Source organism: Gluconobacter sp. (genome assembly GCF_047723935.1).
Taxonomy (GTDB): domain Bacteria; phylum Pseudomonadota; class Alphaproteobacteria; order Acetobacterales; family Acetobacteraceae; genus Gluconobacter.
The window spans coordinates 1-45,066 of sequence record NZ_JBDOBO010000020.1; the positions used below are offsets into that span (position 1 = coordinate 1).

The window sequence follows — 45,066 nt, forward strand, 5'->3', positions numbered from 1 at the left end:
GCCAAGGAGCCGATCTCCCTTGAAACGCCGATTGGCGACGAGGAAGACAGTCATCTTGGTGACTTCATCGAGGATAAGACGGCTGTTATTCCGTTGGATGCCGCGATCCAGACCAACCTGCGTGAAGCAACCACGCGCGTTCTGGCGTCCCTGACGCCACGTGAAGAGCGCGTTCTGCGGATGCGCTTTGGTATTGGCATGAACACGGACCACACCCTTGAGGAAGTGGGCCAGCAGTTTAACGTGACGCGTGAGCGTATCCGTCAGATCGAGGCAAAGGCTCTTCGCAAGCTCAAGCACCCGAGCCGCAGCCGCAAGCTGCGTTCCTTCCTCGACGATAACTGATCGTCTGGGTCATGCTGCCGGCTTGGCTTCATCCGCAGGGATCATCCACCCGTTTTGAGGTGGGTGTGACTTTTCTGGAGACGAGGGCGAGCCGCCCAGCTCCGGTTTGGCCGGAGGGGATCTCTCTTGAGAGAGTTCTCCCTCCGGCTTTGCCGCTATACCGCAAGCTTTATCGGGAAGTCGGTAAAGACTATTGCTGGTGGATGCGTCGTCCGATGCCGGACGAAAAACTGGCTGAAATCGTCCATGATCCTGACGTTTACTTCATGGTGCTCTGGCAGGCAGATGGTACGCCGCTCGGGTTCTACGAACTGGATCTGAGAGAGGGTGGAGACGCCAATCTGGCGTACTTCGGACTTCTGCCAGCAGCGATTGGTCATGGCTTAGGTCGGGCATTGCTGGATTCCGCAATTTCTCAAGCGTTTGCGGCAGGGTGCTGGCGATTGCGGGTCAATACCTGCACACTGGATCATCCCAGAGCTCTGACCAATTATCAGAAATGTGGGTTTGTAATTCAGTATGTTGTTCAGGAAATCTGGAACGTTCCTGACGAATATGTCCCGGCAGAGCTGCGTCGACTCTGAGTTTATCCTTGATTTCCGTTAGGCTGCATGATTAATGCAGCCTTTCCCTGCCGGGCGATGTGGCGTCGCGCCGGCTATACCCGCGCTTTCCCCAAAGATTGCACTGTCTCCGGCACGGGCTGGACCAGTTGGGTTGACCTTATCCGAAGGGAGTTTTCATGCCACTGTACGAAAGCGTGCTCATCGCACGTAACGATGTGTCTCAGGCACAGGTCGAGAGCCTGGTTGAGACCATTGAAGCCCTGCTGACCGAGAATGGTGGTTCCATCCAGAAGCGCGAATTCTGGGGTCTCCGTTCGCTCGCATACCGCATCAAGAAGAACCGTAAGGGCCATTACGTCCTGCTCGGTATCGACTGCACGCCGGATACGCTTCGTGAAGTTGAGCGTCAGCTCGGCCTGAACGAAGACGTGCTTCGCGTTCTGACGCTTCGCGTTGACGAAATCGACGAAACTCCGTCCCCGGTTCTTGCTCGCAAGAATGATGACCGCGGCGACCGTGGTAGCTTCCGTGGCGGCTCCAAGCCGGCTGGTCGCTTCGAGAGCGGCCGTGGCGGCCCGCGTCGTGGCAGCGAAGACCGTGAAGAATACCGTGCACGCGGCGAGCAGGACGATGCTCGTGAGGCGGCTGGAGCGGAGTAAGAAACATGTCCGATACAACCACCACCGACGTGAACGACGTCAACCCAGCAGCCCGTCGCACGGCTGTCGGCGCACGCCGTCCTTTCTATCGTCGTCGTAAGTCCTGCCCGTTCTCCGGCCCCAATGCGCCGAAGATCGACTACAAGGACGTGCGTCTTCTGAGCCGCTTCCTCTCTGAGCGTGGCAAGATCGTGCCGAGCCGTATCACGGCTGTTTCGGCCAAGAAGCAGCGTGAGCTGGCGCAGGCTATCAAGCGTGCCCGCTTCCTTGCCCTGCTCCCCTACGTCGTAAGCTGAGGAGAGCACCATGTCCCAGACCGCACTGATCCTGCTCCAGCGGGTCGAGCATCTCGGCCAGATGGGCGATCTTGTTTCCGTGAAGCCGGGTTACGCCCGTAACTTCCTGCTTCCGCAAGGCAAGGCGATGCGTGCTACGGCCGCAAACCGCAAGCGCTTTGACACGGAGCGCGCCCAGCTTGAAGCGCTGAACATCAAGAAGCGCGAAGAAGCTGAGCGTCTTGCCGAACGTATGGACAGCCTGTCTGTCGTCATCATCCGTCAGGCAAGTGACAGCGGCAACCTGTACGGCTCCGTCAGCACGCGTGATATCGCTGTTGCTGCTACGGACGCTGGCCTTACGGTTGCTCGTCAGCAGGTTGTTCTGGCTCACCCGATCAAGTCTCTTGGCCTGACGGAAGCCCGCATCGTCCTGCACCCGGAAGTTTCCATTCCGCTGACAGTTAACGTTGCACGTTCTGCTGAAGAAGCTGAGCGCCAGGCCCGCGGCGAAGCCGTTGGCGTGGAAGAAGAGGATGACAACATCCTTGGCGACCTGCAGGCAGAGAACGCAGCTGAAGAAGCTGCTGCCGAAGCTGCAGTCACGGAAGAAGCCGAAGGCTGATTTCCCTGGCATAGCCAACAGAAAACCCGGCCGGGTATTCCCGCGCCGGGTTTTTTGATGTCTGCTCTCCCGGTCAGGAAACTGAAGACTGTGTCATGTCTTGTCATGACGCGTGAACAGGAGGGAGACAGGCGTGAAACCCATTCTCGATTTCGTTCTGAAGAAATTTATTCAGGTTGGAACGCTGCGAGTCACGTTCAGTGGCGGCACGATACATACTTATCGTGGGGCAACGCCCGGCGTTGAAGCAGGCTTACATCTCAAAACAAAACAGGCTGAGCGTTCTCTGGTTATTAATTCCGGGCTGGCGTTTGGCGAAGAATATATGGCTGGCGAACTTGCGCCGGAAGGATGCACTCTTGAGACGCTGATGATCGTTCTGATGGCGAACATCACGCAGGGTGGCCATGTTTTTGAGGAGATCGAGGACCGACTCCGTTATCTTCTGCGACCTTTGAAGGGACTTAATTCCCTGAAGCGGTCCTGCCGGAATGTTGCGCATCACTATGATCTGAATGGTCGACTTTACGACTTGTTCCTCGACAAGGACCGCCAATATTCGTGCGCGTATTTCCAGCGTGAGGATATGACGCTTGAGGAAGCCCAGGCCGCAAAGAAGCGGCATATTGCGTCCAAGCTCAATCTGAACCGTCCCGGACTGGAAGTTCTGGATATTGGGTGCGGCTGGGGCGGTCTGGCACTGACACTGGCCAAAGATTACGGCGCGACGGTTGTCGGTATTACGCTTTCAAAAGAGCAACTGGAGGAAGCGCGGGCTCGAGTGCGGGCAGAGGGACTTGAAAGGCAGGTCCGTTTCGAGCTCATGGACTATCGGAATGTTCATCACGAGTTTGATCGTGTCGTGTCAGTCGGAATGTTCGAGCACGTTGGGCAACCGCAATTTGAGCGCTATTTTCGCGGAATTAAGGAATGTTTGAAGCCAGATGGGGTGGCTTTAATCCACTCGATCGGTCGGACGGATGGGCCGGGAACCACCAATGCGTGGCTTCAGAAATACATCTTCCCCGGAGGATATTCTCCGTCTTTAAGCGAGACGCTGGCTGCTATTGAGCGCACCGGTCTCTGGATGACAGACTGCGAAGTTCTGCGTCTGCACTATGCCAAGACAATTGCAGAATGGCGTAAGCGCTTTGATGCCAACCGACAGAAAATTATAGATCTGTATGACGAGCGCTTTGTGCGGATGTTTGAATTGTATCTTGTTGGGAGCGAACTGGCATTCCGTGTGCAGGGGCACATGAATTTTCAGCTTCAGCTAACACGGTCTGTGGATGCCGTGTCTTTGACGCGTGACTACATGTTTGAAAGTGAGCGTGCGAAAAGCGCAGTCTGAATTTTTAGACTTGGGGTGTGTAGCGAAAGCAGGATGGGTCATGATCGTGGATCAGACCCACGGCCTGCATCCAGGCATACACGATGACAGGGCCAACGAAGCGAAAGCCCCGGGCTTTCAAAGCCTTGGACACAGTTACTGAAAGAGGTGACTGCGCCAATACTGCTCCGGTTGAATTGTAAATCGGAGCATCAGGAACCAATGATGCAATGAAACCTGCAAAATCTTCGCCTCGTGCCTGCATGGCCAGATAGGCCTGTGCATTGCCTATGGTGGCTTTGATCTTGGCACGGGCCCGGATGATGCCGGGGTCCTGCATGAGGCGATCAATATCGTGTTCTGTAAAAAGGGCTACTTTTTCAGGATCGAAGTTGGCGAAGGCCTTTCGAAAACCTTCTCGTCTTTTCAAAACAATCGCCCAGGACAAGCCAGCTTGAAAGCTTTCCAGAATGAGAGTCTCCCACAGCTCTCGGCTATCACGGATCGGAACGCCCCATTCTTCGTCATGATACTGGCGAAGAAGAGGGTCTGTTACGGCCCAGCGACAGCGGGGAAGGTTCTTAGGAGCGGGAGCGGGCAAGATGCAGCTCTGCAAGGCGGCCAAATTCTGCAACGCTCAGGGTTTCAGCCCGGCGTGTCGGCTCAATGCCCGCAGCGTCCAGAAGTGCTTCCCCGCCAATCGATTTGAGAGATGAACGTAGCATCTTGCGGCGCTGTCCGAACGCGGCGGCTGTGACGCGCTCCATCGCTCGGAAAAGCTCTGGTGCAGGCTGCTCTGCGTGCGGGATCAGGACTGCAACGGCAGAATGAACCTTTGGTGGCGGGGAAAATGCCCCCGGTGGAATGCGCAGAGCCACGGAGCAGGACGCGCACCATTGGGCCAGCACAGCCAGCCGCCCGTAAGCGGAGGTATCTGGTTCAGCACAGATGCGTTCAGCAACTTCAAGCTGGAACATCAGGGACAGGCGTTCCCACGCATGGGCCTGCCTCAACCAGCCCACAAGAAGGGGAGTGGCGACATTGTAAGGCAGGTTCGCAATGATCTGTCTGGGAGCAGGCGCAAGGCTTGCGGCATCCAGTTTCAGGGCATCCTGCCGGATAATATGAAGACGATCCGGATAGTGCCCGGCGAGCTCTTCGAGCAGTGGCCAGGCACGTTCGTCAATTTCCACAGCATCGACGCGGCTTGCAGGACTATCGAGCAAAGCTCGTGTCAGACCACCAGGGCCGGGTCCGATTTCAACAACGCTTCGCCCTGTCAGATCGCCGCCCAAGGCGACGATCCGGGCACAAATTCCGGGATCCAGAAGAAAGTGCTGACCAAGGGACTTCTTTGCATCCAGGCCATAAGCCTGAATGGACTCTTTCAGAGAAGGAAGGCTCACGTCAGTTAAGAGCCGGTTTTGCGGCAGGGCGTATATCGATGATGGACCGGCGCTGCAGATCCCGCTGGAGCTGACGGGAAGCCTGTTCAACGCGCTCGTTCATGAGCTGATCGGCAATTTCACCCGGTGTCTGCTGTGCCAGATTTTTTTGCTGGCGATCACAGACCATTAACAGGGCTATGCCATCCATGGAGACCAGAGGGCGACTGACCTTGTTGACGGGGAGAGGCTCGATGATGGAGCGCATCTGAGGGGCGAGGCGCTCCAGGATCTGCGTGCCGGGGTTGCTGGGACGCTTCTCCCCAAGAGACTTGTTGAGAGCCTCTATTGCGTCGCAGCTATGGATTGTTTCCACAGCATGTGTCGCCTTCTGAAGAGCTGCCTGCTGCTGAGGGGTCGGATTTTGCGGATTCAGCGGTGCATCAAACGGGAAGAATGCCTGACGCAGGGCGACGAGCGTGCCCATCTGCTTGCCGACCACGCGCTTGGCCTGAACTGTTGCAATGACAAAACCGCCTGCAACCTGGATCGGATTGGAAATAGCGCCAATCGGCATCTGCCGAACGACATTCACGACCTGTGGATCGAGGCTGTCTTCCTGTACCCACCCCATGGAACCACCATCCAGAGCAGACTGTGCCTGCGAGAACTGGGCGGCAACAATCGGGAAGGGAGCTCCTTCGCGAAGCTGGGAGATGATGGTGCGTGTGAACGTGAGTTCGTTTTCATCGTGGCGAGGGTCAGCAACAGGAACGAAAATTTCGCTCATCATGTACTGCGCGCGGCCCTGCTCAGCCTGAAGGGCCTGCTCACGCTGCGCGATTTGGGTGGCTGTAATGCGCCCCCCTTCGCCCAACTGCTCACGCAGGACCTGCATCCAGCCAATCTGCACACGGATCTGATCGATCAGCGTCGTCAGGGAAACGCCGTCAGACGCAAGGCGATCACGCAGGGCATTTTTGGGCATGCCGTTGCGCTGTTCGATGTTGCTGATGGCGCCAGCAATTTGCTCAGGCTCGACATTGATGTGTCGCTTGAGCATCTCCTGAGTCTTCAAGCGCTCTTCGATCAGCTGGTGAATGATTTGGCCGCGCATGCGGTTCATGACATCTGGGCTGACGGGCAGGCCGGTGGAAAGCACGAACAGCTTGGCGCGATTATCCACATCCCGCTGGGTCAGCACCTGACCGTTGATAACAGCCAGGATCTGGTCTTCAGGTGGTTTCGCTGCGGGTGCCTGCTCCTTTTTGGGAGCACTCTTGTGGGCGGGTGCAGCATGCGCCACAGCGGTTGGAACCGCCGCAGAGAAGGCCAGCAGGGCAACCAGGGCAGTAGATGCGATGCGATGGGTCTTGAACATGCTCAGCCGTTAATTCCGAAAGTGCCGATCGTTTTGAACGTGAAGTTGAACATCACAGTGGTGTTCCGCTGCTCGCCGCCGATCCGTGTGTACTGTTTGATATACATGATATCCAGCCCGAAGCAGTCGTTGGAATACCCAATGTCTCCCCCGTTTGCGACGAACTGTTTCCGGGACAGGCTGCGCCGGAAGAAGCCGGAGGCATGATAATTACGCCAGTGAGTGGCCACGCTTCCTGTGATTTCGTTCGTTTTGACCAGATAAGGCGAATTTACGCCGCTCTCACGATAATTGGTAGCGTAGTAATAATACGGTGTTACTGGGGCATAGAGATAGCCTGCACTGAAGCGCAAAGCTGGAATGCCGGCACTGAACAGACCTTCGCCGTAGTCCAGCTGGTGTGTCCATGGATTGTAACGGCCGCGAGCCGTCACATCGAGGTATTTATTGGGTGTGAAACGCACACGGCCAACCGGGTCCGAAAGATGATGATCCAGCCCGGAATACGGAATACGGTTCTTCGTGATGTGCTCCTGGATGCTTTCACCCACCAGCATGTCAATGGAATGGCCGTTCCACGTCCAGCTCTGATGAACGCCAATATTGCCGCGCAGACCACCGTCAAGGCGATCTGTTCCGGAATAGCGGTTCAGGGAGAACATGGTTGTATCGGTGAACTCGTACGTCAGGCTGTCTTCATTCGGCATATTGCTGTTGGAAGAGTTGCCGGTATTAGGGGCGGCAATCAGCTGGACAATCGGCTCAAGGATCTGAGTGCCCCGTCCGCGGGCAAAAGACCTGAGAAACGGCCAGTTCATCTTGACGGCAATTGTCGGCAGAACCTGCCCTGTGACTTTTGTGCCGCCAACAGCGTAATAGGTTGGCTGCTGTGCCAGACTGGTGGCGCGATAGACGTTTGAGTCCAGTCGGGCTGTCACAAGCCACTGCTGGCCAAGACTGTTGTGGAATGGACGGTCCCACTGCATCTGGAGCTGACCACGCTGATCAGACACACCCTTGGAACGGAAGACGTCAAAGTCGGTGGTGTTCATACTGAAACGGCCGCCGAGCGCATCAGGCTGGCCCTGATAGGCATAGGTGAAGCGCGGGAGCGCCCATGGCAGTTCAGAGTTCTGAATGACGCCCTGGTTCAGACCCTGATAGGCCTGTGCGTCGAGGCGGGCGTAGGCGCCTACGCCGTAGCCTTCAAGATAGACGTTCGAGTTGAGCGATTCCTGACCGTAACCAGGGACGCGGTAATCTCGCATGTAGTTGGCAGACGTCGCCAGATTGACGTTGATGCCTGCCTGCCAATGCTTGTTGATCGCGAAATTGCCCTGACCGAACACGTAGCCCTGCAGGCCGTATTCGCCTGAGGAATTAACGTTGTTGCCGAACGTGTTGACGTAACGGCTCTCTCGGTTGGTGTCGTATGCGCCACCGGCAGTAATATCCAGCGTACCAAAGTTGAAACGGCGGCGATATTCGCTGGTAATTTCCGGACCGGTCTTTGTGGAGACCAGCCCACGAACGGTGAGGTCCTGACTGTCGTCGATGGCCCAGAAATATGGAAGTGTGAAATACGTTCCAAGATAGCGGTCATGCGGGCTGATGCCGGCCATCAGGAAGCCGCTCTGCCGTTTGACCGAAGGATCAGACATCGAGAAAAACGGGAAATAGAACACTGGAAGGCCGAGCATTTTCAACCAGGCATGGTTGAACTCGATGCGCTTGTGCTGGGCATCCTGCGTCGCCCCGTATGCCTGAAACTGCCAGAACGGCGGAGCGTCAGGGTTTGTTTCGCAGATCTTGCACGCCGTATAAACGGCATGTGAGAGATCATTGATCAGGCCATTGGTGCGACGCATGCCGTTACCGGCCAGCTTCGCATTGTCCTGCATCTGCATGTAGATGGACGTGCCGATGCCGTCATGCATGCCATGGCTGAATTCCATATAGGCGGCATAGGTGGTGCTGCCGTCTGGTTCCATGATGGCGACATGGCCGCGTGCTGCCAGAACGCCTGTGTTCCGGTCATAGGTGATCTTGTCGGCACGGAGAGCGTGGTCACCCTGCCAGATGCGGACATTGCCTTCCCATGTAACCAGACCGTTCTTTGCGTAGCTTTCGCTGTCAGCCAGATAGGTGAGAGGGTCATGCTCGGACGTCGGCTTACCGATGACGATGATATGCGAATTGTCCCGCTGCATCGTATTGGCAAACATGTCCTGCGGCGCCACGAGCGCAGTTCCCGTCAGGGCGACGCCTGCAAGAGAGACGCATCTGCGGGCGCGTTTTGGGAGCCACCGGGGCACCGACATCAACCATCCTCCATGTGCAGCAAAAGCGCGACCGCAAGGCAAAGCCCTGCGCCCGTGGGCGCCCATGCGGCAAGAACCGGCGGCAAAGCGCCAGATTCACCAAACTGTTCAGCCACTTTCGAGATCGTGAAGAGCGCAAAGCCTGCAGCAATTCCCGATCCAAGCATCCGGGCCACTCCGCCGCGTCGTGCGGGACGCATCGAAAACCCTGCGGACACCAATGCCATTGTACCAGCAAGGATGGGAAGAGCCAGAAGCGATTGGAAATGTAACCTGTGCCGAATTGACGGGAAACCGGAACGCTCCAGAAGGGAGATAAAGCCGGGTAGAGCAAAGACCGAGAGCGTATCGGGCGATGCGAAACTTTCCTGAATGCGGTCAACCGTAAGGTCGGAAGGAAGGGTCAGGGTTCCGACTTTTTCTGGCAGATGGTCTGGATGAAGCAAGGACGAATCATTCAGGTTCCACTGCTGGTGGGCGAGCGTTCCGGTCGGTGCTTCGACGCGTACGATCAGCCGATCACGGTCATCCAGACGGAAAATGGTCACGCCTGAAACATCGAGCGTGTCTTGCGCAAGCTTGACGTTCTGGGCGTGTAGAATGGCAACGCCATGCGGTGTCAGCCCTTCATCGGCCTGTCTGAGCCAGAGCTCGCCCCCCTTTAGCGTCAGAACTCCACCGCCTGTCCGTAGGTAAGACTGATCCAGAAGTTCTGCCTGCCGATACATGGAGGAGGAGAGGGCCGAGATGCCGGTGGTTGTGAACAGACCGATCAGAAGCGCGCAAGCCAAGGGGCTGGCAAGAAACTGCCAGGCAGAGATGCCCGCAGCTCTGGCGACGATAAGTTCGGACGACCGCGTCAGACGCGAAAAACAGACAATCCCGCCAAGCAGAATACCAAAAGGCAGCACATAAATGACGTAATACGGAATGTGCAGGCCTGCGATTTCAAGAATAAGGCTCGTTGGCACATTGGGACGGGTGGCGGCGCGTCTGAGCAGATCAATGAAGTCGAACAGGGACACAAGCCCTGTGAGCGCCAGAACCATCGAAAGCGTGTTCAGGGTGAAATGGCGTGCGATGTAGATCGCTAATGTCGTGGAAAACCCGACTTCGGTTTCCTGCGGTCTCAGGGTGTGCAGGAGCGTGGAAAACCAGCTGCGATACCCGTCAGTCGTTGATTTCATGAAGGGCGTCCAGTCTGGCGCGAAGTTCCGGTCCACTGTTCCGCGAACAGAAGAGCTGCACAGATGATGCTGGGAAGAAGGGCTGCAACCCAGAGCAGGGGAACGAGCGCAAGGTTCCGGCCAGCAAAATTCTGGAGCATGAGCGAGAGCGCAAGAAGCCCGACAACTGTCAGAATGGCGATCAGAGGGCGGGTAATGTTGCCATGCCGGGAGAACGTCCCCCGGAGAACAGCGACCAGCCCGATCATGGCGAAGGACAGCACCGTCAGCGGAGAGGTCAGGCGATGCCACCCTTCGACCGCAAATTTGCCTCTGTCACGCTCGGAAACCTCATTGGGGTCTGGATGGAAAAGGTCATGCAAGGGCATTTCCGACGCATCCCGTTCCTCGTGGTTGTTCTGGCGGGAGGATGTCAGATCAATCGTGTTGCGGCCAAACGTCAGGACGTTCAAGCGACCTGTGTGCCGGTCGATTTCTTCACGAGAGCCATTGTAGAGGACAACGCGAGGCTTGTCGTTGACGGTTACGATGGTGCCCCGTTCGGCCAGAACGGTCGTATGAGCATCCGGGTCACGATCATCTTCCACCAGAACACCATGCAGCAGTCCGTTGGAATCCCGGGATCGGACATACACGGTCATGTCGCCGGAGACTTTGGTGAAGACCCCATCCTGAAGCAGGAAAGCAGCCATCTGGTTGCGGATCTGGAATTCGTATCGATGAAAGGCGTGATAGGAGACGGGTGCCAGCCAAAGCGTCAGAACATAGCACAGGCCCACGCAGGCTCCTGCGCAGATCAGGCCAGGGCGTGCCAGCTCTAACGGGGAGCGTCCAGCGGCCCGCATGACGGTCATTTCCCGGTCGCCGGACATCCGCTGATAGGTGAAGAGGATCACGAGGAAGGTCGTGATCGGCAGGATGACGGCCACGAAAGACGGCAACATCAGGGAAGTAAGCTGCAAAAAGACGCGCAGAGACAGTCCGTGCTGAACAATCATCGAGACGAAATGCAGCGATTGCGTTAGCCAGATAAGCGCGACTGCTCCCCCTGTCAGTGCCAGAAGGGCGATGACAAGCTGGCGGAGGACGTACCGGTCAAGAAGGGGCAGCAGATGTCGCTTTGCAGCGCCGGGGGAAGAGGCCATGGCCCTTCATCTATCCTTAGCCTGTGACGGGAGAAAGGCAAAAAACAAAACGGTATCAGCGAAAGTAGACTGATCGGTCAATCGGAGGCCGGTCTGTCAGGCTATGGTAGAACTGGCTTGTCGCGATCCCAAGCAATAGCCCCGCGCTGATCCCAAAGGCAATTGTAATGTATCGCCATGGACGTTGGGCGCGCTGTGTCGCGATTTCCGTCATGAGAGCCCGGCTTTCCATTTGCATATGGCTCAGGGCGCCTTGGGCGGAACGGATATGGCCCTGTGCTTGGCGAAGCTCACGTTCAAGCTGGAAGATCCTGTTCCGAAGTTGCTCTTCACGGTCTGCCGCGCCCTGGCGTGAAGTGTCAGTGGCCAGGCTCGTGAAAAGATTTTTGAGCGCGCCGCCTGTCAGGTTGTTGCGTTTGGCACGTATACGAAGGGCTTCGAGCGCATTCTGGGCAGAGCCTGAAGGCTCCGCCAGAACCAATGCAAGAATATCGGAGAGAATCTTGATATCTTTCGGGTCGAAGCGGTTTTCGGCCATATGATCAGCCGGGATTCTGGGAAAGTGGGCGTGGTTCAGCCGCACGCTTTAGGCGGTCCCGGATTGCCAGCCCCAATCCCTGGCGGGGGATGGGCTGGGCAGCAATGCATGTCAGTCCGCGTTTGGTTCCTTCTGCATCCAGGAAGCGCAGCCCTGAAAACAGGCGGGCCGCGGCTTCTTCCAGATTCCCGGTTTCACTCAGGTTCCAGGTCAGGCCGGCGCTGGGGAGCGGCGGGCCGAACGCGAGCAGTGCCTCGTTGGGGCGAACGTCATAAGCGTCCAGCCGGACAGGGAGCGAAGGGGCATAATGAGATGCCAGTCTGCCCGGGGACGACGGGAGCGCTTCTGCAAAATCATCTGGATGATGGATTGGGCCACAGAGTGCCGTCAGTTCTTCCAGCGTTACGCCGCCCGGCCGGAGCAGAACGGGTGTGTCTCGTGTGAGATCCAGAACGGTGCTTTCCACGCCCACAGAACAGGGGCCAGAATCCAGAATGGCGTCGATACGTCCATCCAGCGAGCGTAGCACGTGCGAGGCGTCCGATGGGCTAACGGTCCCGGAAATATTTGCGGAGGGCGCTGCAATAGGAGCCCCGACCTCGCGGAGCAAAGCAAGGGCTGTTTTGCCTCTGGGGACGCGAAGGGCAAGCGTATTCAAACCAGCCGCCGCAAGGTCCGAAACGGTGGAGTTCGGCGCGCGGGGCAGCACCATCGTCAGGGGGCCAGGCCAGAACTTTTCCGCAAGCGCATAGGCGATGTCTTTGGTACGACCATGCAGGTCCGCCTGGGCGAAAGCACTTTCTGCATCTGCAAGATGGCTGATAAGCGGATTGAAGCGTGGACGGCCCTTGGCGGCGAAAATACGCGCGACAGCCGTGTCGGACGAAGCAAGGGCGCCGAGGCCATAGACGGTTTCAGTTCCGAAGGCGACAAGCTTACCAGCCTTCAGAAGCTCTGCAGCGCGGCAGATTCCGTTGGTATCAGCAGTCAGGCGTTCCGTGTTCAGAGACTCGCTCACGAAGCGCCTCCCGTGCAGTAAAATGAAGAGTTCAGGCGGTCAGGCTTGCCGTAACGCAAGGGCTGGCCGTTTTCATCCAGTAGGCTACCACCTGCGGCTTCGAGAATGGCCTGTGGGGCGGCGGTGTCCCACTCCATGGTGGGGCCAAAGCGGGGATAAAAATCGGCAGCGCCTTCTGCGACACGCATGAACTTCACAGAGGAGGCCAGCTTGTCGATGGACGCGACCTTGCGTCCGGCGAGCCACCGCTCAAGAAGCTCGGTGTTACCATGATGGCTGGACGCCAGAACACGCAGCCCCTCAGTCGAAGGGGCCGCTGTGTGGATAGGGGTACTGGTCGTGCCATCGAAACGATGCGCGCCGAGGCCCACGCCTCCGCTGTAGATTAGCCCGTATCCGGGAAGTGCCACGACGCCAAGAGCGGGTCTGTCTCCACGGATTAGCCCGATATTGACGGTGAAGTCCTTGCCGCCTGAAGAAAAACCCCGCGTTCCGTCCAGAGGGTCAACAAGCCAGTAGGCGTCCCCGGCTGTAACCTCAATCCCGGCGGACATTTCCTCTTCCCCGATTGCGGCAAGCGACGGGCATGCCGTGCGCAGGCCACGCAAAATGTGGTCTTCAGAGGCGCGATCTGCCTCCGTAACCGGAGAGGCGTCTTTTTTGACTTCCGTGAGGAAGCCTCGGGCGCGGATCTCGTTGATGATGTCCGCTGCTTCCGAAGCCAGACGGAATGCGAGGGACAGCAGGGCGCGGTCATCGTCTGGGGAGACCGTATGAAGGGGGGCTGAGGTCATGCCTGCAAGGCTACTTCATGAAAGGCGTTTCGTCATGTGCTGATGCGGGGGAGGTGACTTGAGTTGTTGCATACCGACCAGAGCACGCGAATGAGGCTATGATTGCTGCGGATATGAAACCGGAACGCAGTGACATGTGACGTCTCCGTTGTGCTCGTCGAACTGCTCCCCTCTTGTGTGGAAGCACGCTGTTCCCGATAACGGGAGCACTGAAATGGTTCTGCCATGCAAAAGGTGCGATATGCTCGATATTTCTTTTGGTTCGCTTCCAGCGCTGAACAATGCCCAGTCACAGGCCGTTGCCCTGATTGGGCATGGGAAGGCGACCTTTGAAGACAGCACCTTCAAGGCCCTCGATGACGCCACGGCTGGTGCATTGAGCCGTGCTGCGTCTTTCAAGGGTTTTAAGGGCGAAGTCGGGCAGACGGTTGTTCTGACGGCGCCTTCTGCCGGTTTGTCCCAGGTTGTTCTGGTGGGATGTGCAGCAAAGGACGGCTCGGCTGTCGGGTCGGTTGCTGTTGAAAATGCTGGTGGCTCAGCGGCTAAAGCGCTCGATGGCGTGGCTGATGCGGTTCTCGCCCTGACGGCAGATATTGCAGAATTTGCACCGGAAGCTGCGTTAGGTGCGCGTCTGGCTCGTTACGACTTTGGTCTGTATCGCACGAAGAAGTCTTCCGAGAGGCCGGTTCTGAAGGCTTTGACGGTCGTGGCTTCGGATGTTGCCGCCGCTGAAGCGCGCTGGACGGCTCTGGATGCCGTATCTCGCGGTGTGTTTCTGACCCGTGACCTCATCAGCGAACCCGCCAACATCCTGTCTCCGGAAACGTTCACAGCGCGGATCGAAGCGCTCCGTGAGACGGGTCTTGAAGTGGAAGTTCTCGATGAAGCCGCCATGCAGGAATTGGGCTTTGGTGCCCTTCTGGGTGTGGCACAGGGAAGTGCGAACCAGCCCCGCACGGTGATCGTCCGTCATAATGGCGGTGGTGATGAGGCCCCTCTGGCCTTCATCGGTAAGGGCGTAACGTTTGATAGCGGTGGAATTTCGATCAAGCCTGCTGCCGGCATGGACGAGATGAAGACCGACATGGGCGGTGCCGCCACGGTTATCGGCCTCATGAGCGCACTGGCGCGCCGCAAGGCTCCTGTGAATGCGATCGGTGTTGTCGGACTGGTGGAAAACATGGTGTCTGACCGGGCACAGCGTCCGGGCGATATTGTGACGAGTTATAGCGGCCAGACCATTGAAGTGCTGAACACGGATGCCGAAGGCCGTCTGGTTCTGGCGGATGTGCTTGCCTACACAAAAGATCGTTTCAAGCCAAAGCTGATGGTTGATCTGGCCACATTGACCGGTGCGATCGTGGTGAGCCTGGGAACGGAAAACGCAGGTTTGTTCAGCAATGACGACGCGCTGGCTTCCGGTCTGTTCGAAGCTGGAAAGCAGGTTGGCGAAGGTCTGTGGCGGATGCCGATGGGCGAGGCCTACAATCGCCAGATCGACTCTGACATCGCTGATATGAAGAACATTGGCGGCCGTCCGGGGAGTGCCATTCTGGCGGCTGAGTTCCTGAAGCGCTTCGTTGGTGAGACTGTCTGGGCGCATCTGGATATTGCCGGCACGACATGGAAGACGACGGCGTCCCCGACGGCTCCGAAGGGTGCAACTGGGTTTGGGGTTCGTCTTCTGAACCAGTTCGTACTGTCTCATGAGGCCAGTGCCTGAGAGTGGATGTCGGATTTTATCATCTGACGCGGACGCCTCTGGAAGAGGCGTTGCCTGCGCTTTTGGGTAAGACGCTGGATGTTGGGGAGCGGGCCTTGGTCCGTTGCCCCGATGCAGCGTCCGTTACGGCTCTGGATGCCGCACTCTGGGCGTCCCGCGATCCCGTATGGCTTCCGCATGGCACTGCGAAAATGGGTCATGCGTCCTGGCAGCCGATCTGGCTGACAGAAGGGACTGATGTGCCGAATGGCGCAAAATTCCTGTTCCGGATTGATGGCGCTGGAGAAGACGATTTTTCTCCGTTCACAAGAATTTTTGACCTGTTCGATGGGCGTGACCCCGCGAGCGTCCAGAGGGCCCGTCAAAGATGGGTAGCCTTGAAAGCGGCTGGCCATACTCTTGTGTACTGGCAGCAGCAGGAGCGGGGCTGGAAGAAGTCCGGCTGAGGTTCAGGCGGAACATCTTCGGGGGGTATGTCGTTGTGTGACAGAGTTCTTCCCGGGAGACGCCTTATGAAAACCGTTACGCTCCGCAACGGCACCACCGTTCCTGCATTGGGAATGGGGACATGGAATGTCGGAGACAGTGCAGATCGCCGCGCTCTGGAAATCGAGAGTTTGCGCACGGGTCTGGAAGCCGGTCTGCGGGTTATCGACACAGCGGAAATGTATGGAAACGGCCGGTCTGAAAAGCTGGTTGGTGAAGCCATCGCGGATGTACGGGATGATGTTTATCTCGTCAGCAAGGTTCTCCCGTCCAACGCATCTTATGACGGCGTGCGCCGGGCCTGTCGGCGCTCGCTGGACCGCCTGGATACGGACTGGCTGGACATGTATCTGCTGCACTGGCGTGGTGGTACGCCGCTGGAAGAGACCATTCGGGCGTTTGAAGACCTTCAGACAGACGGGCTGATCCGGGGATGGGGTGTTTCGAACTTCGATGTTGATGACATGGAAGAAATCGAGGCGCTTTCAGGGGCCTGTGAGGTCAATCAGGTTCTTTACAGTCTGGAGCATCGTGGAACAGAGTTTGATCTGCTGGATCATGATCTTTCGACCGGCACCGTGACGATGGCTTATTCTCCGCTGGGGCAGGGCGGCGAACTTCTCCAGCACCCCGCTCTTGCCGAGATCGCAGGGAGGCATGAGACGTCTGCTGGGGCGGCTGATCCTGCTCAGATTGCATTGGCCTGGGTGATGCGTCGGGGAAATGTCATGGCTATTCCCAAGGCTGGCTCTCCAAAGCATCTCCTCTCCAATGTTGCCAGTTTGGAAATCAGCCTCACTGAAGAGGACCTGAAAGTTCTGGATCATGCTTTCCCTCCGCCGCAACGCAAGGTATCTCTCGCCATGATCTGACGGGCATGATCTGATACGGCCCGTTCCCACTCTGGACCGGACCGTACCCTGCTCACTTTTTCTGCCCTGTTTCATACTGATCCGGTCTCTCTTTGCCTTGCGGCATTGACGTTTCCCGCTGCTCTTAAGACAGACCGGGAAAGCCGTGTTGGCCGGGGGCGCTTTGCCCTTCCGGCAGCTCTTGCGGCTGTATTGTTGACGTCTGCTCCGGCTGTTGCTGTAGCGATTGGCGTGCTGATGACGCAGGAGCGCAAAGCGTGCCCGGTATGGTGGGCGCTGCCAGCTCTCTTATGCTCGGCATTAATGCCAGACAGTACGTTGGCGCTTCTTTCTCTCTTTCCGGTGCTGTTCTGGCCTGCGCTCTTCACACGTGAGGGGGCGCTGTTTCCGGCGTTGTCGTCTGTTCTTGCCGTTGCGCTTGTCTGGCATGCGGGGGCCGTCGTCCCTATTGGCTGCGCAGCGGGACTGGCTGCTCTTGTTTTGCTCGTTTTGGGGCGCAGCGTGTTCTGGGGAATTTCCCCGGGCGATCTGGGACTGGTCCGGCCTGCCATTCTGGCAACGCTTCTGATTGCAGCGCAGGATGAGGGAATGGGAACAGGCGCGCGGGTTGCGCTTGAAAGCCTATTGCTGGATCTGACCCTGATAACGCTGTCTGTTCCGGCACTAAGACTGATGCCGGTCCTCGTGACGCTGCGTCTGCCGTTTCCGCCCCTGCCGGGGTTTCTCGTGTTGTGGCTGGGAATTCACGCTGCGCTGGGGCTGGCTGCTGGTGTGCAGGGCTGGAGCGTGATTGGAGTGCTTGTGGCGCTCCTGATTGGCCTGATCTCACTGTTTGATGTTTTGACTGTGGGGCGTCGGCCCGACACCGGCGTTTTGCCTATCGGTCCCGCAGGTGCTGTCTGTGGGGTTATTTTGGGCGCTCTGCTACTGCCGGTGGCAGTGTTTGGCGTGTTCAGTCCCGTGCTTCATCACGTCGAGGGAGAGTGGGTCTGGCCGTTCTGGTCTTTGGGGGGCGGAGACGGCGCGCACCTCAAGGTGCCAGCTTTGATGTTAATTCTCAGTGTGATGTGGCTGTTCTTTGTAAAATCGTGGCGCACGGAGCGCGGTCTTGAAAAGGCTATCGCGAACTTACTGCTTCCGGGGACGCAGACCGGACGTTCCGAGACCGGACTCTTCGAAGAACCTCCGGCTCTGCCTTGGATCATGCGTCGTTTGATTGTTGGTGGCCGTATTCGTCTTCAGGCACTGGCGGCGCTTAAGAGCGGTCAAATGCCAGATATGCGGCAGATGGCGGTCGGGCTCTGGCTTGTGCTGCTTGCGCTTGTTCTGGTGGTTCTGGGTCTGACGGCATGATGATGACCGGTCTGTGGGCTGTCGCCCAGACGTTGTTTCAGCTTTTTATTCTTCTGGTTCTGGCGCCTGTCATGGCGTGGGCGCTGGCGGAGTTGCCTCGCTGGATAAATGGCGAAGCCATTTGCGGGCCTCAACGTCAGATGCGCAGGGCAATCCGTTTCTGGGGCGTTGTCTTAAAACAGTCCGTTGCACCGAGACTGGCGCTTGTCTTGGCCATTGCATTGTTGATCTTTGTTGTTCTGCCTGCGGTGACGACGGGCGGGGCATTTGTTTCCCTCGCCAATCCTCTGCTGATCGGCCTTTTGCTGCTGGCCGGTCGCCTCATGTTAGGTGTTCCACAGCAAAGGGAAGAATGGCGGCGGGTTCTCCCTGCCGTTCTGGTGCTCTGCCTGACGGAGGCTTTGATTGCGCTTGCTGCACCGGGTGCGGATGGTCTGGGGGGCCTATGTGCCATGTTGCACATTGAGCCAGCACCAGGGCTCGAAGGTGCGTTGGGCGCATGCGCATTGGCGTTGGCAATTTCCTGCCCGCCCCTGCGTGAAGACGATATGATCCAACGTCTGGATGGCGAAAAAAGCCGTCAGGTTCGTGAGATGTCGAGGAATGTTGCGGAAGTTCTGAATATGGCCTGGCTTCTGCTGCTGGCTGATCTCGCTCTACCCATTACGGTTGGTCTGGGTGAAAGCGATGTGACGGGCTGGTTTGTTGGATTGGGCGGGCTGTTGGGGCGACTTGCTCTTGTGGTGGTCGTGCTTATTGGACTGAGGCTCACCGCACAGGAACGCAGTGAACGACTGACGGCGCTATTTGCCGGCGTGGCGCTTCTGCTCGCGCTCGCCGGGAGGTTTGCGACATGATTGTCGGATTTGGTGTGCTCCTGCTGCTGTCGCTTGCCGGGCTGGGGCGAGATGGACGAGGCCTGCCGCTCTACGGTCTGGTATGTGCTTTTGCGGGGGCGACAGTCTGTGGAGGGCTTTTGGCGCTGCTCACCTCGATCGCGTTAATCGGTCTGAATATTGGTGCCTGGATATGGCTCAGGCGGTTCGCTGGTCATGTGCCAGATCGCGGTGCCGTGCTGCCTGTGGTCGGGGCGTTGCTTCTGCTGCTGGCACTAGGTCTCTCAGGTGCGAGTCTTGGGTTGGCGCCTGTGTTGGGAGCGGGGGCCGTTTTGGTAGGCCTTTGTGGCACTGCTTTCGGCCCAGCCCTTGTGCAGTTTACAGGGCTGCTGATGGCTGCTGACGGACTGATTGTCATGGCGTGTGTTCTTCAGTCGTGGCCGTTCTTTGCTGCGGCTGTAGCGCTATGGGGTGTTCTGGGCGCACTGGGTATGACGCTGTTGCCGCGCCTTGCCTGGCGGCGGGTGGAGGAAAACTGATGCATCCACTTGCTCCCGTTGGAACTCTGTTCGCCGTGACAGTCTGGCCGCTTCTGGCCGCTTTTCTGCTGCTCATGACCCCGCCAGGCCGACAGGCTGTCAGCAGTCGCACGTTTGCGATTGCTGGTGCTCTCATGACCCCCGTTGCGGTCTGGCTGATGCCGGGTGCGGATGCGCTCGCCGCCGCGTGCTCCTGCGTGGTTGCAGTCATGCCGCTTCTTTTGCCGCCTGCGGGAGACCGGGTTGGACGCATTTTGCCATTTCTGGTGACCGGATGCGCTTTGATGGCCCTGAATGTTCATTCAGCTTTCGCCGTTACGGTGCTGTGTGGCGCAGGAACGGTTCTCTGGGCTTGGCGCGAGGGCCGGGGGGCGCAGAAGGCTGCCATTGTCTGGGATATGGCGAGGTCACGTCTCGGTGGAGTTATTCTGGGAGTACTGGGGGCGTCCCTGCTGTCGATGGACCAGTCTCCTCTGGGGCCGGTTCTGCTGACAGTCGGGTTGTGCATGATGGCCGGTCTGGGGCCGTCTCCCGTCCCTGAACCTGATGCAGTGCTGCTTGATACGGGCCTGAGGTTTGCAGCCATTCTGCTGATGTTGCGACTGGACGGACACCCGCTTGTTCATATTCTAGTTCTGGTCGCAGGGTTTGGGACACTGATCATGCGGATGGCAGGCCAGTCCCGAGGGCGCGGTGTCTTTTTGCCCATTCTGTCCTCGCTGGGTGCGATTGCAGCGGCAGTTGGTGAAGGAAGTGCAATTGTCCTTCTTTTAGTGGCGTCTGTTGGATTGGCTGTTCTGGAACGTCAGAATGATGGCCGTCGATACGAGATGGTTGCCGCTGGCGTAGCGCCATGGCCGGTCTTTTGCGCGTTGTTGGCGATTGGTCGCTCTCTCGAGCCATTGCTCCTCGTGCTGATGATCGTTTGTCTTCTTCCCGGGTTGAGGCAGGTTCGTTTGGCCGGACTGATGCCGTCCGGTCTTAGTCTCAAGAATGGCATTGTTCCGGCTGTTGAGGCTGTTCTTCTGCTTGTCGGTCTTTGCGGGCCGTTGCTGCTGGCATGGCATCCAGAACCTGGGTGGCGGCCATGATGAGCATGGAGCGCATCATCCGGAGTGGTGAGCGGGTTGCACTGGCGCATTACCATCTTGATCCCGAGCAATGGGAAGCGATGCTGGCTGCCCCCGGCAGAGCTTTGTCCCTGTTGTCCTGCTGGGCGGATGAGCAGCGTGTTTACGTGCTGTTGCTGGATGGCGATTGCCCTCTGATGGCCAGTACGGCGGTGGAAGATCGTCGCTATCTGGCACCATCTTCACGTTTCCCTGCTGCGGAGTGGGGGGAACGTGTGGCCTATGATCTCTGGGGTGTTGAGGCCATGAGTGCCTGTGGAGATGGTCGTCCTGCCCTTGACGATGGTTTCTGGGAAACGACATGGCCGCTGTCCTCACGGCCGGGGCCTGGAGGGCAGGCTATGCCCTTGCCTGCGGGTCGTAGCCGCCTGCGCGCGGAAACAACAGGATTGAGCGGTCCGCTCGAACTCTCTTTCAATGTGGTGCGCGGCGCAGTGCAAGGGCTGTCCGTCGATGCCGGACTGGCTCATCGCGGTGTGTTGCAACGCATGGTTGGATTGTCGCCTGAAGAGGCACTCCCGCTGGTTTCCCGCATGACGGCTGGAGGTTTTGTTGCTCATCCAATGGCGTTTTCCCGGGCTGTTGCCCAAGCGCGCGGGTTGCAGCCAGGTCCAGGGACGCGGGATGCCTGGATGATCCTTCTCGAAATCGAGCGAATTTCCGTCCACCTCTTCGATATAGCGAGAACAGCGCGTTCCGTGGATGCAGGTCTGCTGGCAACACACTGCGAGCATGCGCGGGAGGCCATTGCCGCCGCTTGTGCAGAGCAGGGCGTACCGCGCCGACTGACGGACGTGATTACGTGCGAGGGCGTGCGGTCTGGTTTGGAAATCGTTCCGCTGGCTCAAGCTGTTCTGGAGGTCATGTACTCTCGCATGGCGCAACTGCGCGAACTGCAATCCGTATTTGCACCCCGTTTGAAGGGACTGGCTGTTTTGGCGTCCGCGCAGGCACGTGAATTTGCCGTGGGTGGTCTGGTCGGCCGGGCTTCAGGTCGAAGTCTGGATGTGCGTCGCAGGGAAGTTGGTATGCGGCTGGATGCTTTGCGGGCAACAGGCTCCAGCGATGGCGATGCGGCAGATCGCGATGCGCTGCGTTTGACGGAAATCCGGGATTCTCTGGCTTTAATCAAGCGGATTTTGGGGACCATCGGCATGGATGATGACGAGCCTGCACCTGAAGCCACGCAGGAAGGCATCGGCGCGGCTGAAGGGGCGAGAGGTGACGTCTGGTATTGGGTGCGCCTGAAAAATGGGAAGATTGAGTCTGTCCATGCCCGAGACCCGGCTGTCTCTTTGCTGCCCGTTCTGCATCGCGTGTTGCAGGGAGAGGTTCCAGAACGTTTGAGCCCCGGGCTGAAGTCTCTGGCTCTGGCCCCGTCTGGAGTGGCAATGTGACGGCGTTTCAGACTATGGGCCCACTCAGTGTGTTGCACGCTTTCCTGAATGTCTCGCGGTGGAGAGTATCTGCTGACAAAGGCACGTCTGTCCGTCCCGATACGATCAATTTGTACGTATTGGAGACCGGAGGATGTGAAGGCTGCGCCATGGAAGTGGAGAGTTTATGCGGCAGTGCTTTCGCGCTTGAGCAATATGGCTTCGCACGCGTTACCGATCCAGCAGATGCAGACTGGCTGTTGGTTACGGGTCCGATGGGTAGGGCCTGTGTTCAAATGCTTGAGCGGGTCTGGAACGCGATGCCGGCTAGAAAAAGTCTGGTGGCTGTAGGGGCCTGCGCTGTTGATGGCGGGATTTTCGGGCCGAATTATGCCACTTTAGGGGGCTTGAAAGCCCTCACGCCTGTCCGTCGGGCTATTCCAGGATGTCCTCCGTCACCGCAGGATATTCTTCTGGGTCTTCAGCGCCTCGCTGAGGGATGAATGGCGGAGTTTGACCAGAACTCGATCCTACAAAAACAGAAACATTGATTTTTTGTGATCGGATGACTTGCCGACAGAGGCTTTCACGTTCAATCAGACGAGCGCATACAGTGCGTTAATCTGTTTTCAGGCTCTCTTTTCAGACGGCCGCCAAACAACACAGGGCATGAGATGGCTGACTATCGCCTTGGTATTGATCTCGGTGGAACCAAGATCGAGATCGCAGTTCTTAATCGTCAGGGCGATCTTGTCCTGCGTGAGCGAATTCCCAATCCAGGTGTTTATCCGGAAGCGGTTCTTGCGATCCGTGATCTCGTGACGAGCGTGGACCACCGTCTGGGGGCTGTTCCTAGCCACCGCGTGTCTGCCGGTCAGAGCACATCCACGCTGGGTATTGGCATTCCAGGATCGATTTCTCCAGAGACCGGTCTGATCAAGAATGCCAATGCGACCTGGCTGAACGATCAGCCTTTTGGCATGGATCTAGAATCGGCCCTGTCCCGTCCTGTTCGCACCGAGAACGACGCGAACTGCTTTGCGCTGTCTGAGGCGGCCGATGGTGCAGCCAAAGGTGCACAGACTGTTTTCGGTATTATTGTCGGAACGGGCATGGGCGCTGGCATTGTCAATAACGGCCGTGTGATTGAGGGCCGTCATCATATTGCAGGTGAGTGGGGGCATCTGCCGCTTCCCTGGCCGCTCCCTGAAGATGGTGAGCCGCGTCCTTGCTTCTGCGGAAACAAAGGCTGCATGGAGCGCTATCTTTCCGGTCCGGCTCTCGCTGCTGACTGGAAGGGCCCAGGTAACCGCAACACGGCTGGCATCGAAGATGCTGCTGCAAACGGCGATCAGGCTGCCATCCGCGCACTGAACCTCTACATGGAGCGCTTTGCGCGCGCCTGTTCCCTTGCGATCAACTTCCTTGATCCGGACGTGATTGTTCTCGGAGGCGGAATTTCCAATCTGGCGTCTCTGTATGAGCGTGTTCCGCCGCTCCTGAGCAAGCACGTCATTACGCCGGTCTGCACAACGCCAATCGTCAAGAACCTGCATGGTGACAGCTCTGGCGTCCGCGGTGCAGCATGGCTTTGGGATGTCACGGAATAAGTATTTTCCGAATGGCTGGAAGACTGCTTCCAGCCATGTGGAGACATAAAAAAAAGCCGCCGGTTATTCCGGCGGCTTTTTTTGTTCAGATTGCTTCTTCTTCAACCGTCTCGGACATGTCTTCAGCGGCCCGTTTCAGCCGGTGATAAGACCGGCGGGAAAAGGGCAGTATTGCGACATAGAAAAGTCCGGCTGCGGCTAGTGCGCCCCACGGGTCTGCAACGAGAACGGCCGCATAGAGGCCCGTTCCCAGCATGAGCGGCAGAACATAGCGGGCCGGAACCTTGAAATTCTTGAAAGACCAGACCGGTAGCGTCGAGACCAGCAGCAGACCTGTCAGGATCAGGCAGACTGCCGAGACAATGGGTGCACGGGCAAAAGCTGCGAGGCCTTCGGCGTGCATCCTGTCTGCCTCAAGGCCCAGGAATACGGGGAACAGAACGATACCTGCGCCAGCAGGGGCTGGAACGCCGGTAAAGAAGTTGGCGGAGTAATCTGGCTTATCATCATCATCCAGGCTTGCGTTAAAGCGTGCCAGGCGAAGGGCCATGCAGACCGTGAACATGATGCAAGGGACGAAGGCATAGCGCCCGGCATCTTCAAGGCACCAGATCAGCAGCACGAACGACGGTGCCACACCGAAGCATACAAAATCTGACAGACTGTCAAATTCGGCGCCAAAACGCGTTGTGCCGCGCAGAAGGCGGGCAATCCGGCCATCTAGTCCATCAATGCAGGCGGCAATCAGGAGGGCGACCGCTGCGTGTGCAAACTGGTGTTCCAGCGCAAAGCGCATCCCGCTCAACCCGGCACACAGGCCGAGCATGGTCAGGATGTTGGGAATCAGCCGGTTAAAGGACGGTCCCCGCACGCGTGTGCGGGGGGTGCGTCCCATGCGGCGCAGTCGGCGACGAATGCGGCGGCGTCTGGCAGGACGGTTGGGTTCAGCCGTCTCGGGAATGGTCATTGGCGCGTTCTGGCTCAGAGCTTCGCCAGGACGGTTTCGCCCCCGATCATGGTCTGGCCTTCAACAACGATCGGCTCAACACCCGGCGGCAGATACACGTCTGTGCGGGAGCCAAAACGGATCAGACCGAAGCGTTCACCAGCTTCCAGGTGCTCGCCTTCTTCAACGAAGCAGAGGATGCGGCGCGCGATCAGGCCTGCGATCTGCACGACGCCAATATTGCGGCCGTCCGCAAGCGTCAGGCGGATTTCGTTGCGCTCGTTGTGCTCTGATGCCTTGTCGAGGCTCGCGTTCAGGAACTTGCCTGCATGATAGGCAATTTTCGTGACCTGACCGGCTGCAGGCATCCGGTTGATGTGCACGTCCAGTACGGACAGGAACGTCGAGACGCGCCAGACCGGAGTTGTGCCCATTTCAAGCGCTGCCGGTGGAGCAACGAGGGAGACTGACGTTACGCGGCCATCTGCAGACGCCAGTACGAGATCTGATCCCGGTGGGGGTGTGCGCTTGGGGTCCCGGAAGAAGTACAGGCAGAAGGCAGAAAATGCGATGCCAGCCTTTCCGATGAGACGCGTGAACCGCCAGGGTGTCAGGCGGCCGATAATGCCAACGAAGGCACCAGCAGCGAGGAAGGGAGTCGCAGCGCGATGCGGCGGCGACAGGACAAGTTTGAGGGACTGGATCAACGACATGGAACGCACTCTTACGGCACAGGAAGCTAGGGTCAAGAATTCGCCACAAAGAAGGCGTTTTTCAGGCAGGTTCTGCAACCTGTCTGGGGACGGTCACGCGCGCTTTTTCGTCCATCAGGGGAAGGCCTGCATAAACGTTTTTGCGAGCCACCACGATATGGACGCCCGCGCAGGGGTAGCGGATCATTTTTCCAAGGCGCTCTGGAAGTGTGCCTGAAAGGCGCGACAGCAGAGCAGGGGGCGTCATGAGGGCGCCAGTATGGTGTTCGATTTGGAACAGTCCCTGCTCCAGCAGCCGCGTCAGTTGTCTGGTGCTGAAGGGGACGCCGTGACCGAAGGGTGTTGCATCCGTATGAGCCCAGTAGCCGGAGCGGTTTGGCACGACGAGAATAAGGTAGCCGTCATCCGTCATGACTTTCCAGGCAGCGCGGAGAAACTCTGCTGCTGAGCGGGTGAACTCCAGTCCATGAACGACCAGCACCGTATCCATCGACAGGTCATCGAAAGGCAGGCGCCCGCTATCAATCAGGCAGTCCTGAACGATGTGGTGAAATGGGCGCTGGGTCTGGGGATGCTGCAAACGCGCAGAAATTGCGCACCCGGCTGTGGCAGGAAGATAGGGGCCGGGGTACCCTATCCCGAGAAGTCGACGCGCCCGGAGGTCTGGCAGGAGGCTGTTCAATCTTCGGTTGAGGAGACTGGCTGTGCGTTGGCCTGCCCAGCTTTGATAGAAAGCGGCAGCATCTTCGGAACGGGTGCGTGTCAGGCGCGTCAGCATGGAAGTATCTAACCAGCAAGCTCAGTTCAGGGGAACAGTCATGTCACTTGATATCCAGTCCATTCCGGTTTTGTCAGACAATTATGTCTGGCTATTGAAAGCAGAAGACGGGACGCGGGCTGTCGTGGACCCAGGCGAAGCTGGCCCAGTCATGGACGTGTTGGGAGAAGGGCGTCTCGATCTGATTCTTCTGACGCATCACCACGCGGATCACACGGGAGGGGTGGAAGCACTTCGCGAGCGATATGGCGCGAAAGTGTTCGGCCCCTCCCAGAAGCAGGAGTGGCTCCCCAAGCTGGATCGTGGCCTCGAAGACGGTGACAGTTTTTATATCGGATCCACCAAAGTGGACGTTCTTCTAACGCCGGGACACGCTGTCGGGCATCTTTCCTATGTTGTGCCTGAAGTGCCTGCCTTGTTCTGTGGTGATGTGCTGTTCAGTGTCGGATGTGGGCGCCTGCTGGAGGGGACAGCAGAAGAGCTGTATCGGAGTCTCCATCGTTATGATGCACTGCCTGATAACACGCTGGTTTGTGCCGGACATGAGTACACCCGCTCGAACGTCGCCTTCGCATTGCATGTCGATCCAGCCAATCAGGCTCTGAAAGCGCGGGCAGCGGAAGTGGAAACGCTTTTGGAAGCGGGGAGACCGACATTACCAGTTTCTCTGGGAACAGAGCGGGCCACGAATCCATTTCTGCGAGCGTCCGATGTATCGCAGTTTGCGGACTTGCGTCGGCAGAAAGATACCTTCTGACGGCATGAAAAAACCCCGCCTTTCAGGGGCGGGGTTTTTCTTTGGGAGGTCTCGGTTAGTGATGGCCGCCGAAGATGATCCTCTTGAGGAGTTCAGCGCCCACGCCAACGACGAGGACACCGCTGAGCCAGAAGAGTACGAACCATCCCACCCGTTTCATCCAGGCGACGGTGCCGGTTTTCTGGTTGGGCTTTCCGTACTCGATTCTCATGGCGCGAACTCCCTGAAGGTCAGTGGTAGTGATGCTCGTTCGTCACTTTTCCACGGAACACGTAGTAGGAATAAATCGTGTAGCCGAGGATGACTGGCAGCAGGAACATCGCACCGAACAGGACGAAAGCCTGACTGCTTGGTGGCGAAGAGGCCTGCCAGATCGTGATGGTCGGCGGCACGATATACGGCCACACGTTGATCCCGAGACCGGAGAAGCACAGGAAGAACAGACCCAGTGTCGAGATGAACGGCAGCAGGTGGGACTTGCGGTTGCGCAGGCCCAGGAACAGCGCGCCAGCGACAGCTACGACAGCGACCGGAACCGGCAGTACCAGAGCAAGCTGTGGCCATTCCAGCCAATGCTGCATGTAGGTCGTGTGAAGCTGTGGCGTCCAGACGGATACAGCGACGATCGTCAGCAGCATCAGGCCGGCAAGGCCGTAGGAAACACGACGCATCGTATCCTGCAGTTCGCCTTCACAGCGCCAGATGAGCCACGTGGAGCCCAGAAGCGCATAGCCGATTGTGACGGCTGCACCACAGAACAGTGCAAACGGCGTCAGCCAGTCCAGCGAGGTTCCGACGAACACGTTGTTCTGGACAGGAATGCCCTGCACCAGCGTCCCGAGGATCACACCCTGCATGAATGCTGCAACGATGGAGCCACCGCAGAAGGATGCATCCCAGAACAACTGTGAGCCGGGAGACTTCATCTTGAATCGGAACTCGAAGGAGACACCGCGCAGGATAAGAGCCAGCAGCATGAACAGGATCGGCAGGTACAGCGCGGGAAGGATCGTGCCGTAAGCGACCGGGAAGACGCCGTAGAGTGCGGCGCCGCCGAAGATCATCCAGGTTTCGTTGCCGTCCCAGACAGGGGCGACCGTGTTGACCATAACGTTGCGGTGATCGTGATCCCGTTCCTTGAGGAACAGGACGCCGATGCCGAGGTCAAAGCCGTCAAGGATGACGTAGAGGAAGATGGCAGAGGCCGCGAGAACGGCCCAGACCACGGGAAGCCAGAAAGCGGCGGATTCGGTCATGATCGCTTACTCCGCCAGACCAGCATTGTGGGGGTGATGTGAGACCTGCGTGGTACCAGCGGACATCTGGGGCTCGTGCTCGGACGGACCTTCTTCACCAGAGTGAGGCTCTTCTGCGAAGCTGCGCAGGAGAATGGTGATGCCACCTGCGAAGACCACAAAGTACACAATCACGAAGGCAACCATCGACGTCGCCATGCTCGGCAGAGCGATCTGGGAGACACTGTCGGAGGTCTTAAGGAGGCCATAAACCGTGTATGGCTGACGGCCGACCTCAGTCGTGATCCAGCCACACAGCAGGGCGATAAAGCCTGCCGGGGACATCCACAGAGCGACACGATGGAGCATCGCGTTGCTGTAAAGGCTGCCCTTCCAGCGCAGGAAGAGAGACCACAGACCAACCAGAACCATGAGCGAGCCAAGCGCGATCATGATGCGGAAGGAGAAGAACAGCAGCGGCGAATACGGGCGTAGATCCTTCGGGTAGTCCTTGAGGCCCGGCACTTTGCCATCGAGGCTGTGAGTCAGGATCAGGGAGCCGAGGAGCGGAATCTGGACCTTGTAGTGCGTCGTCTCGTTTTCCATGTCCGGAATACCGAACAGGATTTCCGGCGCACGGCCTTCAGAGTCCCAATCGCCTTCCATCGCGGCAATCTTGGCAGGCTGGTATTCCAGCGTGTTCAGACCCTGCGTGTCACCCGCCAGGAACTGGACCGGAGCAACGATCGCGGCCATCCACATAGCCATGGAGAACATCAGACGGACCTGTTCGGACGCCTGACGGCCTTCACGACGGGCCTTCAGCAGATGCCAGCCAGCGACACCAGCGACGATGAACGCGACGGACAGGAATGCTGCCAGCCCCATGTGCACGAGGCGGAAGGGGAAGGACGGGTTGAAGATGATCTGCCACCAGTTGCCCGGCAGGAATCGCCCTGTAGCTTCATCAATGATGTAGCCCTGCGGCGTCTGCATCCAGGAATTGGAAGCGAGAATCCACGTCATGGAGATCAGCGTGCCGATCGAGACCATGCAGGTGGCGCCGAAATGCAGACCTTTGCCCACGCGGTTCAGGCCAAACATCATGACGCCGAGGAAGCCGGCTTCAAGGAAGAAGGCCGTCATCACCTCATAGGCCAGCATCGGGCCGAGGATGGGGCCAGCTTTCTGCGAGAACTGGGACCAGTTGGTGCCAAACTCGTAGGACATGACCAGACCGGAAACCACGCCCATCGCGAACACGACGGAGAAGATTTTCAGCCAGTATTTGAAGAGATCCAGATAGGCGCTGCGTCCCGTCTTGAGCCAAAGGCCTTCAAGAACGGCGAGATAGGCAGCAAGCCCGATCGAGAATGCCGGGAATACGATGTGAAACCCGACTGTAAACGCGAACTGAAATCGCGCGAGAAATAAAGCCGACAGGCCAAACATTGCGATGGTGCCTTCTGCTTGGGAGGCGGACCGCAGAACCGGTCCGCATGGACCCGTCAGCTACGCTCGCACCCTAGAAGTCAGGAATGAGCTGAGATCATGCGCGCCGCACTGCACACATGATCCGGATCTGAATCTTGAAAGCCGCAGCACGGGAAAAGTTTTCTTTCCGCGCCATGGTTTTGACAAAAATCAAAACATTCCCTGCGTCTACTCGCGCAAATGTGACGCGTCAATTTTTTGTGTGGAGATTGTTTGCAAAAGTTGTTCGAGAGCAGGCGCAGCATGGCCGTTTACGACGGAAACTTCTGCGACAACAGGATGACTTTCTGCCAGTCCGGATGAGGGCGTTGCGTGCAGAATGCGCTCAAGGAAGACGCGCGTGTCTGGAGCAAGCGAGGTCTGAAGGCGCGGGATATTCAGGATTTTTTCGGCGGCATCATGCCAGTTCAGAAGCGTCAGGGTGAGGTGGCCGTTGAGTGTTGGGTATGTCAGTTCACCGGAAAAGGAAAGATGTGCAGAAGTCGCTTCCGACCCCATCGAAAATGATGCTGTCTGCACGAGTAGGCGCTCATAGCCTTCAGGACTAAAAAGTGGGCTTTCAGGGTGTGTGCTGGACGTTGTGAGAGCTATCACGAGATGAGCGTTGTGCAGTGGATATTTGGCAGCATTCAACAATGATGTGCTGAGAGTGGAAGACAACAGATCCAGTCCGAGGCGTGTGGCTCCTGCTGGTGCCTGAGGTTGGATGAGGATGCGTCCAGAAAGGCGTGACAGCGCGACTGTCTGATCCATAAGATTTATTGCGACGGCGACTTGGGCAGAAGGGGCATGGAACATCACGGTTCCGTCCTCTGAGATGTGCAGTCTCAAAGCTTCTGTGAGAATGGTTACTCTGGCCGAAGAAGTGATAATGCGCGCAGCCTGACGACCAGGAAGGGAGACGGTGAGGCCGTTTCTGACGAGTTCCGTCCATGGTCCGCCAAGCCTGAAACTCTCACCTGCCCAACCCGCTTCGAATGGTTGGGCAGGAAAATTTTTATGGCTGAGCTGGGGTGTCTGGATGTCGATCCATGCTCCGAAAGGCCAGCCTCCACGACGAACTTCTCCAGTCTCTACAGACCATCCCGTAGCTTTCAGGTTCGCGACTTCGTTTTCAATTTGTGCCTGCATTCTGGTGGTGACGTGATGCCACAGGGCGGTATCTGCAGCTGCCACAACTGTAATGAAACAGAAGATGACAAGCGTGATTTTCAGGTAACGGGCAGTATTGGAAACTGGGTTCACTGGGCCTGTCTTTGTGTAACTGGATAAAGAGGCTGGTTCGATGGGCGGTATTTTATCCCCAAAACAGCATTCCGCGTGCAGTCATTGTTTGACAGCCGAGTCTATGGAAGGCGATCTGGGCACATTGAGGTCAGGGAATAGCTGAAAACCGCAGAAAAACAGGGTTTTTCTGCTCTCTGTGGAAACTGCCGGGTTTCTTGAAATTCGCCCGAAGCCTGTGGCCTCAAAACTCCTTCCGTTCTGGCTGCTGTTAAACCCTCTGAAGCTCCACAGAGTTATCCACAGTATTGCGCGGTAATTCATGGGTTGCGCACAGTTCATCCCATGCTTCGTTTAACGCGTCCGTGAAGCCGTTGCGTCCCTCTGTGGAGGGGAGTGGGGCGCCGATGACGACCTTCAAAACACCAGGTTTTTTCCGCCAGGGAGATCGGTCCCAGAAAAGGCCGGAATTGGTGGCGACCGGCACGACAGGGACATTAGCCTGTCGGGCTAAAGCAATAATGCCCGGTTGGATGGGGTGGCGCTCTCCGGGGAGTGTGCGTGTGCCTTCAGGAAAGATAATAATCTGTCTGTCAGATGCGTGAGCGCGTGCGCTGTCTTTCATCATGGTGCGCAGGGCTTTAGATCCGGCGCTTCGTTCCACAGGGATCATACCGCTCAGAACGAGCATGGGGCCGACGAGGGGTATTTTAGTCAGTTCCGCCTTGATGATGTAGGTCGGTAGGGGAACCAGATCCATCCAGACGAAGCCATCGAAGAAGGACTGATGCTGAGATGCAATCAGGCTTGGGCCTGCAGGAATATTATCCCGACCATAAACTTCAATTTTCACGGAGCAAAGCTGTGCAAATCCGAACAGCACTGCTCTGGACCACAGTTTGGCGTAAGAGAGTGCCAGATCCTGTCGCTTCATAAGGCGGATCGGGATTGCCCCGAGGCCCATGATGACTGTGAGGATCAGGAAATAAAGATTGAATAGCAGGCCGCGAAGAATGCTCATAATTTTGTCTGCTCACCAGAAAATCTGCGGTTACACAAGAGGCCTTAGTGAGGCGTAAGGCCAATCTTGCCGTCTGGCAGGCCCGTCAGATTACTCAGTTCTGCGCCTAGAAGTTTGAAATATTCCCGGATTAGTAAGTGCAGGGTCTGGCGAGACAGGGGCGCTTCCAGAGCTGGCGGGAGAACCGGATAAGGCACGAGTTCCAGATCTGGGGCAGTCCGGCTGAGCTCTATAATGGCGCGGCGAATGTGGTAGCCAGCGGTAACGACCAGCAGGCTGTGCATCTTGTGATCTCTGGCCCACGTCGTGGTCTCATAAGCATTACCAATCGTACTGACTGCACGGCGGCCCAAAGTGACGCGGCTGGCCAGATCGCTGGAAAGCGTCTGGTTCTGAAGGCGCACAAGTTGATCGAGTGTAACATGGGGCCCTACGCCAGAAATCAGTAGAAGCTGGCCATATCCGCCCTTGAGAAGGGTGAGAGAGGTTTCGATACGGGATTGGCCGCCTGTGAGGGTGACGATGCCATCGCAGACAGTGGCAACATGTGGTGGCTGTCGGGAATCGTGAATGAACCAGACGAAGCCAGCCGACCAGAGCACGGCAATAAGAAGCAGGGAGGAAAGAAAGGCCTTCACGGCAATCGACGAAGCCACACGAGCACAACGCCCTGAGCTGTGATCCATCCCAGAAGAGCCGCAATGACGGGCAGGGCACCGAGTTCTTTCAGGAGGCTGAGAGGTAAAATGCGGAGTGTCGTCCACCAGCCATCTAGTGTTGTCGGAAAGGTGCTTGGGACGGTGGCCTGATGCGTGAAGGGGGCGAGGGTTGTGGCAAGGGAGGTTGTCAGTGGCGTGAGGAGGACGAGGCCAGCCACGCCGCCCATAAAGCTGAGGAGTGCAGCCCGACCGGCAATATGGCTGGAAATTGTAAAGTCCCCGGCGCCAAGGGAATGCACGATTTCCACAGCCCGTTTCTGGGCAGCAACCGAACGCCGCACAGTAATGCCAATGGATAAAACGGCAATCGCTGCGATCAGGATAAGGGCAAGCCACGCGCATCCGACGAGGCTTGTGCCCAAATGTTCAAGCCTCTGGCCCCATTGCATGTCTTCCTGAACAATGGCCTCTGGAAGCGTGTCGTGAACAGTGGAGCCTAGGTTAGCGTCAGGCGTGTGGGCGACGATGAGGACTGTCGGCAGTGAGAGACCCGGCAAGCCTTTCCGTGCATCCGTAGGCTGGCCCAGCCAGGGCGCCAGTAGATCCTGCACCTTGTCTGTGGAAAGCTTTTGCAGGTTGGTAACGCCTGGCAAGGCTTTGAGAGCGTGAATGAGTGCGTCCGTACGATCTGAGGCGTTTGGAATGTCTGTCGGGATTTCGATTGTTGCAGCACTTCGGGCCGCCTGCGCCCAGCCGTCTGCAAGCGCTTGAACACCGGTCAAACCAGCAAGGGCCAAGCCAGCCAGCAGGGTCATGAGAGCAACAAGCAGAGGGAGGCTGCCTGAGCGCAGACCGGGAGAGACGCGGCGGCTCACGCTATCGCCTCATTTGCGTGTGGGTCGAGCGTGCCATCACGGAGCATGATCGATGGGGCGGGAGCATCGCGCACAAGACCTTCGTTATGCGTCGCGACAATCACGGTTGTTCCCAGATCAATCAGTTCCTGGAATGTTGCAAGAAGGCGTCTGGCCTGAGAATCCTCAAGTGCGTTTGTTGGTTCATCGGCGAGAAGGATGTCGGGTCGTCCGATCAGGGCGCGTGCAATAGCAACACGCTGCTGTTCGCCCCCGGAAAGAGTGGTTGGCCGGGAATGGGCGTGCGGGGAGACATCCAGCCAGTCCAAGACGGCAAAAACCTCCTGTCGAATATCGCGTTCGGAGCGCCCGCGCAGACGCAACGGGAGAGCAACATTGTCAAAAACATTCCACTCCCCGATCAGGCGGTAATCCTGTGGGACGAACCCGATGCGTCTTCTCAGGTTCCGGAGGGTGCTTCGGCTGGCGCCCGTGACTGGGGTGTTGAGAATATCCATTTGGCCAGAGGCGGGTTTTGCCCCGAGTGTCAGAAGCTTGAGAAGGCTGGATTTGCCTGCGCCTGATGGCCCGAGAAGCCAGCGGAATTCTCCCTGAGGGATTGTCAGGGTCATGCCGTGCAGAACAGGCTGCCCAACGCCAGCAGGTTTCAGGGAGACATCGCGCAGGCGGATCATATGAAAACGATCAAAGGTGTTGCAGGCGTATTAACCATTTATTAACGACAACCTCGTCATATGGGCAACCCAGTTGAGGTCAGACCGAGGCCGGTACGGTCTGATTTTTGAAGGATACCGTGATGCGTGTTGAATGTCCCCACTGTCATGCTGTTTTTGAAGTGCCTGATGCACTTTTGGAGCAGGCGCGGCGGCTGCGTTGCGCGAACTGTGGGGATAGCTGGTCTTTACAAGAGCCTCACGAGCCGGAGCTTGCACAAAGTCCGCCTGATGACTTGTCCTTGCTCAAGGCTGAGACTGAAAAGCCTCCAGGCTCTGAAACATCACAGTCTTATCCTGTTGGACTAAGCGCGTCCGAAGCACGGGACGCTGCGAAACATGCGTTTGTTCTACATTCCCGGACAGTAACCCACGGTCTGGGTAAACCCGAGACTGTCGGGACGAAAATGATTGGAAGTCTTGGGGCGTGGAGTGCCGCGTGGGGGCTCAGCCTCGTGGTGGTCGGCGGAAGTGTGGCCGCACTATGGCACTGGAAGGCTGGGGAGCTGGTGACTTTATGGCCAGGGTTTGGCCACGTCCTTACTCCCTGAGCCTGGGTTTTACATGTTGCGAGCGGCTAGTGCGGACAGGGTCGCTCCGATTGCGGCAAGTCCCATCAGGAGAAAGCCGTCGAACATAAGGGAGCCTGGGGTCAGCAGGTGGCTGCCGATCTGAAGATGGGTCGGGAGGGTGCCCGCTACATGGTTCATGATATCTTTCGCCTGCGGGTCAGCGCTTGCAGCGCTCGTCGTAATGGCGTTCACGATGTGCGGAAGGATATACCATCCAAGACCAAGAATCAGGAGAAGCGGAGCGAGAAGCTCTGCGACCTGCTGGGCGAAGTAGAAGGCGAAATAGCAGATGGACCAGATGCCCGTCCGGATCAGCGCGCCGGTTGAAAGAGGGCCGCTTTCCCCGCTGCGGGAGTTGAGCAGGCGATCCGTCAGGTTGCGCGAGGGCTGAATGTCCATGAGATACGGCTTCCACTGATCCGGTAACGGGAGTTATCTTCGCCCCTTGGAAATCGGACGAACATCAGCTTCGGACTAGCTGCAAGAGGCCGTTAATGCAAACATTCCGTCATTCTCATGCTGTCTTCTGATCTTAAAGCTCCGCTCGGAGCCACAGAGACCGCACGTGTTCTGCTCGTGGAGCCGGATGATGCTCATGCCCAGCGGATCTGGCGTGTTCTTCTAAAAGAAGGCTTCACCGTGACCTGTCTCGGCAGCGGTGAAGCTGCTTTGGGAACGGTCGAGGATCTGATGCCTGACCTTGTGGTCGTGTGCTCTGAGCTGCCCGGTATGACGGGTGGGCAGTTGGCGCGGCGTTTGCGGCTGGATGCCCTGACACGCACCATTCCGATCCTGATGCTGACGGAAGATGCTTTTCCCGGCGGTGAGCGAGAGGGGCTGGAAAGTGGGGCAGACGCCTATATTTCCAAATCCGCTCATCCTGACCTGCTGGTGTTGCGGATGCGGGCTTTGCTTCGGGAAGGACCGGAGCTTCTTCAGGTGGATGAAGCCTCTCGCTTTCGCCGCGCAAGAATTGTCATCGTCAATTCTCCCCGTGAAGAGGAGGACGACGAAGAGATTACCGAGGATGCGCCTGAGACAACGTTGGGTGAGCTGCTCTGGCGTGATGGGCATACGGTCACGTCCATCGAGCGTTCAGACGATCTGATTGATGGTGGATGGTTGCGCGGCGCAGATGGTCCGGATTGTCTGGTTCTGGAACTGGGGAGCGGAGACGAAGACCTCAAGTTCTGCCGCCTTCTGGATGCGCGGCGTCAGGCTGTTCTGGAAGCTGGTGGAATTCCGTTCCGAACGCTTGGCATTGTGGAGGCCTCACGCTTCCGGAGGCAGTCTTCCGGTGAATTCTTCGAGGCCGGTATTGACGATCTGGTTCCCAGCGACATTGCCATCGAAGCCCTCGCCATGCGGATCAGGACGCTTGCGCAAAGACGTATGGCGCAGGATGAGTTCCGGCAGCAGGAAATTGAGCGGCAGCAGAATGCGCTTACTCTGGAAGCGGCAAGGGCGAAGGCCGAAATGGCTGAAGCACTGGCGCAGGCCAATATGGAATTAGCGCGCACAAACGAACAGTTGATTCAGGCGCAGTCGAAACTCGTGCAGACTGCCAAGATGGCTTCGTTGGGTGAGCTGGTGGCGGGTATCGCTCATGAGATTAACAATCCGCTGGCCTTCACCATCGCTCATGCCGACACAGTGGAGCGGACGCTAAAGCGCCTTCAGACGATGGGGAGCCCAGAGGATGGTGCGCCGCTCATGCAGAAGGGGATTTCACGTCTGGAATCCATGAAGCTCGGGTTGCAGAGGATTCAGAATCTCGTTTTGAGTCTCCGGCGATTTTCCAGGCTGGATGAAAGTTCATTCCAGACAGTCGATGTTCCTGGTGCGCTTGAGACAGCATTGGCGTTGCTGGGACATAAGCTTGGCCCGGACATTAGAATTGAAAAGGATTTGCAGGCTCCGGCGCATTTGGTCTGTCAGCCTGCGTTTCTGAATCAGGTGGTTATGAATATTATTTCCAATGCGGCCGACGCGTTGGCGGACATCTCGCCTGAGGGCGGCCCTGTGCAGGGACGCATTGTGATCAAGTCCCGTCTTGAAAATGGCCGGTATGACATGACGATAAGCGATGACGGTCCGGGTTTGCCGATGGAACTGAGAAACAGGGTGTTTGATCCGTTTTTCACAACCAAGCCGGTTGGAACAGGCACAGGGTTGGGGCTTGCGATCGCTTATAGTGTGATGGAAGCTCATGATGGCATTATCGAAATCACAGATGCCCATTTGCCGGATGGCCGCGGAATAGGGGCGTGTTTCCGGCTCAGCCTTCCCGTCACAATGACGGAAGATGGACCGGTGGCAACGGGGCGTTCCGTATGAGTGTGTGGAGCGTGAAGGGGCCATTACGTCCCCGTATTTTGCTGGTGGATGACGAAGAAGAAATCCTCGTTGCTCTGGAGGATCTGCTGGAAGACCAGTACGAAATTCTAGCAACGACGGATCCCCTGCGAGCTCTGGAGCTTTTGCGGGCGCATCCGGATGTCGCCACCATTATCTCCGATCAGCGGATGCCTGGACTGACGGGGGATCAGCTTCTGATGCGCGCGCGCGAGTTTTCGGATGCGCGCAGTATTCTGCTGACAGGCTATGCGGATCTGGATGCCGTGGTGTCTGCTCTGAACCTTGGACAGGTGCAGGCTTACGTGCACAAACCCTGGGATTCGGACGCGCTTCGGTCTTTGGTTGGGGAAGTGACGCAGCATTGTATTGCCCAACGGGCGTTGCAGACGGAACAGGCTCTTTTGCGCGGCCTGATGGATGCCCTTCCGATGGGGCTTGTTTTTTCGGATGCTCAGGGGCGGTGTATTCGCAGCAACGTGCGCGATGAGGCTGCACAGGATCTGAACGACGAACTGATGCATTTCCCGGAAGTGCTGCGTGCTGATGTTCAGCAAATGCGCGACAATGTTCGTAGCACCGGGCAGGAAGAGCGGCTGGTTGCTGAAGTTCTGCCAGATCATGACGGAGGAACCGTTCAGCGCTGGCACGAATTGAGCCGCCTTTCATTGGCCTGGCCCCAGGGCGTGCCGACGGAAGACCGATGGCAGGTCAGCATGGACCGGGACGTTACGCAGCGAGTGCTGATGGAAAGCCGTCTGCGGCAGGCGGACAAGCTTCAGTCCCTAGGTACATTAGCCGGGGGAATTGCGCACGATTTCAACAATCTTCTCGCTGCCATTTCCGGGTCCCTGGAATTGCTGGAAGATATGGTGGACCTGGATGAGACATCCGGTGCTCTGGTGAAGAACGCTATGGAGTCTGCGCAGCGTGGTGCTGTGCTGACACGGCGGTTGCTTCAGTTTGGGCGTCCACGTGAGGCACGTCTGGCACCGGTGGCGTTGCAGGATCTTCTGCCGGGGCTGGAAGCGCTTCTGGTCCAAAGTCTCAAGCGTCGAAGTGGCGAAAGAAGTGTGGCCTGCAAGCTGTCGCTTGAGGATATGCCTGCTGACTTCCCCGCTGTCTGGTCGGATCAGGATCAGCTTGAAATGGCACTTCTGAATCTCTGTGTGAATGCTCGGGATGCCATGACGCAGGGCGGGACAGTGTCGGTGTCAGCGCGTGTAGTGGGGCAGAAATTCAAAACGCTGCCTCCGGAATGCTGTCTGGATCGTGCGGTGGCCATTGATGTGGTTGATGAGGGTGAGGGGATGTCACCCGAGGTGATGAAGCGGATTTTTGATCCATTCTTCACCACCAAGGATGTCGGGCGTGGAACAGGGCTGGGCCTTTCCAGTGTGTATGGGTTCCTGAGCCGGAGTTATGGCGAAATCGTTGTGGACAGCACGCCCGGCAAAGGGACGTGCATGACATTGCTGCTTCCGGTCGTCAGGAGCGATGTTGTGGCAGATCGGGCTGCGGAAGATGAGAAACCGCGTTCCCTGAAGGTACTGGTTGTCGATGATGAGGCGCCGGTTCGTATGGTGACGGAGGGTTTTCTTCGTCATGACGGGCATGAGGTTGCTTCTGCATCTTCTCTGTCCGAGGCTCTGGCGCTGACAGATGAAAAGGGACCCTTCGATCTGGCGGTGATTGATATGCGCATGCCCGACCATGATGGACCGACCTGTGCAGCCATCCTGATGGAAAAAATGTCGCATCTCAAAGTGCTGTTCATCAGTGGCCACACAGATACCCAGTCTGAAAATGAGCCATTGCCCAAGCCCTTTACGCAGAAGGGACTACAGGATGCGATCAGGCGGCTGATGCAGGAGGCAATATAACCTGACAGGAGAGGTCCTCTTGTCAGGCGCTATATCCGCACCATCTTTTTGAGTGATGTCTTACCAAATCACTCCCCACGATCCGGTCGGCTGGCATGGCACGACCATTCTTTGTGTTCGTCGCGATGGCCGGGTGGCCATGGCGGGGGACGGCCAGGTCTCCCTCGGGCAGACCGTTATCAAGGGTAATGCTCGCAAGGTTCGGCGAATTGGCCCTCACAGCAATATCCTTGCGGGTTTTGCCGGTGCCACGGCTGACGCCTTTACCCTGCTGGAGCGACTTGAAGCGAAACTTGAGCGGTATCCAGGGCAGCTTGAGCGGGCCTGCGTCGAACTGGCGAAAGACTGGCGCACGGACCGCTATCTGCGGCGTCTGGAAGCCATGATGCTGGTGGCTGACGCAGACCGCTCTTTCACCCTGACCGGAAATGGCGATGTGCTGGAGCCGGAAGACGGCATTGTGGCCATTGGCTCCGGCGGAAATTACGCACTGTCTGCAGCACGGGCATTGATGACGGTGGAGGGCCTGAGCGCCGAGGAAATCGCGCGTCGGTCCATGAAAATTGCCGGTGATATCTGCGTTTACACGAACTATTCCGTGACGCTGGAAACACTAGGCGGGGAGGCCTCCTGAGATGTCTGTTCCAAATTTTGCCCCCCACGAAATCGTATCCGAGCTTGATCGCTTTATTGTTGGTCAGTCCGACGCAAAACGTGCAGTTGCCATCGCGATGCGTAATCGCTGGCGCCGGTCCCAGCTTCCTGAAGGCTTGAAGGATGAGGTTGTTCCCAAAAACATTCTCATGATTGGCCCTACAGGTTGCGGCAAGACAGAAATCGCCCGTCGACTGGCCAAGCTGGCGCAGTCTCCGTTCCTGAAAGTGGAAGCGACCAAGTTTACGGAAGTTGGCTACGTTGGGCGGGACGTGGATAGTATTGTTCGGGATCTCGTTGAGGTGTCTCTGACCATGCTGCGTGATGGACGCCGCAAAGACGTGCAGGAGAAAGCTGAAGCCGCGGCTGAAACCCGGCTTGTTGATGCGCTGGTTGGCGAAGGCGCGACAGCCGACACCAAGGTAAAGTTTCGCCAGATGCTGCGAGATGGCGCTTTGGAGGACAAGGAAATTGAAATCCAGATTGCTCCTGATCCACAGCGAGGCAAGGAGAGCGGCGATATTCCAGGGCTCCAGCCAGGGCAGGTCATCAGTTTTAACGATATGATGAAGGGATTCATGAACCGGATGCCTTCACGTAAGAAACTGAAGGTTTCGGTGGCTCGCGATCAGTTAATCCGTGAGGAAGCTGACAAACTTCTGGATGACGAAGCCCTGACGCGTGAAGCGATTGAGCACACCCAGAACCATGGCATCGTGTTCCTGGATGAAATCGACAAGGTTTGTGCGACATCTGAGCATGGAACGCGCAGCGGAGATGTCTCTCGTGAAGGCGTGCAGCGTGATCTTCTTCCGCTGATTGAGGGGACGACTGTCAGCACAAAGTATGGCTCGGTGAAGACGGACCATATCCTGTTTATCGCGTCCGGAGCTTTTCACATTGCCAAGCCTTCAGACCTTCTGCCGGAATTGCAGGGGCGTCTGCCTATTCGTGTGGAGTTGGCTGGCCTGAGCAGGGACGATCTGAAGCGTATTCTGCTGGAGCCTGAGCATTCGCTTCTGAAGCAGTATGTGAGTCTGCTGGGTACGGAGGGTGTGACGCTGGAATTCGGTGACGATGCCGTGGATGCTTTGGCGGAACTGGCGGCTGATATTAACGAGCGGGTTGAAAACATTGGGGCCCGCCGTTTGGCAACAGTTCTGGAAAAGCTGCTGGAGGACGTATCATTTTCTGCATCTGACCGGAAAGGCGAGACCGTGAGGGTGACGGCAGAGGATGTTCGTGACAGGGTGGCGCCGCTTGCCCGCAAGGGTGATTTGAGCCGCTTTATCCTGTGACGGAGACGTTTTTTGTGAGTGATGCCTTTCTTGCCCCTCAGGAAGAGACGGCGACCGCTGCCATCGAGGAAATTGAAGCCGAACTGGCGATGTTCGACGACTGGATGGAGCGGTATCAGTATATTATTGAAATGGGCCGCAAACTTCCGGCTTTCCCTTCGGAATGGCAGGACGATGTCCACCGTGTTCCGGGGTGTCAAAGCCAGGTCTGGCTCGAAGCGGAAGACCGTGATGGTAAGCTCTTCTTCGCTGGGGCTTCCGATGCGGCCATTGTTCAGGGATTGGTAGCCCTTTTGCTGAGAGTGTACTCAGGGCGAAGCCGTGAAGAGATCCTTCAGACGAGCCCGGTCTTTTTGCATGATATGGGACTGGTCAAAGCACTGTCCACGAACCGTGGGAATGGTGTTGAGGCAATGGCTCAGGCGATCCTCAAGCGTGCCGCTGCCTGACGATCTCAGTCTTTCAAAAAAGCCCCTGCCAGCATCTGCTGACAGGGGCTTTTTTGTTTGAGCTTAGTGAGCGGGCTGAGCAACCTGCGGAGCTGTTACGTCACACTTTGTGAACTTGCCTTTGGCATCCCGGCAGGCCTTCGGCTTCTTCGGTGCTTCACACTTGGTGAATTTGCCTTTGGCGTCCCGGCAGGGCTGAGACTTGGCATGTGCGAACTGGCCGCCGAAAGCGACGGTAGCGAAGGCAAGAAGAGCAAATTTGCGAAGGGTCATGCGTAGCCTCTGTGCAGTTTTTGCCCTGAACCGACAGGGCTTTCGATGCTGATTATGGAATGGACCAGCGTGCAGACACAAGATTTCAGCGGAACCCGTCATTCCGGTCTTTCGCGTCTGACTCCCAGTTTATGTTGCCATGATAGGGGGCTGAGATGGGTTGCCCGTCTTTTATAGCTGGAAGGTATCTAGCCAGCGTGAAATAGGCGAGCGCTGCCCGTCGTAAAATTTCGGGCCCCGGGCTGGCGATGCAGTCATGCGCGATGCCTGCAGTATCAACCTGACAGGTGACGGCTACTCTTCCTGTAATATTTCTGTCGTTCGCAAAGTCTGGATAGTAGGGGCGTGGAGTGTGCTGATGATCCACGACGGGGACGGTTGCTGTTCCCTGGGCCTGGAAGGGAATGGTCTTTTCCCAGCGGCCTTCAACGGGTTTGCTGTCCTGGTATGCCGGAAGAAACTTGGATGAATAGGCATAGGCTTCTGCTGCAAGTGCGAAATCCGGTGCGCTCGCTGAAGTTTCACAGCTTTGAGGCTGACCGTCCTTTGTGATGACGCAGACAATATGTGCCGATCCCGAATGCCGCAGTTCAAGTTCAGCCGGCGGATAGATGAGACGTCCGTGATGGCTCGGATCCAGCACCGCCGTTACGGAAACAGTATCATCGCTGTGGGCTGGAGACGGAACGACGGCGATGAGCCCAAAGATGGCCAGAGCCATTCCAGATCGAGAAAAATGCATGACGCCCTTACTTTATGGAATATATTTCATAACGTAACGAGAACTTAGAAAGCTTTTGCCGGGACTTGAAGACAAAAAAAGGGGCACCCGAAGGTACCCCTTTTTCTCGATAACCAATGGCTTACTCAATGATCACTTCTGATCAGCGAGGCTGTAAGCAATCAGATCGTCGCCCATAACGGTCGGGAAGGAGTTGTGGCCACCAGCATAGGTGACAACAAACTGCTTTCCATTGACCGCATAGGTCATTGGCGTGGCTTGCGCGCCAGCTGGGAGGCGATCCTGCCACAGGGTCTTGCCTGTCGTCAGGTCGTAGGCGCGGATGTAGTAGTCCATCGTGCCTGTCAGGAAGCCAACGTTGCCAGCCGTGGAGAGCGGGCCGCCGAGGCTCGGGACGCCGATCTTGATCGGAGGCAGCGGAATGGGCAGGGAGCTGCCGTGCATGGAGTCACGGAGCGTACCGTTACGATGCTGCCAGACCACCTTGTTGGTGCGCAGATCGATACCGGCCACATAACCCCAAGGCGGTGTACGGCAAGGCATCTTGATGCCAAGCGGCAGCAGGACCGGGTCCATGAACGGATGCAGATCAACAGCATAGGGGATGCCGTAGTTCGGCTGCAGACCAGTTTCGCCACCAGAGCCCTTTGCGTTCGGTTCCGGCCATAGCGGGTTACCCGGACCACGGGGCACCAGACGGGAAACGAACGGCAGCGAGATAGGGTTGGCAAAAGCCACCTGACGCTGCGGATCGACAGCCAGACCACCCCATTCGAACATGCCGAGGTCGCCCGGGAAGATCAGAGATCCCTGGAGTGACGGCGGCGTGAACGGACCTTCATAGCGAAGGGAGTGGAAGTAAATGCTGCAGAACATCTGGTCGAAGATCGTGCCACCCCAGATATCGGAATCGGAGAGGGGGGCCTTCGGACGCAGGCTCAACTGAGACATCGGCTGCGTTGGGCTGGTGTGATCGCCCGGTGCGGCGCCACCAGGAACAGGTGTTTCCGGAGCCGGGACGACTTCCTTGCCCGTACGACGGTCAAGAACGAAAATGTCGCCAGTCTTTGTCGGAACGTAGATGGACGGAACAATCGTGCCGTCTTTCGACGTGATGTCTACGAGGCTCGGCTGGGACGGGGCGTCCATGTCCCACAGGTCATGGTGAACGGTCTGGTAATACCAGGCTAGCTTACCCGTCTCTGCGTTCAGCGCGACGATACCCGGAGCAAAGCGCTCGGATTCCTTGGTGCGGTAACCGCCCCACTGATCCGGCGTACCTACGCCCATTGGGATGTAAACGAGGTTCAGGTTCTTGTCGTAGGACGACACGATCCAGGAGTTTGGAGAGTTCGGATGGAAGACCGGATGATCCGGGTCTGGCATCTGGTTCGGGTCAGGGTTGGATGCGTCAAACACCCACACGCGCTTGCCGGTATAAACGTCAAATGCCTGCGTTGCGCCCGATGCCTGCTTGATGGAGCCGTTATCGGTGATGGCGCTGTTGGCAATGATCAGCTTGTCGGTGATGACCGGCGGAGACGTCGGTTCATACATGCCCGGCGTGGTGTAAGGCTGGTTCGGCAGGCGCAGATCCAGTTCACCATCGTTACCGAAGCCAGAGCACTTCTGCCCGGTTTCTGCATCGACTTCGACAAGGCGGCCATCGTTGACCGGCAGAACGATACGCTTGGCGCAATCGGTCGGAGCAGGGTTGCCATCGCTGTCCGTGGCATCGGCTGGCGTCTGGTGGAAGCTCACACCACGGCACGTCAGATGCTGGAAGCCAGGGTTGATCTGCAGGTGTGGATCGAACGTCCATTTGACGTGACCTGTTGCGGCATCAACAGCCCACAGTTTCTGATGCAGCGAGCACAGATAAAGTGTGTTGTCGAATTCGATCGGCGTGACTTCGTTGGTTGCTTCGCCCGGATCGTTTGGTCCCATCAGATCCTTGGTGTGGATGTGCCATGCCACCTTGAGGTTCTGAACGTTGGACGAGTTGATCTGCTTCAGCGGAGACCAGCGGTCGCCAGCCTGCGTGCGGCCATAGGCGTGCCACTCGCTATCTGGAACGTTATCTGCGTCAACCGGTGCTGCGTTGGTCAGCTCTGTTGGCAGGTTGCCGCTGATGTCGTGCGGGTCTGTGAAGAGACCGGCAGCAAGAACCAGCACGGCGAGACCGACGGAGCCTGCCAGGGGAAGGACAGATGCGCGTGTGCCGCCGATCTGCCGGGACACGAACGGGATCAGCAGCCAGATGCCAAGAATGATCACGATGTCGGAGCGGGGAACCAGTGCCCAGAGGTCGAGACCGACCACGGAGAGTTCCCATACGACCGTCGCGAACACTACAGCAGCAAAGAGCCACAGGGCAGCCGGGTTACGGCGCCATGCGAGGAAGGCGGTCGCAAGAAGTGCGATGCCGAGAAGGAGATAATACAGAGGGCCGCCGAGGGAAGCGGCCCATGCGCCTCCCACGGTGAGGATCGCGCCGCAAAGCGCGAAGACCGCGGCCGTGATCAGGGCCCAGAGCCCTGGCCGGGATGATGTGCTCATGATGTTCCTAGAGCTGTTATTTGGTGCAGCACTTGACCTTCGGACAAACACATAGAAGCGCTTTAAGAATCAAGATGTCAGATGGTTCATGTTGCTCACGTCACTGTGAGCGAGATCACAGTGACGTGACTTGAACAAAGAGGCGTCTTTTGCTTGCGCGCTAAAGAAAATAAAGTTCTTGGCGGAATCAGTCCGATGGGATAAGGCAGCCGCTCCGTGTACGCGTCCGGGCCATAAGTGGCATGCCCGGCCGTGCAGAGTCCCGCTTCGGTGGGACCAATCGTTTACGGCGAGGGAGACCGAAATGCCCAAGATGAAGACGAAGTCGTCGGTCAAGAAGCGGTTCAAGATCACCGCGACCGGCAAGGT

General features: G+C 57.6%; 48 protein-coding genes. 24 read left to right on the forward strand and 24 right to left on the reverse strand.

From position 1 onward, the window contains the following. The 6 genes from ABF979_RS08830 to ABF979_RS08855 all read left to right on the forward strand — a co-directional run. A partial coding sequence (locus ABF979_RS08830; RefSeq protein ID WP_415559218.1) for a sigma-70 family RNA polymerase sigma factor occupies window positions 1–345 on the forward strand: 345 nt, incomplete at its 5' end. A gap of 11 nt (window positions 346–356) precedes the next feature. Then, the gene (locus ABF979_RS08835; protein ID WP_202207678.1) at window positions 357–929 is read left to right on the forward strand and encodes a GNAT family N-acetyltransferase; all 573 of its coding nucleotides are present in this window, start codon (window positions 357–359) and stop codon (window positions 927–929) included. Between the two features lie 158 nt (window positions 930–1,087). Then, complete coding sequence (rpsF, locus tag ABF979_RS08840) at window positions 1,088–1,570, forward strand: 30S ribosomal protein S6 (protein WP_046901239.1); 483 nt, start codon at window positions 1,088–1,090, stop codon at window positions 1,568–1,570. 5 nt (window positions 1,571–1,575) lie between these two features. Then, complete coding sequence (gene rpsR, locus ABF979_RS08845; protein ID WP_046901240.1) at window positions 1,576–1,866, forward strand: 30S ribosomal protein S18; 291 nt, start codon at window positions 1,576–1,578, stop codon at window positions 1,864–1,866. Between the two features lie 10 nt (window positions 1,867–1,876). Beyond that, window positions 1,877–2,470: a 50S ribosomal protein L9 gene (gene rplI, locus ABF979_RS08850; RefSeq protein WP_215750740.1), complete on the forward strand. Its 594-nt coding sequence runs from the start codon at window positions 1,877–1,879 to the stop codon at window positions 2,468–2,470. A 133-nt stretch (window positions 2,471–2,603) separates the two neighbouring features. Next, complete coding sequence (locus tag ABF979_RS08855) at window positions 2,604–3,824, forward strand: class I SAM-dependent methyltransferase (protein ID WP_415559220.1); 1,221 nt, start codon at window positions 2,604–2,606, stop codon at window positions 3,822–3,824. A gap of 4 nt (window positions 3,825–3,828) precedes the next feature. On the opposite strand, the gene ABF979_RS08860 is transcribed toward ABF979_RS08855, so the two are convergent. The 9 genes from ABF979_RS08860 to ABF979_RS08900 are packed head-to-tail and all read right to left on the reverse strand — an operon-like array spanning window position 3,829 to window position 13,572. Then, entirely contained in the window at window positions 3,829–4,404 is a 576-nt protein-coding gene (locus tag ABF979_RS08860) for a DNA-3-methyladenine glycosylase I (protein WP_415559222.1), read from the reverse strand. Then, window positions 4,385–5,209 carry a 16S rRNA (adenine(1518)-N(6)/adenine(1519)-N(6))-dimethyltransferase RsmA gene (rsmA, locus tag ABF979_RS08865; protein ID WP_415559224.1) on the reverse strand — a complete coding sequence of 275 codons (825 nt, stop codon included), beginning with the start codon at window positions 5,207–5,209 and terminating at the stop codon, window positions 4,385–4,387. Before rsmA ends, ABF979_RS08860 begins: the two co-directional genes overlap by 20 nt. Before the next feature lies 1 nt (window position 5,210). Next, window positions 5,211–6,569: a peptidylprolyl isomerase gene (locus tag ABF979_RS08870; RefSeq protein ID WP_415559226.1), complete on the reverse strand. Its 1,359-nt coding sequence runs from the start codon at window positions 6,567–6,569 to the stop codon at window positions 5,211–5,213. Window positions 6,570–6,571: 2 nt separating this feature from the next. Continuing rightward, complete coding sequence (locus ABF979_RS08875) at window positions 6,572–8,890, reverse strand: LPS-assembly protein LptD (protein WP_202207672.1); 2,319 nt, start codon at window positions 8,888–8,890, stop codon at window positions 6,572–6,574. After that, a complete protein-coding gene (lptG, locus tag ABF979_RS08880; protein WP_237389967.1) occupies window positions 8,890–10,077 on the reverse strand; it encodes an LPS export ABC transporter permease LptG in 1,188 nt (395 codons plus the stop codon). Before lptG ends, ABF979_RS08875 begins: the two co-directional genes overlap by 1 nt. Then, window positions 10,074–11,222, reverse strand: coding sequence for an LPS export ABC transporter permease LptF (gene lptF / locus ABF979_RS08885; protein WP_202207671.1), 1,149 nt, complete (start codon window positions 11,220–11,222; stop codon window positions 10,074–10,076). Before lptF ends, lptG begins: the two co-directional genes overlap by 4 nt. A 55-nt stretch (window positions 11,223–11,277) precedes the next feature. Further along, the gene (locus ABF979_RS08890; protein WP_415559229.1) at window positions 11,278–11,760 is read right to left on the reverse strand and encodes a hypothetical protein; all 483 of its coding nucleotides are present in this window, start codon (window positions 11,758–11,760) and stop codon (window positions 11,278–11,280) included. Window positions 11,761–11,764: 4 nt separating this feature from the next. Next, the gene (locus tag ABF979_RS08895) at window positions 11,765–12,778 is read right to left on the reverse strand and encodes an L-threonylcarbamoyladenylate synthase (RefSeq protein ID WP_415559231.1); all 1,014 of its coding nucleotides are present in this window, start codon (window positions 12,776–12,778) and stop codon (window positions 11,765–11,767) included. After that, entirely contained in the window at window positions 12,775–13,572 is a 798-nt protein-coding gene (locus ABF979_RS08900; protein ID WP_215769308.1) for a 3'(2'),5'-bisphosphate nucleotidase CysQ, read from the reverse strand. Before ABF979_RS08900 ends, ABF979_RS08895 begins: the two co-directional genes overlap by 4 nt. A gap of 241 nt (window positions 13,573–13,813) precedes the next feature. Between ABF979_RS08900 and ABF979_RS08905 the strand changes: the two genes are divergently transcribed. From ABF979_RS08905 to ABF979_RS08950, 10 genes are all read left to right on the forward strand, one after another. Further along, entirely contained in the window at window positions 13,814–15,295 is a 1,482-nt protein-coding gene (locus tag ABF979_RS08905) for a leucyl aminopeptidase (RefSeq protein ID WP_415559233.1), read from the forward strand. Between the two features lie 2 nt (window positions 15,296–15,297). After that, window positions 15,298–15,741, forward strand: a complete 444-nt coding sequence (locus ABF979_RS08910) for a DNA polymerase III subunit chi (RefSeq protein WP_099213221.1) — start codon at window positions 15,298–15,300, stop codon at window positions 15,739–15,741. Window positions 15,742–15,807: 66 nt separating this feature from the next. After that, the gene (locus tag ABF979_RS08915) at window positions 15,808–16,653 is read left to right on the forward strand and encodes an aldo/keto reductase (RefSeq protein WP_415559235.1); all 846 of its coding nucleotides are present in this window, start codon (window positions 15,808–15,810) and stop codon (window positions 16,651–16,653) included. 105 nt (window positions 16,654–16,758) lie between these two features. Beyond that, window positions 16,759–18,006, forward strand: coding sequence for a hypothetical protein (locus tag ABF979_RS08920; RefSeq protein WP_415559236.1), 1,248 nt, complete (start codon window positions 16,759–16,761; stop codon window positions 18,004–18,006). Then, on the forward strand, window positions 18,003–18,863 hold the full coding sequence (locus ABF979_RS08925; protein WP_415559238.1) for a hypothetical protein: 861 nt from the start codon (window positions 18,003–18,005) through the stop codon (window positions 18,861–18,863). The genes ABF979_RS08920 and ABF979_RS08925 overlap by 4 nt, the downstream gene beginning before the upstream one ends. Then, the gene (locus tag ABF979_RS08930; protein WP_415559240.1) at window positions 18,860–19,381 is read left to right on the forward strand and encodes a hypothetical protein; all 522 of its coding nucleotides are present in this window, start codon (window positions 18,860–18,862) and stop codon (window positions 19,379–19,381) included. Before ABF979_RS08925 ends, ABF979_RS08930 begins: the two co-directional genes overlap by 4 nt. Continuing rightward, window positions 19,381–20,472, forward strand: coding sequence for a hypothetical protein (locus tag ABF979_RS08935; RefSeq protein ID WP_415559241.1), 1,092 nt, complete (start codon window positions 19,381–19,383; stop codon window positions 20,470–20,472). The genes ABF979_RS08930 and ABF979_RS08935 overlap by 1 nt, the downstream gene beginning before the upstream one ends. Further along, complete coding sequence (locus ABF979_RS08940; RefSeq protein ID WP_415559243.1) at window positions 20,442–21,908, forward strand: hypothetical protein; 1,467 nt, start codon at window positions 20,442–20,444, stop codon at window positions 21,906–21,908. The genes ABF979_RS08935 and ABF979_RS08940 overlap by 31 nt, the downstream gene beginning before the upstream one ends. A 14-nt stretch (window positions 21,909–21,922) precedes the next feature. Beyond that, window positions 21,923–22,390, forward strand: a complete 468-nt coding sequence (locus tag ABF979_RS08945) for an NADH-quinone oxidoreductase subunit B family protein (protein WP_415559266.1) — start codon at window positions 21,923–21,925, stop codon at window positions 22,388–22,390. Window positions 22,391–22,561: 171 nt separating this feature from the next. Beyond that, entirely contained in the window at window positions 22,562–23,497 is a 936-nt protein-coding gene (locus tag ABF979_RS08950) for an ROK family protein (protein ID WP_215750752.1), read from the forward strand. Window positions 23,498–23,582: 85 nt separating this feature from the next. Here the strand turns inward: ABF979_RS08950 and ABF979_RS08955 are convergent, their stop codons facing one another. From ABF979_RS08955 to ABF979_RS08965, 3 genes are all read right to left on the reverse strand, one after another. Next, the gene (locus ABF979_RS08955; RefSeq protein WP_046901261.1) at window positions 23,583–24,464 is read right to left on the reverse strand and encodes a CDP-alcohol phosphatidyltransferase family protein; all 882 of its coding nucleotides are present in this window, start codon (window positions 24,462–24,464) and stop codon (window positions 23,583–23,585) included. Window positions 24,465–24,478: 14 nt separating this feature from the next. Then, complete coding sequence (locus ABF979_RS08960) at window positions 24,479–25,156, reverse strand: phosphatidylserine decarboxylase (protein ID WP_046901262.1); 678 nt, start codon at window positions 25,154–25,156, stop codon at window positions 24,479–24,481. A gap of 61 nt (window positions 25,157–25,217) precedes the next feature. Then, the gene (locus ABF979_RS08965; protein WP_415559245.1) at window positions 25,218–25,934 is read right to left on the reverse strand and encodes a methyltransferase domain-containing protein; all 717 of its coding nucleotides are present in this window, start codon (window positions 25,932–25,934) and stop codon (window positions 25,218–25,220) included. A gap of 40 nt (window positions 25,935–25,974) precedes the next feature. Between ABF979_RS08965 and gloB the strand changes: the two genes are divergently transcribed. Continuing rightward, window positions 25,975–26,691, forward strand: coding sequence for a hydroxyacylglutathione hydrolase (gene gloB, locus ABF979_RS08970; protein ID WP_415559246.1), 717 nt, complete (start codon window positions 25,975–25,977; stop codon window positions 26,689–26,691). Window positions 26,692–26,746: 55 nt separating this feature from the next. Here the strand turns inward: gloB and ABF979_RS08975 are convergent, their stop codons facing one another. The 8 genes from ABF979_RS08975 to ABF979_RS09010 all read right to left on the reverse strand — a co-directional run bounded on the left by ABF979_RS08975 (window position 26,747) and on the right by ABF979_RS09010 (window position 33,873). Continuing rightward, entirely contained in the window at window positions 26,747–26,902 is a 156-nt protein-coding gene (locus ABF979_RS08975; RefSeq protein ID WP_086633006.1) for a DUF2474 domain-containing protein, read from the reverse strand. 19 nt (window positions 26,903–26,921) lie between these two features. Then, on the reverse strand, window positions 26,922–27,947 hold the full coding sequence (gene cydB / locus ABF979_RS08980; RefSeq protein ID WP_046901265.1) for a cytochrome d ubiquinol oxidase subunit II: 1,026 nt from the start codon (window positions 27,945–27,947) through the stop codon (window positions 26,922–26,924). A gap of 6 nt (window positions 27,948–27,953) precedes the next feature. Further along, window positions 27,954–29,378 (reverse strand): cytochrome ubiquinol oxidase subunit I, encoded by a 1,425-nt coding sequence (locus ABF979_RS08985; protein ID WP_046901266.1) that lies wholly within the window; start codon window positions 29,376–29,378, stop codon window positions 27,954–27,956. A gap of 210 nt (window positions 29,379–29,588) precedes the next feature. Further along, on the reverse strand, window positions 29,589–30,665 hold the full coding sequence (locus ABF979_RS08990; RefSeq protein WP_415559248.1) for a DUF2125 domain-containing protein: 1,077 nt from the start codon (window positions 30,663–30,665) through the stop codon (window positions 29,589–29,591). 250 nt (window positions 30,666–30,915) lie between these two features. Further along, window positions 30,916–31,665, reverse strand: coding sequence for a lysophospholipid acyltransferase family protein (locus ABF979_RS08995; RefSeq protein WP_415559250.1), 750 nt, complete (start codon window positions 31,663–31,665; stop codon window positions 30,916–30,918). Window positions 31,666–31,709: 44 nt separating this feature from the next. Next, window positions 31,710–32,351: a YdcF family protein gene (locus ABF979_RS09000; protein WP_415559252.1), complete on the reverse strand. Its 642-nt coding sequence runs from the start codon at window positions 32,349–32,351 to the stop codon at window positions 31,710–31,712. Further along, a complete protein-coding gene (locus ABF979_RS09005) occupies window positions 32,300–33,199 on the reverse strand; it encodes a cell division protein FtsX (RefSeq protein ID WP_415559254.1) in 900 nt (299 codons plus the stop codon). Before ABF979_RS09005 ends, ABF979_RS09000 begins: the two co-directional genes overlap by 52 nt. Further along, window positions 33,196–33,873, reverse strand: a complete 678-nt coding sequence (locus ABF979_RS09010) for a cell division ATP-binding protein FtsE (protein WP_046901269.1) — start codon at window positions 33,871–33,873, stop codon at window positions 33,196–33,198. Before ABF979_RS09010 ends, ABF979_RS09005 begins: the two co-directional genes overlap by 4 nt. A 122-nt stretch (window positions 33,874–33,995) precedes the next feature. Between ABF979_RS09010 and ABF979_RS09015 the strand changes: the two genes are divergently transcribed. Further along, window positions 33,996–34,463 (forward strand): zinc-ribbon domain-containing protein, encoded by a 468-nt coding sequence (locus ABF979_RS09015; RefSeq protein WP_415559256.1) that lies wholly within the window; start codon window positions 33,996–33,998, stop codon window positions 34,461–34,463. A gap of 9 nt (window positions 34,464–34,472) precedes the next feature. Here ABF979_RS09015 and ABF979_RS09020 read toward each other — a convergent pair whose 3' ends face one another. Then, complete coding sequence (locus tag ABF979_RS09020; RefSeq protein WP_086633011.1) at window positions 34,473–34,883, reverse strand: hypothetical protein; 411 nt, start codon at window positions 34,881–34,883, stop codon at window positions 34,473–34,475. A 117-nt stretch (window positions 34,884–35,000) separates the two neighbouring features. Here ABF979_RS09020 and ABF979_RS09025 point away from each other — a divergent pair, with 117 nt between their 5' ends. From ABF979_RS09025 to ABF979_RS09045, 5 genes are read left to right on the forward strand one after another with little or no spacing between them, the layout of a single operon-like run. Then, entirely contained in the window at window positions 35,001–36,821 is a 1,821-nt protein-coding gene (locus ABF979_RS09025) for an ATP-binding protein (RefSeq protein WP_415559258.1), read from the forward strand. Continuing rightward, window positions 36,818–38,722 (forward strand): response regulator, encoded by a 1,905-nt coding sequence (locus ABF979_RS09030; protein WP_415559268.1) that lies wholly within the window; start codon window positions 36,818–36,820, stop codon window positions 38,720–38,722. Before ABF979_RS09025 ends, ABF979_RS09030 begins: the two co-directional genes overlap by 4 nt. A 55-nt stretch (window positions 38,723–38,777) precedes the next feature. Beyond that, window positions 38,778–39,356: an ATP-dependent protease subunit HslV gene (hslV, locus tag ABF979_RS09035; RefSeq protein WP_200898348.1), complete on the forward strand. Its 579-nt coding sequence runs from the start codon at window positions 38,778–38,780 to the stop codon at window positions 39,354–39,356. 1 nt (window position 39,357) lies between these two features. Continuing rightward, window positions 39,358–40,674, forward strand: coding sequence for an ATP-dependent protease ATPase subunit HslU (hslU, locus tag ABF979_RS09040; RefSeq protein ID WP_415559260.1), 1,317 nt, complete (start codon window positions 39,358–39,360; stop codon window positions 40,672–40,674). Between the two features lie 14 nt (window positions 40,675–40,688). Further along, a complete protein-coding gene (locus ABF979_RS09045) occupies window positions 40,689–41,123 on the forward strand; it encodes a SufE family protein (protein ID WP_211501406.1) in 435 nt (144 codons plus the stop codon). Between the two features lie 63 nt (window positions 41,124–41,186). On the opposite strand, the gene ABF979_RS09050 is transcribed toward ABF979_RS09045, so the two are convergent. The 3 genes from ABF979_RS09050 to ABF979_RS09060 form a co-directional block, all read right to left on the reverse strand. Continuing rightward, the gene (locus tag ABF979_RS09050) at window positions 41,187–41,396 is read right to left on the reverse strand and encodes a hypothetical protein (RefSeq protein ID WP_086633016.1); all 210 of its coding nucleotides are present in this window, start codon (window positions 41,394–41,396) and stop codon (window positions 41,187–41,189) included. A gap of 85 nt (window positions 41,397–41,481) precedes the next feature. Continuing rightward, window positions 41,482–42,138, reverse strand: a complete 657-nt coding sequence (locus tag ABF979_RS09055; RefSeq protein WP_415559262.1) for an energy transducer TonB — start codon at window positions 42,136–42,138, stop codon at window positions 41,482–41,484. Between the two features lie 132 nt (window positions 42,139–42,270). Then, window positions 42,271–44,697 carry a glucose/quinate/shikimate family membrane-bound PQQ-dependent dehydrogenase gene (locus ABF979_RS09060; protein ID WP_415559264.1) on the reverse strand — a complete coding sequence of 809 codons (2,427 nt, stop codon included), beginning with the start codon at window positions 44,695–44,697 and terminating at the stop codon, window positions 42,271–42,273. Window positions 44,698–45,001: 304 nt separating this feature from the next. On the opposite strand from ABF979_RS09060, the gene ABF979_RS09065 reads away from it, so the two are divergent. After that, a partial coding sequence (locus ABF979_RS09065; protein ID WP_415559270.1) for a 50S ribosomal protein L35 occupies window positions 45,002–45,066 on the forward strand: 65 nt, incomplete at its 3' end.

Coding starts and splice junctions, on each gene's coding strand:
- ABF979_RS08835 (WP_202207678.1), top strand. CDS start 357: ATGCTGCCGGCTTGGCTTCATCCGCAGGGATCATCCACCCGTTTTGAG.
- rpsF (WP_046901239.1), top strand. CDS start 1,088: ATGCCACTGTACGAAAGCGTGCTCATCGCACGTAACGATGTGTCTCAG.
- rpsR (WP_046901240.1), top strand. CDS start 1,576: ATGTCCGATACAACCACCACCGACGTGAACGACGTCAACCCAGCAGCC.
- rplI (WP_215750740.1), top strand. CDS start 1,877: ATGTCCCAGACCGCACTGATCCTGCTCCAGCGGGTCGAGCATCTCGGC.
- ABF979_RS08870 (WP_415559226.1), bottom strand. CDS start 6,569: ATGTTCAAGACCCATCGCATCGCATCTACTGCCCTGGTTGCCCTGCTG.
- ABF979_RS08875 (WP_202207672.1), bottom strand. CDS start 8,890: ATGTCGGTGCCCCGGTGGCTCCCAAAACGCGCCCGCAGATGCGTCTCT.
- lptG (WP_237389967.1), bottom strand. CDS start 10,077: ATGAAATCAACGACTGACGGGTATCGCAGCTGGTTTTCCACGCTCCTG.
- lptF (WP_202207671.1), bottom strand. CDS start 11,222: ATGGCCTCTTCCCCCGGCGCTGCAAAGCGACATCTGCTGCCCCTTCTT.
- ABF979_RS08890 (WP_415559229.1), bottom strand. CDS start 11,760: ATGGCCGAAAACCGCTTCGACCCGAAAGATATCAAGATTCTCTCCGAT.
- ABF979_RS08900 (WP_215769308.1), bottom strand. CDS start 13,572: ATGACCTCAGCCCCCCTTCATACGGTCTCCCCAGACGATGACCGCGCC.
- ABF979_RS08905 (WP_415559233.1), top strand. CDS start 13,814: ATGCTCGATATTTCTTTTGGTTCGCTTCCAGCGCTGAACAATGCCCAG.
- ABF979_RS08915 (WP_415559235.1), top strand. CDS start 15,808: ATGAAAACCGTTACGCTCCGCAACGGCACCACCGTTCCTGCATTGGGA.
- ABF979_RS08925 (WP_415559238.1), top strand. CDS start 18,003: ATGATGATGACCGGTCTGTGGGCTGTCGCCCAGACGTTGTTTCAGCTT.
- ABF979_RS08930 (WP_415559240.1), top strand. CDS start 18,860: ATGATTGTCGGATTTGGTGTGCTCCTGCTGCTGTCGCTTGCCGGGCTG.
- ABF979_RS08935 (WP_415559241.1), top strand. CDS start 19,381: ATGCATCCACTTGCTCCCGTTGGAACTCTGTTCGCCGTGACAGTCTGG.
- ABF979_RS08940 (WP_415559243.1), top strand. CDS start 20,442: ATGGCATCCAGAACCTGGGTGGCGGCCATGATGAGCATGGAGCGCATC.
- ABF979_RS08945 (WP_415559266.1), top strand. CDS start 21,923: ATGGGCCCACTCAGTGTGTTGCACGCTTTCCTGAATGTCTCGCGGTGG.
- ABF979_RS08950 (WP_215750752.1), top strand. CDS start 22,562: ATGGCTGACTATCGCCTTGGTATTGATCTCGGTGGAACCAAGATCGAG.
- ABF979_RS08955 (WP_046901261.1), bottom strand. CDS start 24,464: ATGACCATTCCCGAGACGGCTGAACCCAACCGTCCTGCCAGACGCCGC.
- ABF979_RS08960 (WP_046901262.1), bottom strand. CDS start 25,156: ATGTCGTTGATCCAGTCCCTCAAACTTGTCCTGTCGCCGCCGCATCGC.
- ABF979_RS08965 (WP_415559245.1), bottom strand. CDS start 25,934: ATGCTGACGCGCCTGACACGCACCCGTTCCGAAGATGCTGCCGCTTTC.
- gloB (WP_415559246.1), top strand. CDS start 25,975: ATGTCACTTGATATCCAGTCCATTCCGGTTTTGTCAGACAATTATGTC.
- ABF979_RS08975 (WP_086633006.1), bottom strand. CDS start 26,902: ATGAGAATCGAGTACGGAAAGCCCAACCAGAAAACCGGCACCGTCGCC.
- cydB (WP_046901265.1), bottom strand. CDS start 27,947: ATGACCGAATCCGCCGCTTTCTGGCTTCCCGTGGTCTGGGCCGTTCTC.
- ABF979_RS08985 (WP_046901266.1), bottom strand. CDS start 29,378: ATGTTTGGCCTGTCGGCTTTATTTCTCGCGCGATTTCAGTTCGCGTTT.
- ABF979_RS08995 (WP_415559250.1), bottom strand. CDS start 31,665: ATGAGCATTCTTCGCGGCCTGCTATTCAATCTTTATTTCCTGATCCTC.
- ABF979_RS09000 (WP_415559252.1), bottom strand. CDS start 32,351: ATGGATCACAGCTCAGGGCGTTGTGCTCGTGTGGCTTCGTCGATTGCC.
- ABF979_RS09010 (WP_046901269.1), bottom strand. CDS start 33,873: ATGATCCGCCTGCGCGATGTCTCCCTGAAACCTGCTGGCGTTGGGCAG.
- ABF979_RS09015 (WP_415559256.1), top strand. CDS start 33,996: ATGCGTGTTGAATGTCCCCACTGTCATGCTGTTTTTGAAGTGCCTGAT.
- ABF979_RS09020 (WP_086633011.1), bottom strand. CDS start 34,883: ATGGACATTCAGCCCTCGCGCAACCTGACGGATCGCCTGCTCAACTCC.
- ABF979_RS09025 (WP_415559258.1), top strand. CDS start 35,001: ATGCTGTCTTCTGATCTTAAAGCTCCGCTCGGAGCCACAGAGACCGCA.
- ABF979_RS09030 (WP_415559268.1), top strand. CDS start 36,818: ATGAGTGTGTGGAGCGTGAAGGGGCCATTACGTCCCCGTATTTTGCTG.
- hslV (WP_200898348.1), top strand. CDS start 38,778: ATGTCTTACCAAATCACTCCCCACGATCCGGTCGGCTGGCATGGCACG.
- hslU (WP_415559260.1), top strand. CDS start 39,358: ATGTCTGTTCCAAATTTTGCCCCCCACGAAATCGTATCCGAGCTTGAT.
- ABF979_RS09050 (WP_086633016.1), bottom strand. CDS start 41,396: ATGACCCTTCGCAAATTTGCTCTTCTTGCCTTCGCTACCGTCGCTTTC.
- ABF979_RS09055 (WP_415559262.1), bottom strand. CDS start 42,138: ATGCATTTTTCTCGATCTGGAATGGCTCTGGCCATCTTTGGGCTCATC.
- ABF979_RS09060 (WP_415559264.1), bottom strand. CDS start 44,697: ATGAGCACATCATCCCGGCCAGGGCTCTGGGCCCTGATCACGGCCGCG.